Below are 57,671 nucleotides of genomic sequence, written 5' to 3'. Positions count from 1 at the left end.
TGGTATTGAATTCGATAACTTAAAAGGATTTTCGACAAGATTGAATGGAAGATATATTGGTCACAGATACGAGAATAACTACATGTACCTTGCGGATTATTCCAATTGGCCAAACATTACGAAGGAACCAATTGTATATAATGAAAAAGAGGTGCGACCAGATCTAGTTAATGATGAATTGTTGCGTCACCCGGTTTCTTATGTGTTTGATTATTCAGCCAGCTATTCTTTTAACGAGAACTATACTGTTGGATTTTCAATTTCAAATTTATTAGATGAAAACTATACCGAGAAAGATGGATATAATATGCCAGGAAGAGCATTTATGGCAAAATTCTCATATCAGTTTTAAGATATAACATTTACGACAAAACAAGGGGAATCTATCTTAATAGATTCCCTTTTTAGTATAAGTGAATGTTTTGTTAATGACTGATAGACAGTGTGTTTTAAAATAGTTTGTGAATAGTGGATTTATTGGTCTTTTTTCATACATTTGCAACGCATTTGGTTCTCGTACATTTGTTTCTTAACAAATTGAGATGAAAAGGGAATCCGGTTCAAGTCCGGAGCTGTTCCCGTAGCTGTAAGCTCAAATAAAAAGCTTTTATACTGCGATACCACTGTTCCTAATAGGGATGGGAAGGTTGATAAAAGTTGAGCAAGCCAGAAGACCTGCCAATCTGCATACAATTTTTCAAAACATTCGGAGAAGGTGTTTGGAAAACGATAGGTTTTAGTAGCTCAAACTGTTGTTATCCCAATGTTTTCTTCATTATATAGATGATAATGAGAAGAGTATTTGTATATATCCTGTTGTTTTTTGCTTTAAGTCCGGCTTATTCAAATTATACCGATGGTTATCTTAGTTCAAGTGATAGTACTTCTGTTTATACAAATAAAAAGAAAATTGTAACGGTATTTGATACCATTCTGTTGAATGAAGTTGTGAGCTATGGGAAGCTAAAGAAATACCAATCAGGGGCAAAAATCGAAACCATTCCCGTTTTGCAATTTGATGCTCACCGCGATGGAAGTTTAGAGCAGTTATTGTCAAGAACTTTGCCTATCACTTTAAAATCAACGGCTGGTACATTATCAACTATACGCTTACGAGGTACTTCTCCTGATCATACCAGTGTCAATTTTGGAGGAATTAACCTTAATTCTTTAACACTTGGACAGTCGAATATGAGTAATGTGCCGATGTACTTGTTCGATGAGGTAGGTGTTCAATTTGGTAGTGCCAGTACTGTTAATGGTTCAGGAAGTATTGGAGGAGCTATTCATCTGGGGCTAAAAAACAATTGGACAAAAGGGGTTAAAGCAGAGGCTAGAATATCTCATGGTTCTTTTGGTGAAGAGTTGTATGGTGCAAAAATATTTTTAGGAAATGGAAAGTTTGAATCGGTGACTCGTGCCTATTATTATAAAAAAGACAACGATTTTAAATTCACGAACACCGAGGTACGTGATTTTGAAAATGGCATTTTTCAGCAAAAGGATAAACAGCGAAATGCAAATGTTGAAAACAAAGGTTTAATTCAAGAATTCAATTATAAATTTTCCGATCAGGAAACACTCCTATTTAATCTTTGGTTAGAGAAAGATTGGCATTTGATTCAGCAAAACATGCAAACTAATCTTACGAAACCTGATTTTAAAGAACCATATGAAGACAAGCATATCAGATTGTGGACATCTTATAAAAACCATAAAAGAGCCATTAAGTATGAGATTAGTGGAGGCTATGTGTATGACAATGGTATTCATAATGATCATACAGATGATACTATTCAAACTCAACGAATAATTGGAGAGGCATCAATTGAACATGAGCTAAATAAAAAAATAAGTTATAAGATCGGAGCAAAAGCTAGTAGAATTTATCCTACAGTTTACACTTATTCCAGTGATCTTGATTATGAAGATAGAGTTGATTTTTATGCCTCTTATTATCACAAAATTAATCGTAAACTAACGGCAACAATTAATTTGCGTCAAGGTTTGGTAACTGATTACAGTGTTCCGTTTACACCAAGCCTGGGCTTTAAGTACCTTCTGTTTTCAAAAGAAATTCATGCACTAAGTATAAATGGAAATATCGCTAAAAGTTATCGTGTACCTACCTTTAATGATCGTTTTTGGGGTGATCAGGGGAATCCTGATCTGAATCCAGAGAAAGGAATGAATTATGAGTTGGGTTTTAAGTGGAATTATTCAAACAAAGAGATTTTTGGGCACTTTCAATTGAATGCTTTTTATTTAAATATTGATGATTGGATACTGTGGGTGAATGATAATGGTTGGTATCCTAAGAATGTTCAGGAAGTAGAAAGTAAAGGGTTGGAATTAATGACACACTTGAATTACTCACTTTGGGGATTAAAGGCAAGTTCAGGATTAAATTATACTTATACCTCGACAGAACGTAAAAAATCACAGACTAATTCAAGTGCAATCGGGCGCCAAATGGAATATGTTCCATTACATAGCGGTAATGTCTACTCAACAGTTCGTTATAAAAACACCAATTTTTCGATAGATTGTAAGTATACCGATAAACAATTTACCAACGAAGAGGATAAAAACATTCTGTCATCTTATTTCCTTCTAAATTTTTCGGTAGGTCACCAGTTTAAATTGAATGACAAAAATAGAATCAAAATAAAAGGTCTGGTTAATAATATCCTTGATGCTGATTATCAGTCTACATATGGATATGCGATGCCAGGTGTTAATTATAGACTAAGCTTAACTTATAATATCAACTAAAATAAACTAGAAATGAAAATCAAGTTCAAATTTTTAACAATGTTAGCTATTGCTGCTACTTTATTTGCTTCATGTAGCTCAAGTGATAGTGATAATGATCCTGGTGTAGGTACTTGTTATGTAGTTAATTATGGTGCTTTTAACGGAGCTAAATCGAGTATTTCGGTTTACGATAAAGAAAGTGATATTATAACCAACGATCATTACGAAACCGTAAATACTGTTTCAATGATTTCTAATGTGCAATATGCATACAATTACGATGGCAATGTATACATGATGGGGAACAATGCAGATCAGGTTTTTTGGATAGATAATAAATCATGGAAGCAAACAGCAAATGGACTGGAAGATGACATTATCAAACCACGTTATTGTGTAGCAGATGGAAATTACCTTTATGTATCATGTTGGGGAGGAGATATTTGGACTGACATTACACTTTCTTACATTGCAAAGGTAGATTTAGATACTAAAAAAGTTGTTAAGAAAATTGCTTTAGAAGGTGGACCTGAAGGTCTAGCTATAGTTGATGGTAAGTTATATGCTGCCTTAAATTATAAAAAGAACATTGCAGTTATTGATTTAGATACAGAAGATATCAGCTATATAGAAACTCAAGCTGTATCGAGTTATTTAATAAAAGACGATAATAATAACCTTTACGCTTCTCAAGTTAGCAGTTATTCATCTCCTTCAACTGAAACAGGCTTAGCTTATATTAATACAACTACAAATGAATATGAGTTATTGAAATTAGAAGGTATCAGTTCCAGCTATGTAAACATTATGTCCTTCAATAATGATTTTTCAAAGCTATATGTAATGACTTCAGCTTATGATGCTAGTTACAATATATCTGGTGCTATTGCAGTACTTAATACAGAGTCTAAAAGTTTTGCAGCTACAAATTTAGTTGAAGGCATTTCGGGAATAAATGGAGTAGGATTCTACGATAACAAAGTATGTGTATTTACTTCGTCAAGTACTACATCAAATGGTAAGTTTGTGACTTACGATACTGAAGGTACTTTGATTAAAGAATATGAAACTGGTATTGCTCCATTTATGCTTTTAGAGATTAAGTAATTGTAATGATTGCATTGAATAGAATATAGAGCAAACGTAAGTTTGCTCTTTTTTTTATATCTAATTTACTTGCAAATTCAATTGTTAAATTTGAACGAGAAGCATATTTGTGAGTAAATCCTGACACTGTCCCAGAAAGTGTGTAAAAGAAACTCCTCAAGCAATTGAGGAGTTTTCTGAATTAGTTTAAATTCTTTTTCATGATGGATTTGTTATCCTTTTTGTCAGCTTCAAATCCCATTTTTTCCATGTATTTCAGCATTTGTGTAGAATAACAGTATACCGATTTGATATTGTGATCGCTTAAGCTTTGTTTTAAGCTTTTGTACAAATAATCGCCAACTTTAAAATCTCTGTATTGAGGAAGAGCGTAATCCAAGTCTATTTTTAATTCGTTATCTTCTTGTGTACCGATAAAAATTCCTGCCACAGCCATATTTCTCAATACAAAAATTCCCAACTGCTTCTCTTTCTTTTCAAAATTTGGAAAGAAATTACTAATGTCTTTTTTGTAGTAGTCTAAAAGGTGTATTAGCAATTCATCGTTATCTTTTATCTCAATTACTTTAAAATCTTCTTTTTGTCCATACATCTTTTTCAGATTGTAAATATTGGCACACACAATTAAAAAGTTCATGATTCCTACAGGTAAGGAGCCGATTAAAAATCCATAAGTCGAGAAGAGAATAGCTCCTGCCAAATTGTACCATCGAAGTTTTATAATCGATGTCATGCTTAATGATACCAGTACAAGAACAGATGCAGCGTATCCAATCCATTCCAATACAGAAATACCTAAAATGTTAAATTCTAACATAAGAGTTAAGTTTAAATAAATAATAAATTAAAATGGGAATGGTTGTGAAAGTAGAAACCTTTCAACACAATGTTGAAAGGCTTCCCAAATTTACAAAATTATGTGGAATTACAAACCTGTCATTAAAAACAATGGCTGAAGTTCAAAACTATTATACTTTGGTCTTAATCTTTCTATATTGTAATATCGATCAACATCTACCAATTTTTTCGAGCTGGTGACGATGTCAATAGGTGCATTGTCGTATCTTCCGTTACGCAAAGTGATTAAACGTCCGTGAATTCCTTTAATAATTAAATCCAATGCCAAATTACCAAAGGCCATCGGAACAATTGAATCAATTGCATCCGGATCACCACATCGTACCATATAGCCTAGCTTTTGATTGATAACATTAATAGGTTTGGAATTATTGAACTTAGGAGATAGAATCTTCATTTGTTCGGATACTTGATCGCCAATACCACCGAGTTTTTTGTGACCATAGTCATCCATTACATGATCCTGGAAAATCATTTCTTCGCCAGTAAAAGCTGCTCCTTCCGAAATCAGCACAACCGAGTATCTGCTTGGGTTTGAAAATCGATCCTGAATCATTAACTCTGTTAGGCGTTCAATATCAAAATTGTGTTCAGGAATAACACAACGGTTGGCTGCACCGGCCAAAGTGGGCAGAATAGCTGTAAATCCGGCATAGCGACCAAATACTTCAAGTACCAATAAGCGTTCGTGCGAACCAGCCGATGTTCTTAAACTGTGAGTGAGTGATATTGTTCGGGTAATGCATGTACTAAATCCAATACAATAATCGGTTCCAGGAACATCATTATCCATGGTTTTAGGAATGGCAATTACTTTAAAACCTTCCTGGTATAGACGAACTCCGTAACTTAAGGTATCATCACCTCCAATCGGAATCAAATAATCTATATTTAAGAAATCAAGATTGGCAAGAACTTCTTCCGTCAAGTCATTTACATCCTGATCATATTTGTCTTTCAGGTGTGTAGGAACTCTTTCTCTGGATGTTTTAGATGGATTTACTCTTGAAGTATGCAGAAATGTACCTCCTGTACGACCTACTTTGTTTACCAACTCTTCGGTTAAAACTTCAAAGTTTTCACTATTGTCCGCCTTTTCATCTCTTACGATATCAATCAGACCTCTCCAGCCTTTTCTAATACCGATTACTTTATAACCTTCTCTTAATGCTCTAATGGTAACGGCACGAATTGCAGGATTCAATCCGGGAACATCACCGCCACCTGTTAAGATGCCTATTATCCCTCTACAAGAATTATTATTTTTCATAGCAATAAACTTTAGTGATTGATATCAAATTTAAAATCATTCAAATCAAGGAGAGAAAAATCCTTTTGGATATATTGTTTCCTTAAGCCTGAAAGCTCTTACTTTCTCCATTGCTGAGAACGTAAGCAATCCCAAAGCTTTCGGGATTTCTAAAAGTTTTCTGCATATAAATAGTTTGACCTCCCAATGCCCTTCGAACCCAATACATTTCGTTTATATCTTACTTTATGCAAGGTTCAAAAAACTTTTCAACTCTTGATTTGTATAAAATCACTATAAGTTATCATTTTGTTAATGAAAATTCAAAATGTGTATGAAGTATTAAGGTAGAAGTGATGGAGAATTAGGTAATTAAGAATAAATCTAATTACTGAAAGCAAAAGAGATGATGTTAGCACCCATTTTTAAGGCTTGTAAATGTTTTTCTTTGGTATCATTATGAACTGAAGTATCTTCCCATCCATCTCCTAAATCCGTTTCGTAGGTATAGAAGCAAACCAATCTTCCTTTGTAAAAAAGTCCAAAACCCTGTGGTGATTTTCCATCATGTTCGTGGATCTTAGGAAGTCCGGTTGGGAATTTATAGACCTGATGATATATAGGATGAGAAAATGGCAGTTCAACCAGATCTTCGTTTGGGAACACTTTTTTTATTTCTCTTCTGAAATAAGCATTCAATCCGTAATTGTCATCAACATGTAAGAATCCACCGGCCATTAAATATTTTCTAAGATTAATAACTTCCTGATTGCTTAGTACAATGTTACCATGTCCCGTTAAATGGATAAAAGGCAAAGAAAATATTTCCGGGCTACCCACTTCAACAGTTATAGGTTCTGCCTGAATGTTTGCAATTTGATTTTTGTTGCAAAACTGAATAAGGTTTGGCAATGAGCCCGGGTTTGCATACCAATCACCACCTCCATTATACTTTAGCAAACCAATACGTACCGTTGTATTTTGCGATCGACCGCTAAAGCTCAAAAGTATGAGGAATGTAAGGAGTATGTAGTGTTGAATTCTCATTTTAATAGTTTGCAAGACTTACGATATTGCAAGCAACAACTCCTGCTGTTTCGGTTCTCAAGCGACTTTCGCCAAGGGATATTTCCTGAAATCCATTTGCCTTGGCCAATTCAACTTCTTCGGGACTAAAATCGCCTTCAGGACCAATTAATACCAAACATTTTGCTTTGGGCTTGCATAATTGTTTAAGGTGAGTTTTTTCTCCAGGATTACAATGAGCTATGAATTTATCACCCTCGAAATCAGAAGTTACCAAATCAGCAAATTTGGTCAAGTTGTTTAGTTTTGGATGATATGCTTTTAAAGATTGTTTCACAGCAGAGGTAATTACTTTAAAAAGCCTATCGTGTTTTACCACCTTACGTTCCGAGTGAGAGCTCAAAAGTGGCGTAAACTCACTTGTACCAATTTCTGTACATTTTTCAAGAAACCATTCGGTTCTGTCGATATTTTTGGTTGGAGCCAAAGCCAAGTGTAGCTCATAATCCAACTTGCCAAACTCTTCTTTCTTTTCAATACATTCAACAGTACATCGTTTGGGATGTGCGTCGATTATTTTAGCCGTGAATAGTGTTCCTTTTCCATCAATCAAATGAATTTCATCTTCTTCTTTCAACCTTAAAACACGAACACAATGCTTCGACTCAACTTCATCAAGTTGATAATACTGATCTTTTATATCTGGAGTGTAAAATAAATTCATATTAAACTGCGCTTGTTAATTGGGCTGCAAATTTAGGCTTTGTTCAGTTATTTACCACATTAATGGCTGATATATTGCAGCCAAAATAAAGGCAGCCACAGATAATATTAACCCGTACATGAAAATGGTATAGGAAATTCTTAAAAAGCGATACTTTTTACCCAACACTTTCCCCAAGTAGTACTGATCTTTAATCAAACTGTCATACAATTCATCGTAATCAGTCATCATTCCTTTTAAGGCTTTTGAATAAATTCCCAAATCCATGTCGTGGAAATTTCCGAAGAAAAGAAGGTTTACTCTTTTCTTTTTTACATCTTCCTCCGAGAATTTACCATCGGTAACAATAGGACGTGTTGCCATAACCGAATAGGTGATGGTAACCAAACAAACAATCAGCAAAATAATACAAGGAATAATGAAATGAGGAACATCCATTATATTCTTAAAAATAAAGAAGATTGCCGATATGATGATGGAGTTAACGGAGATCATTAAGTTGGCCTTGCTGTCGGCAATCGAACTAAGGTTAATTTGGTTTCTGGCAGTCACCTTAAACATAGTTTCAATACCTCTTTGAGGCATTTTCAGTTTTATGTTCTGACTTTCTAATTTCTCAACTTTCTCATTTAGTTTTCTCAGTTCTTTCTCGTGATATCCCTTGATTTTAGCAACTACTTTTTGGTAGTTCAGTTCCTTCTTTTTGGCAAAAAGCTTTTTACCATACTTGGTTTTGTATTTGTGGTTTTGCAAGAATACCAAAGTACCTTCCCAATACTCTTTTGGAGGAATTTCACGTTTGTATAAGGCTTGTTTCTCTTCACGCAATTGCTCAGAGCTTTTCATGTAACTCTTCGAAGCCAAATGATACAAATCAGCATCACATAGTGCATTGCAAACCGGGTTGTCGCACGGAGGATGAGGTATTTTTGTGTGAAGAATGGCTTGAGTGACCTGATCAATTTTTTCTTCAGGGTAATTACGAGCTTCTAAAAAAACTCTCGCATTACGCGCACTTAGTTCCTCATGATTTGAATGATCTTCATAATATCCCGAATCATGAAACCATGCTGCTAAAATGAGAATTTCTTTTTGCTCCTCGCTAAATTCTAATCCTTCACTAATTTTAATAGAATGCTTAACTACATTCTGGGTATGCTCCAAATTGTGATAAGTGTATATGGGTTTAATTGCATCTTCAATTAGCTTAGTGATGTATTTTTCAGCCTCCTGGATCATATTCATAATTTGAATTTTTCAGTTCTTGAGATATGTTTTTTGACTGAATAAATATAATCATTAAACATGAAATCTTTTTGTTAGATGAATATAAATGCTTCAATTGCCCTTTTTTTATTGGTATTTGAGGCTTATTTGTTAATTTTATGATTCCAATTATTAAAAGTTAGATCTTTCGTATGACAAAAATATTTCACACAATAATTTGCTTGTTTGCCCTTGTGTTTTTTCTTGAGGCATGCGCCCAAAAGAAAGATCAGAAAATGATTTATTTATCGGAAAGTTATGAAAAGTTTCCTTATGACATTTATGAACCAGATAAGAAATATGAACTAAAAGATCATTTGAGGGAAATATCAGCCTTAAGTTATTTTACGGAACATTCTCTTTTGTGTGTGAACGATGAAAAAGGAATTATCTATAAATTCAATCACAAGAAGAAAGAGGTCACCAAAAAATATGAATTCGATAAACCCGGGGATTACGAAGGGCTTGAAATGGTAGATTCATTGGTATACGTCTTAAGATCGGATGGGAGAATTTTTAAGGTTGATCACTTAAAGGATAAAAACATTCATTCGGTAAAGCGAACTACTCATTTGAATGCTGGTAATGATGCCGAAGGTTTGGGTTATGATCCTTCAACAAATTCATTGTTGGTAGCCTGTAAAGGAAATCCTGCACATTCCAATAAATACAGAGGAAAGAGAGCGATCTATGAATTCTCGATAGATAAAAATGAATTGTCGAAAGAACCAAAGTATCTGATTGACCAAGATCAAATTCGAAAAATACTGGAATTTGATGCTTATTCGAGATTTTCGGTAAGATTAATGGAAAACATTAACCCTTCGCAGGGAGATATTACTTTTCAGCCATCAGCTGTAGCAGTTCATCCTATTACAAAGAATTTGTATGTTGTAGGTTCTGTGGGTAAGCTTTTGGTGGTGCTTAATCCTAAGGGAAATATTCAAGCAATCGTGAAGTTAAAGCGTAAAATATTCCGACAGCCTGAGGGGATTTGCTTTGCACCCGATGGAACCATGTTTATTTCAAACGAAGGGAAGGGAAGCAAAGCAAATATTTTAAAATATCGTTTCAAACAATAATTGAAATCCACTTTTCGTAATTGATTTTATAAAATCAAAAATTTATGAGAAAGATATATTCACTTTTAAGTCTGTTGGTTTTTGCTTTTGCGGTTTACGGGCAAAACAATGAAACTCCAAATGCAAATTTACTAAAGCACTCTATATTTTTTATTGGAGACCTTGGTGAGGCAAATATTGTAGATGCCAATCTAAATATGCTGAAGGAGCAACTGAATCAGGCAAATGATAAGGCTACTCTTGTTTTTCTAGGGAATAGCATATCAAAAGAATATGCCAAGCAGGAAGTTGAAGATATCAGTATTGGAGATCAAAACTTAATTAAGCTTTTGGATTTGGCCAAAACTTTTAAAGGAGAAAGCATATTTATTCCTGGTGAGAAAGAGTGGAACCTGGGTCACAAAGGAGGTTGGGAAGCCATTATGAATTTGGAAACCTATATTGAAGATTATATTGGCAAGGGAGATGTGTTTTTACCAACAGGAGGATGTCCTGGTCCGGTGGAAATTGAGATAGGTAATGATGTTGTTTTACTTGTAATTGATTCTCAGTGGTGGTTGCATGTGGCAGATAAGCCAGAGGCTGAATGTGGATTTGAAAGTTCATCAGATTTTTTAATTCAATTAAGTGATGCACTAAAAAGAAATAAAGACAAGAAAATTGTATTGGCAGCGCATCATCCAATCTATAGTGGAGGAAAACATGCCGGTAATTTTCCATTTGTAGGACCAGTGGAGTTGTATCGTAAAATATTTGGAACTCCTCAAGATTTTGCATACCCATTTTATAAAAAGATGAGATATATGGGGAGAAAGTTTTCCAGGGTATATGAGAATCTTATTACGGTGTCGGCGCATGATAATAGTTTGCAGTTTACCGAGAAGGACAACTCATTTTTTGTAGTTTCAGGATCGGGGAGTAAGGCGGCATATGTATCTGATAAAAAGATGGATGTTGCTTTAAGGGAAATAGGTTTTACTCGACTTAACTTTTATTCTAATGGTGAAGTTTGGTTTGAAATTTGGTCAGTAGGAAAGGATGGTACTGAAGATGCTCGTCTTGCCTTCCAGCGCAAATTGTTTACGAAAACTATGCCTACCAGGGAAGACTTGGTAATAAAATATAAGGATTTAAATTTTGCAGATAGTACAATTACGGTTGCAGCGAGTGATTTGTATTCTACTGATAGCAAGTCGAAAAGGAGTTTGTTGGGAAACAACTATCGTAAGGAATGGGAAACGCCAATTGAGGTTCCTGTTTTTGATATTGGAACTGAAAAAGGAGGATTAAAAATTCTGAAACGAGGAGGCGGTCAGCAAACTCGCTCCTTGAGATTGGAAGCAAAAGATGGTAAGCAATATGTGTTGAGATCGGTTGAGAAGTATACAGAAAAAGCAATACCGGCAGCTTTAAAAGGAACGTTTGCTGCTAAAATTGTTCAGGATGGTATTTCAGAATCCTATCCTTATGCAGCCATTGCAGTACCTAAACTGGCAGATGCAGCAGGTGTTTACCATACCAACCCAACAATTGTTTATGTGCCAGATGATCCAAGATTTGGGATCTACAAGGAAGATTTTAAGAATGAATTGTATCTTTTCGAAGAACGTCCGAATGATGACATGTCGGATGCTGATAGCTTTGGCAATACCAAGGATGTATTAGGAACAGATAAGTTAATCGGAAAAAGATTCAAGAATGCAGACTTGGTAATTGATGAAACCGCTGTTTTACGAGCAAGATTGTTTGATATTTTCCTAAATGACTGGGACAGGCATGACGATCAGTGGCGTTGGGCTACTTTCGAGAAGGATGGTAAAACCATTGCAAGACCCATTCCTCGTGATCGAGATCAGGTTTTCTTTTACAGCGATGGTAAAATTCCATGGTTGATTCGAAGAAAATGGGCAATGCCAAAATTTCAGGTTTTCGATTCGATTCCTGAAAATGTGGTTGGTCTTGGGTTTAATGCTCGTTATTTCGATCGCAATTTCCTTCAGTCGAAAAGCAAACAGGATTGGGTGGATATGGCCAATGAACTAAAGCTGAAATTGACCAATGAAATTATAGAAAGTGCAATAAAAGATCTGCCCAAAGAGGTTTATGCTATTTCTGCCGGTGATATTGTGGCAAAATTGAAATCGAGGAGAGACCTTTTGCCAGAATTGGCTGTTGAGTTTTACAATTATTTGGCACAGGAGGTTGATATAGTCGGTACAAACGGGACAGAGGATTTTGATGCAGAGTGGGATGAGGATGGAAACCTACATGTTAAAGTTCGTCGTTTGAGTAAAAAAGGAAATAAGAAAGAAAAACTTTATGACCGTAAATTCATGAAGGACGAAACCAAAGAGGTGCGCATTTATGGTTTAGGTGGTAAAGACGAATTTGATATCGATGGAAAATATTCGAAAGGTGTTAAGCTAAGAATTGTTGGAGGAACCGGAAAGGATAAATTCAAGATTGACAGCACACGAAAATCTAACGTGGCAGTTTACGATAAATCCAAAACCAAAGTAAAAGGGAATGGTGCTTTTAAAAATCGTCTGTCGAAAAATAAGAGTGTGAATGTTTATGATCGTAAATCTTTTAAATATGATATTGTTAGTCCTGCAGCTAATTTAAACTTCGTAAGTGATGATGGGCTTATACTTGGTGCCGGATTTAATATTAAAAAGCAAGGATTTAGAAAAGAGCCTTATGGTTCATTGCATAAAATTTTGGTGAATTATGCATTCATGTACCCATCGGCCCAAATTAAGTATTCGGGCGAAATGATTGGTGTATTTAAATCATTGGACTTATTGGCCAAAATAGATTACAATACTCCAAATTTTCAAGGATATTACTTTGGGCTTGGAAATGAAACAGAAGCCGCTAAAACAGGGGATAAAGATTATCACCGCATTCGAATGGGGAGAACGCAATTGGACTTGCAACTGCGAAAAAATCTAGGTGCAAATCAGAGTGTTTCTTTTGGCCCATTCTTCGAACAGTTGGAATTAAAGGCAACTCCTGATAGATTTGTAACCGATTTTAGCAATTCGGATAATGATTTGGATCTGCTAAGCGATTTTGATACCAGAAAATATTTGGGAATAAATATCAAACATGAGTGGGATACACGAGACAGTAAGGTGATACCTTCTCGAGGAATGTATTGGACCAATTCATGGAGTTTTTATCGTGGTTTAGAGAAAAACGACCATAATTTCCAGAAAATGGAAACCGATATGCGTTTCTATACAAGCTTAGGAAGACCACAACGTAGTATTTTTGCACTACGAGTAGGAGCAGCTCACAATACAAGTGGCTATTCATTTTATCAGGCCAATAAGCTGGGAATGAAATCAAACTTAAGAGGATATCGACAGGATCGATTTGCAGGTGATGACATGGTATATCAGAATACCGATTTTAGATTTCGCCTGGCAAGGTTTACATCTTATTTCCTTGGTGGAGAAATTGGGGTGTTAGCTTTTAACGATTTTGGTCGTGTATGGCTTGATGGTGAAAGCTCTAGCAAATGGCATCATGGATATGGTGGAGGTTTTTGGGTTTCGCCTTATAAATTAATGGTATTAACTGCTAATTTTGGCATGTCGGAAGAAGAAAATATTTTCTCTCTTGAGTTTAAATATATGTTTTAGAAATAGAAAGTACTTGGAGTACTTAAAGTGCCTAAAGTACTTGTAAGTTTGTCATTTGAAACTCTTAATTTTAAAGAAGTTTGAAGTACATTTTGAGTAAAACTATGGTGGCTGTTGATTTTATTCAACTTTAGGCTCTTGTAACTTTTAGTACTTTTAACTTAAAATTTAATCATTAACTACTTAATAAGAATATGAAAGTTTGTATTGCGGAGAAACCAAGTGTAGCGCGCGAAATCGCCTTAATTTTAGGGGCAAAATCGAAAAGAGATGGTTATTACGAAGGGAATGGATATCAAATATCCTGGACTTTTGGACATCTGTGCACATTGAAAGAACCGCATGAATACGACTTGAATTGGAAATACTGGCACATGAACGATTTGCCTTTAATTCCTCCGCGCTTTGGAATTAGGGTAATTCCCGATACTGGCGTTCAAAAACAGTTCGACATTCTGGAGAAATTAATTGCCAATGCCGAAGAGGTGATAAATTGTGGTGATGCCGGCCAGGAAGGAGAGGTGATTCAGCGTTGGGTTTTGCACAAAGCGAAATGCAATGTTCCCGTTAAACGTTTGTGGATTTCGTCGCTAACAGAGGAAGCTATTCGTGAGGGATTTGAGAATTTGAGAGAAGGAAGTGATTTCGATCGTTTGTATGCTGCTGGATCTTCGAGAGCCATTGGAGATTGGCTGCTTGGTATAAATGCTACACGATTGTATACTTTGAAGTATGCTGGAGGCAAGTCTGTCTTATCCATTGGGAGAGTACAAACGCCAACTTTGGCATTGATTGTAAATCGTCAGAAGGAAATTGAGAATTTTGTTCCGCAAACATATTGGGAATTAAAAACCGTTTATCGCGATGTTAGTTTTGCAGCAACCAGAGGCCGATTTGATAAAAAAGAGGAAGGTGTAGCATTTCTGGATAAAATTAAATCAGAGCCTTTCGAAATTGTATCAGTTGAAAAAAAGAGTGGTAAGGAACAGCCTCCCCGATTGTACGATTTGACCTCTTTGCAGGTTGACTGTAACCGAAAGTTTAACCTGTCGGCAGAAGATACATTAAGGATTATTCAAACCCTATATGAGAAGAAGTTGACAACCTACCCAAGGGTTGATACTACTTACCTTTCGGATGATATCTACAAAAAAATTCCTGGAATTTTAAAGAAGTTAACACCTTATAAAGAATTTATTGATCCGCTTTTGAAGGAGAAAATCAGAAAATCGAAAAAGGTATTCGATGATAAAAAAGTAACCGATCACCATGCAATTATTCCAACTGGGGTTATTCCTTCAGGTTTGCGCTACGAGGAAAAACAAGTGTATGATTTGGTTACCAAACGATTCATTTCTGTATTTTATCCGGATTGTAAGGTAAGTAATACCACAGTAATGGGTAAGGTTACCGATATTGATTTTAAGGCAACAGGAAAGCAGATTGTAGAGCCTGGATGGAGGGTTTTATATGCCAAGGATAGTAATGTGGGAGAGGGCGTAATTCTGCCAGCTTTTGTGAAAGGGGAAACAGGAGAACATCAGCCTGATTTGGCTGAGAAACAAACCCAGCCTCCCAAGTATTATTCTGAGGCAACCTTATTGCGTGCCATGGAAACGGCAGGAAAACAGGTGGATGACGATGAGTTGAGAGAATTGATGAAGGAGAATGGAATTGGTCGACCTTCAACTCGTGCAAATATTATCGAGACCCTTTTTAAACGCAGATACATTAAGAAAGAAAAGAAGCGATTGGTTGCTACCGTAACAGGGACACAACTGATTGATACCATTCAGAATGAATTGCTAAAATCAGCAGAGCTTACAGGACAGTGGGAGAAAAAGCTTCGTGAGATTGAATTGGGAAATTTTGAGGTAAATCAATTCATGGCAGAGCTAAAGAATATGGTTGTAGGTATTGTTTGGGATGTAAAATCCAGAAAGAATATCAATGCCATTGAGGTAATTGATGAGGAGAAAGAAAAAGAGAAAAAGAAAGCTGAGGCTAAAAAGAAAAAAGCTGCTCCTGCTGAATTAGCTTGTCCTAAATGTAAAGAAGGTAAGATTGTTAAAGGAAAATCGGTTTGGGGGTGTACCAACTGGAAGAATGGATGTGAAATTAGAATACCATTCGAATATTGCGGCAAGAAATTAACCGATAAACAAGTGGAAGCATTGGTATTAAAAGGCAAAACCCCAAAAATTAAGGGATTTGTTGTTGATGGTAGTAAGATCACGGGAAACCTGGTTCTGGACCCCGATTTTAGCTTGAGTATTCTTGAAGAGGAAAAAGAAGTACTGACTTGTCCTGTTTGTAAATCGGGTACTTTACTAAAAGGGAATGCTGCATTTGGATGTTCAAACTACAAGAATGGTTGCAAGTTTATCGTGCCATTTGTATTTATGGAGAAGACACTGAGCGAAGCACAAATCAAATCTTTGGTAAAACAGCAAAAAACTGGATTAATCAAAGGATTTATCGATCCTCAAACCCAAGAGAAGGTGAATGGGAAATTGATTCTGGATAATCAGGGGAAGATAATATTCGGAAAACAGTAATCAGTGAACAATTAGTAGTTGCCAAAGAACAATGAAAAGGAATCGATGAACAGGGAATTAATTGTTAGTTATGTTAATTCTACTTGTTTTAAGAATTGAAAATAGTATTCTGGCAATTTCATCAGTTGGTAAGTATAAATTATCGAAATCAGTTTTTCCAATTAATTTTACTTCTAGTAATAATTCTAACCAATATTTGGTTTCTAATGTTTCTTTATAGGCTATGCTCACTTTATTTGAGAAGTCAGCTTTAGAAATAGCTCCATTGGCTTCAGCAAGGTTTGCTCCAATTGAAGTTCCACACTTAAGAAGTTGATTTGCTAATTCAAACTCTTTCTGCTCTTTTTTTAGAGTTTGACAGAAAAGAACAACTTTCGAAGCTAATTGGAAAGCTTTTTTATATGCAATGCTCTTATTCACAGAAAACTCTTAATTTTGATTACTGATTACTGATTACTGATTACTGATTACTGATTACTGATTACTGATTACTGTTTGTATTTTTTCGGGAATTCGTAAAGGCAAACCTTACCCGATCGAGCTTCAACGTCCTTCCAGTCGTTAATATCGAATTCAATGCCTATAACGGTGCAAGTGGGTACATATTGGTAGAACTCAATACTTAAATTAAAGGCCAGGTATTCAATGCTTGGGTTGTGACCAAAAATCATTACTGATTCGTTCTCGTTGCCGTATTGATCAAGCATTCCTAAAAACTCGTGCGTGGTAAAACCATCGTATAGCTCATCCAATTGTACTATTGATTCTTGCTGATAATTTAAAATATCAGCAAACAAACGGGCGGTTTGAATTGCCCTGTTTGCCGTACTCGATATTATTAAATCAGGAATGGCATCTTTAAGCAGTAACTTATTTGCAATTAAGTTTGAATCGTTAATTCCACGTTCTTTCAAATTTCTTTGAAAATCAGTTATATCATATCTAATTACTTCTGTTTTGGCATGTCGTACCAGAAATAAACGTTTCATAGTTTTGGGCTTTAAGTTACTGTGTTTTTGTTCTATTCTTTTACCGATTCTTTTTCCTTCTGTGATTTTTCCTTTTCTTTTAGGAATTCAGCAATGGCAATTTGTGATCTCACTTCAGCTTCGCCATCCAATCTTTCTACCGGAACATTATCAAGCTTGCCATTAAGGTAACGAGCACTTACGTTATCAGATAGCTGTAGCTTTAAAATGTGAATGATTTCATTTTTAATATCTGCATCATGAATTGGAAATGCACACTCAATTCTACGTTGCAAATTACGGTTCATCCAATCTGCTGAAGAAAGGTATAGTAACTCCTTTCCATTATTGTGGAAATAGAATACCCTTGCATGTTCCAAAAACTGATCAACAATTCGAATAATTCTGATGTTTTTAGAATATGACTGTTCTGGCTTCAAGCAACAGATGCCGCGAAGTATCAGGTCGATTTTCACTCCTTTTTCACTGGCTTCGTAAAGTTTACGAATCATTTCACGTTCCTGCAGGCCATTCATTTTTAAAAGAATGTAGCCTTTTTTGCCATTTTTTACATTTTCAATTTCCTGATCGATTAGCCTGATTAACTCACTTTTTAGGTTGAACTGACCTACTAATAATTTGTTGAATGTGTAGCCAGGAGTTTTATTTTCAAGATAATCGAATAGCTGCTTCATCTCCTGAATCATGACTTTGTCTGAAGTTAAAAATCCATGGTCGGCATATATTTTAGCGGTTTTCTCGTTAAAATTACCTGTGCTTAGGAAGGCATAATCTCTCTTGTCATCTTTACGGATTACCAAGGCAATTTTTGCATGAACTTTAAGCCCTGGTATGCTGTAAATTATCTTGATCCCTGCTTTTCGCATTTCGCGGGCTGAACGCAGGTTGGCCTCTTCGTCGAAACGAGCTTTAACCTCAACAAAAACAGTTACTTTTTTACCATTGTGCGCCGCATTGATCAGCGCATTAACTACAGCCGAATTATCGGCAACACGATACTGTGTTGCCTTAATTTCTTCCACTTTAGGATCTAAGGCAGCCTCGTTCAAGAAACGGATAACGTACTTGTACGATTGATATGGAAAATGAAGAATTCGATCTTTCTTGCGAATGGTTCTAAAGATGGATTTGGTTTCCCCTTTTAACTCCTCAACACTCAGCGGATGATAGGGTTCCAATTCCAATTCAGGATACAGAGGATTAGGAAATCCAAAGAAATCCTGGAAGTTGTGATACCTTCCACCTTTTACCATATCATTTGGTTGCAGATCGAAAGAATCTTTTAGGAATCGAAGAAATCCGTTTGGTATCGATTCATCATAAAGGAATCGGGAAGGAGAACCTGTTTCTCTTTTTTTCAGACTTCTTTCAATCATATCAATCAAATCGCCTGAATATTCATCCTCAATTAATAAATCGGCATCGCGGCTGAGTTTAAAACTAAAGCTTGAATCAATTTTATATCCCGGGAACAGCATCTTCATTCTTAGCTTAACGATATCGTCGAGAAACATGATGTAATGTTTACCATCTACTTCTGGCAGTTCAATAAAGCGTGGGAAGTGGTGACATGGAACTTTAATGATTGCATAACGAGCTCTGCGTTTTTTACTAGTTCCATTTTCTTCTTCCTTTTTGTGTCCTCTCTTAAACAGTTTAACTGCCAGGTAAACGGAGTTGTTCTGAAGGAAAGGTTTAATCTGCTGTTTTAGCAATAGCATTGGTTGTGCATGTGGAAGAATATTCTCTAAAAAGAAATCTTTCACAAACTGGTGATGTTCGTCGCACAACATTTCGTCCTGTACCAGAATGATTTTATTCTCTCGAAGTTCAGGAATAATATTACCTCTAAATACCTTTCCAAATTCAATTTGCTGTCGATCTACCTCGGCATTAATTTTCTTGAGAATTGTATCTGGATTTTCTCTTAAGTTTTTTTTGTCTTCCGGTGGAAGTTCGGTAAACCTCTTGTAAGTTCCTACTCGTACACGATAAAACTCATCGAGATTTGAAGAATAAATAGCGAGGAATTTTATCCTCTCATACAAGGGTAAATCTGGATTTGTTGCCACTTCTAACACCCGATTGTTAAAAGATAACCAACTTAAATCCCGGTTAAGGAATTGATATTTTGACATGTATTGATGTTGCTAATTGTGAAAATCTATGTCATTAAAAATAGTCAATTTTTTGGTTCTTTGTGTTACGAATTTGCGATGGATGAGGGGAAATTTTGCACTGTTGGAATTTCTTCTAGATCACATTAATGCCGTCTGTACGATAATACATCAATTGAGATTTATATTATCATTCGAAATATTTAACGCCCTTCCAGTTCTTTAGATTGTATTTGATGTAATTGCGAATACGCTGCAATGCTTTCTGATCTTTTATGATGTGATCGTAAAAGCGGGAATGCCATTCAAAATTTGGATTGATTTTGTGGGCTTCTTTGCTTACGATTGATTTGTATGATCCAATAATCGATGAGATGGTGATATTTCCTTGGTTTTGAAATCTTTTTCGCCCTGGATTTTGATCGGATTGGTTAGGGACAAGGCAATGCCTTGTCTGTACATTTTGCCAATTATAAGGATTATCAATCACCAAAATGCAATGAATATGATTGGGTGTCACAATGAATTCATCCAGAGGGATATACGGAAAATGATTAAGGTTTTCGTGTCAATATCCATCAGCCAATTCTCCTATTTCATTCCGGAACATTTTTTAATTAGCAACTTTGCCAAAGAAGTGTTTCATTTCGCAGGTGCAAATCGTAATAAAATATTTGCCATTGCTACCATAATCCCAATTTTGCAATCGGGTAGAATCGATTCTGTATTTGTTTTGGAATTTGGCAGACATTCTTGCCTAAGCGTTGATTATCTCTACTTCTGATTCTTTCAAAAAGGAGATTAATTTATCACATTTAATATCGTTTTTAAATTTGAAGTATGACTCAAAATCATTATTCAAAACAAATCTGATTTTGGTATTGCGTTTTGTCTTGGCAATGTATACCGTTTTGATATCCTCAGGCTTGAATTCTTTGTCGTGCATCTTTTTTGCTTTGCCGTATTTGATTATCAAATAGAATATAGTGAACACGCATAAAGAAAAGTTGAATGGATAAATAATCTGATCGAATAGATCTGTGCTATGGTAATGAGAATATAGACCAAAGCCACTAGAAAAGGATAGAAAACCAAATCCCATTATAATCATACCAATTAAACCGGGATCATTTCTTAAGCTAATCTTGTAATCATCAAATAAAAGTTCACCATTAAGGTTTGGGCGGCCTTTTAGTGTTATAATCGTAGATTTCATGGGGCTGATTTTAGCTTTTATAAGTAGGTTAAATTTACATCAGCATCCTTTAAAGTCTGAACCAACTTGCCTGAATAACGATCTTTCGTACAACCAATTTTGTAGGTGGTATTGTCATTTAAGTGTATGCTGATTCGTAAAGAATCAGCCATTTCACTAATGGCAACTTCTTTAATGTCTTGTGGTGCAAACTCGATGAGGTTAATTTTTCGGGCTGCTACATATTTAATCATTGAAAATATTCCAAGAGTAATTGCTATAAGTCCAATTATAATTGAAGCGATACTTATGCTTGATTCAATAGTAGTATCATAAATGTTGAAAGCACTACTTATTGTTACCAAAGACATTGCAATCGTACTTAGTAAGGCTGCCTTTGGATTGGTATGAAAAATGATTTTTTCATGATCGAACAGCAAATCACCATCTAGGATTCGCTGTCCGTAGATTTTTGTCATTAGTGAGTTCATTTTCTACTCGGTTTTGTTTTCAAGAAACTCCTCAATAATGGGTTTTGCGGTTTCTAAATCGCCACTCGATATGCAAAGCTTTACTGCACCAGCAGTACCTCCAGAGTGATGAGGAGCTATTATTCCTGTATAACCATCTTTAATGAAACTATTGATTTTGTGATCTTCCAAAATTGTCTTTAGCATTTCAACTTCCCATGAAAGTCCTGTGTATACTTCTATCAATGTATTTTCTGTATTGCTCATATGTGTTTCGTTTTTTATGTAGTCATATAAAGATAGTTTTATTGGAGAAAAATACAAATGAATTGAACGTAAAATATAGACTGTTTTAGAGGGTGGAATTGAATTGTATTTAAAATAAAGGTTTGTGTATGTGTTTGTTGTAAAACTAATCGATATAATATCAACTGTTACTTGATGTTAAAAAATGCAAAATACATAATTTGAATTGAATTTTTAGATTTATGTTGTGTGTTTGCTTGTGTAAGCCCCCAATTGTAATGATTGTGAGCTTTTTTATGAAGGAGTTTCGAAATCAGAGAAAATAGCTTCGAAATCTAACTAATGAATTGAAGATGTTGTTTATTGCATTTTGGCAGATTCATGACATATCCGTTTGATTCGAATTATATGTTTAGCATTTTTAAGATAATTGACATGTTGCCTGGAATTGCTTTGGATTTGCGATTTGATAATAGAGGAGATTGGGTAGAGACCGCATTGATGCCTCATTGAATTATTACCAACATAATATGATAATCTCCCAAAATCGCATTACATTTGTATAAGGGACTATTAAAAGCCAAGATTATGAACGAAGGAGATAAAAGAGAAAATATTAAACCTGGTTTGAAGGTAAAGATTGTTTTAAAAGAAGATCAGCGTAGCGGAAAACTGACCGAAGGCATTGTGAAAGATTTGCTGACCAATTCGGCTATACATCCACATGGCATTAAGGTGCGATTGGAAAGTGGGCAAGTGGGACGTGTACAGGAAATTGTGAAATAATTTTACTGCAAAGTTTAACCGTAAAGTCTAACGACTTAGGCCACTAAGGTTTTTCACAAAGACCACGAAGAATAATTAGATTTATACATTAAATAATAACGCCACATTCTAATAGAGTGTGGCGTTATTTTTAATTATAAATCATAGGATTGCAAAAATCTAGCATAAATGCTGGTTCTGCGATCAATCATTATTAATCTAAACCTTTTTATCCTTTGCGAAACTTAGTGAATACCTTTGAGCATCCTTTGTGGTTAAGCTTTTGTTTTCACTTTGTGTTCCTTTGTGAAAGCCCTTCGTTTACCTTTGTGGTTTATCTTTTTAATCTTAACAGATCATGATCATCTGCGTTTAAATTTTATTTAAAATTCATGCGCTTCAAGAACTTCGTCTTTTTAGAGCGTTGTGTAATGATGTAGGAATAAGGATTCTTTTTCAACGGATCTTTAAACTCACGTTTGTCTTCTTTGGTCTCGGTAACAATGGTGTTGAACTCACCATTCGACGATCGCACAAACATTACCCCATGATGGTATTGGAAGAAATACCAGGTTGATTTATCGATTTCAAGATAAATGGTAAGTTTATTCCCACTTCGTTTTTTATCGAGCTCTACCTTGCCTTTAACGCTCTTGTTGATTTGCTTGCCGTTGATGTTTCCTATTCCGATATCACCAATCGAATGGTAGGCTTTTGTTTCCTTATCCCAAATAAAATCGAGGTTGTTAAAGTAAATGGTATGCTTCAATTCCTTCGGTAACTCTTTGTATATGCCATTCTCATTGCGTGCAAGCATTGCCTTTTCGGCTTTGGCTTTGCCCATGATTTCGGCAATCTTTTTGGTGTAATTCTTTTTGTTGAGCTTACTGATTGCCACAGTGGCATTGGCAAAGTCGTTTTCCATGATTTTCATGGCCTGATCGTTCATAAAGAAATCAACACCATAAATAAGGTCTAGTGTAACGATATTGCTGCTTAAATCGTGCTCAATATTACCCGAAGCTACCTGCTTGATTTGCCCCAATTCTGCACCTAAATCTACTTTACCTTCTCCTTTTATATTGCAGTTGTTTTGGTAGAAAGAAATCATGCTACCCTGTACATTCGGATCTCTTAGTTTGTCTTTTCCTGCAATTTGGTAGGCTTGTAGCTTTTCGTTGTAGGTAAGATATCCCTTGGCATCAAGCAAAACATTATCGGTATAGAAAATTCTTCGCGATAGGAATGACGAATAGATGTGAATGGAATCGTTGGTCAGGAAGAAGGAGTTATATAGTTTCAACCTGTCATCGTCTATGGCATGAAGATCTACAGGGATCAATATCTCATTTGGATCGATTTTCGATTTAAAATCCAACCAATTGTCTTTAATCTGTCCGCATTTGTTGTGTATGTGTGCCTGACCATCAAAAAACAGGGCAGAATCTCTGGCTTCCAACTTCACTTTTCCTTTGTAATCAAAATGAGGACTTAGGGTAAAAGCTTTTTCTTCCGTGATATTTCCCATGGCAATGGTTTGGCCTGTGGAATCAACATCAATTACATCGAAAGTGAGCAGCTGCTCTTTGTTATCCGCAGTTTTGTAGATATACGATCCCGATCCCGAATAGGAGTTTTTGCCATGCACATTAATGGTAGCATCGTAAATTCGGTGGAATTGGTTGATGGTATCGGCTATTACTTCTGTATTTCTAAAAGTCTCCATTCTACCACCTTTTGCAATGTTCACATTACCACTATCCGGATAAAGTTTAGCATCGGCCACGTTTATGCTCTTTACAAATTTGGCCGAAATGGTATTGTCCATGGCATCGTAACGGGCAAGTGGAGTTATAAAACTCAGCGAGTCTTGTTTTGGATCGATGGAAACAAATGTATTGAGTGATTTTTTATCCAAATCACCAATTTTTCTTGTTCGCCAAAGCGCTGCAAGTGTTGCTTCATCTTCTTTCCCAAAATCGATCATCTGCTCATCCATATACCATTTAAAATTGTTGATATAACTCATGTAGCGATTATCGGGAAAGATACTTTTCTTGTTGGTATTGGTATTTTCGAAAGCTCCTGTTCGGCTCACAAAATCGATGTTTGCATTAACTGATTCGGTTTCGAAAGAGTAGCCGGTTGAATCGGCATTTAAGATTTTAAAACTTGCCGAATCGGCTAAAATGTTTTTACGATTGTAGGTAAAATAATCCGATTTAATTTCGGCATTCACCAACTCCATATTTCCCATTCCGGTGATTCCGTTTGGTGTTATTTTAAGCGTTCCCGATAAGGTGGCCAGTTTTTGATACATGTCAAGTGGCAAGGCGCTACTCTTCACATACATTTCATCTTTGTATGGGAACCACTGAACGTAAATCTGCTTCCCGTTTATTTCAGGGTTGTTCATTTTGGTATCGTGTTCCTTCAATTCGAAACTTTCGGCATTGGTATGCATTTCTTCAGGTCGGAAGATGAAATCACTCGATTTGGTTTCGGATACCAAATAGTTCACCGTTCCACTACCTCTTAAACCTTGGTTCGAAAGGAAAACCGTATCGGTAAAAACACCTTTGTCGTAGGCAGAGAATCCATTTGCTGGTGTGATATGTTCGAATCCCAACGAGTTGTCTTCTCGAATGGTTAAAGGCTCTCTAAAGGTTGGGAAAATGCTGTCGGAGACAAAAGTTCCTGCCAGTTCAATATCAGAACGATCGAAATTATTAATGTTCGTGATGGTGTAAGGATCTACTTTAAAGTAGAATTCATCGCGTTTGTATACGCCATCCTGAATATGTGGTTTGTCGTAGAAAACATAACTGGAATCAACACTATTGAAAATAGGGTAGTCGGCAAATTTCTTGTTTCCTGATTTGTTGTTCGGGTCGTCAATCAGCAAGTCACCCGAAATGTTTTCGACCACACTACCCAGCAAATTGGTGTATCTCTTCCCAAATCTACTTAAGGAATCCACTACCACATTCATTTGCAAGGAATCGATAGATTTTAGATCTACCTTAAAGTTATCGTAAGAAAAATCGAAGCCTTTACCATGAAGATCGATTAGGCCGGCCATTAATCGACCATCAAACTCAAAGTCGCGGTTCTTTTTCAGTACAATTTTGCGATGCTTTGGGAAAATCACCACATTCTGTGAATCACTTACTGCAATTTGGCGAACTCCATTAATCTGAAGATTCGAACTACCTATAAAATAGATGGCATCCGCTTCTTTGTCTTTGGTCTGTGTGGTAAACTGGATTACATCGTAATCCTGGCGTCCCATTCCACTCTTGATGTAGTCGTCTAATCGCTTTTGTAGTGTTACTTCATCGGTGTTCATGTTGTAGCTCACAAAGCCTTGAAACGAAAGAGTAAATAGTTGCTGACGAACCTGATTTACCGGCTTTTTAATGTAATTGGCATATTCTTCGGCAGTGAAAGTTTCCACATAAATGTAGTCGGCAAATTTTCTAAGCAGCACCAGTGGATTTTGCTCATCCATTCCCTGGATTCGCATGAATCGGTTCATTCTAAAATAGTTTGATGATTCGAAGTGTGCCTGACGCTTGGTAGCACCTTTCATCTTGGTAAAGTGCATCATGTTTTCATCCAATCGCCAAACCAACATGCCAAAATCCATAATCAGATTGTGGTAGTTGTTAAAATAGGGACTTTTTGAAATGCCTTCGCCATCGCGAAACAGGTTCAATTCTTTCTTTTCAGGGAAATATTTAAACAATAAACCTGGATGATAGATTCTACATGTATCAATTAAAATTTCAATTTTAGTATCCTTACCGGCAATTTGATCGTTTTGAAATGCAAAGTGTTCCGACTGTGCTACCAGGAAGAGGGTGTCATTTCTGGATATCTGAATTTCGGAAGGATGTTCAGGACTTCCTTTCCCGATAAATTTTGCACCATGAATTGCAACTCCACCTTTGTAATTTACATGTTCGTATATCTCGTGGATTTTAATTTCATGTTCGAACGATTCAAATCGTGGATACAGTGCTCTTTTAGGATCTTTAGTTCTTATGGCTTTCTCAATCAGACTTCCGTTTAGTGTTTTATCTGATAACTCAGGATTGAAATACTGCACAGTATCGATGCTAAATGTTGATTTAGAGGCATCGATATAATAGGAATCGAATGTGGCATATTCCGTATCGATATCTTTACCAGCTCGTTCCCAGCTGATTTTTCCATTGTTTCCTTTCCAAGCCTTTTCAAATGGGAAATAGATCCCCCTGGTGTTGTAAATGCATGAAGTATCCCTCTGTGCGATGCAAAGCAAATCAGCTTTATCAAATTCAATACTTAGTTTTTCATCGAATGTATATTTGAATTGAGCATTTTCTGCTTTCCACTCCACTGCGTACGATTTGTTTATGATACTGTCGTTTAGCAGGTGCTGAGTCTGAATCAAAAAATCCTTGCTTTTGCTCAGTTTTACTTTTTTATTGCTTACATGCTGTAAAAAACCAGTATGCCAGTTTGTAAAGTCGCTTGCACTTCTATTTTGCTGCTGAAACAGCATTAAGGTCTGAAAGTAGTTGTAAAAATCTGGAAAAGATCTTGCTCTTTTTTGTAAGAGGATATCGCTAATTTGATATATTTTTTGTCTTTCTTCCGGCCTCAGATTTGGAGATAGCCAGAAGGTTGGGAATTGTTCAGCAAATGCTTTGCTTTCCTTCTTTTTACTTGGGTGATCCATAAATTTTAGGAATTCTTCCTGGAATTGAATGGAATCGTGAGGAAATGATTTTATAGACTGTCCAAATACGTTGAATGAACAGAAAAGGGGAATTATAAGTAGTAAAGAACGAAAATTTAGAGTCATAGGTTTTGTTTTTGCCCAATCAGGAATTGTGATAAGGCAATTTAACAAATTTCTGGGAACAAATGATCAAACTCCAAATCCCAAAACTCAAAGAGAATTTGAAGTTTGGATTTTGGAGCTTGGAATTTTTTTATGCTTGGGATTTGATATATTTTACTGCCACCCAATTTTTATCTACTTTGTGACTGATGTATTTTAATCCATTGTTTTCGGCTTCGGCTTGAATGTGTGGCAAATCTTCAGTGTAAAAACCACTCATAATCAACTCACCGTTTTCAGGTAAACAAGCTACGTAATGCTTCATGTCGTTTACCAAGATGTTTCGGTTGATGTTTGCCAATACCACATCGTAGGTTTTGCCTTCCAATAATGCTGCATCACCCAAGAATACAGAAATGTTCTTGGCTTTGTTGTTCTTGATGTTTTCCAATGAGTTTTTGTATGGCCACTCATCAATGTCAATGGCATCAACTCTAACTGCATTTCTTTTCGATGCTAAAATGGCCAATAAGCTGGTTCCACATCCCATATCCAATACTCTTTTTCCTTCAATTTCAGTTTCAAGGATGGTTTGTACCATTAATGAAGTAGTAGAGTGGTGACCCGTACCGAATGACATTTTAGGATCAATTACGATATCGTAAGGAACCTTAGGTGTATCGGTATGAAATGATGCACGAATAACTACTTGATCGGAGATGATTACTGGTTGAAAATTTGATTCCCAAACAGCATTCCAATCTTGTGATTCAATGGTTTGATGTGAATAAGAGATGCTATGATTTGGAAGAAGGTTTACCGTTAATTCTTCCACTTTTTGCATATCGAAAAGAGGAGCCTGAATAAAAGCTTCAACCGTATCGTCGGTTTGGGTAAAGCTCTCGAAATCGATCTCACCAAGTTCTGCAATTAGAATGTCTGCAATGTCTTCATCAAAAGGAGTTATCTGGCATTTTAGTTCTATGTAGTCCATCTGTTTTATTAGTTTGTTTTTATTGTTGCAAGGTATGCTATAAGTGCAGAAAAAACAAAAGCCGACACTGCTTGTATCGGCCTTTATTTTATACTATTCTGTTCTTAGAATGCAGTAATAATTCCCATGAAGTCTTCTGCTTTAAGAGAAGCACCACCAATTAAACCACCATCTACATCTGCGTTTTCGAATAATTCTTTTGCGTTAGAAGGCTTACAGCTACCACCGTAAAGAATTGAAGTGTTGTTTGCAACCTCTTCACCGTATTGCTCTACTAAAGTTTTGCGGATGAAAGCGTGCATTTCCTGAGCTTGATCAGAAGAAGCAGTTACACCTGTACCAATTGCCCAAACTGGTTCGTATGCCAATACAACTTTTCCAAATTCTTCAGCTGACAAATGGAACAAACCTTCTGCGATTTGGCTTTTTACAACCTCGAAGTGCTTTTCAGCTTGACGTTCTTCCAAAACCTCACCAATACAGAAAATTGGAGCAAGACCATTTTCAAGAGTTAGGTTTACTTTTTTAACCAAAATCTCGTTGGTCTCACCGTAATATGTTCTTCTTTCCGAGTGACCAAGGATTACATATTTACTACCTGTTGATTTGATCATAGAAGCTGAGATTTCGCCAGTGTAAGCACCGCTTTTTTCGTCAGCACAGTTTTGTGCAGCAACCCCAATTTTTTCACCTACAACTTTATTCACTTCAGTAAGATGAATAAAAGGAGTACCGATAACAACATCTACATCATTGATCTCAGTGTTTTCTACTAGATCGTTGATTTGTCCAGCCAACTCAATACCTTCTTCAAGAGTATTGTTCATTTTCCAGTTTCCTGCAACAATTTTTCTTCTCATAATTGTAATCATTTTCTTGCTCTTGAACTTCTGCTCACTATAAAGAATAAACAGATTAACAACAGCAAAGTTGAAGTAATACTAATAAATACTAGTTTGATATTTAATTTTTGATGTTTTGAAATTGAATATGCTGCCAAATCACCTTTTAGTTCTTCAACAGCTGGGAAATCATTATAATGCCATTTGTCCAGAATGGTTCCGTTTTTAATCAGAATTAATCCCGGATTTGATCTGACAATTGTTTTCAACTGAATTTCATCTGTATTGTAAAATTCAATTGGTAATTCATGATTTGCTTTAAAATCTTCACATTCCTGAGTTCCTGATGCTGTTAATGCAATAAAGGAGTAGCCTTTTTCCAGAGCATACATCCACAGGTCCTTAATTTTTGGAAGACTTTTCTCATTCAGTTTATCAATTTCTTTTGATACCAAAATGAAGGTGTAATTCTCATCATGTAATACCTTATCGGTAATATCTCCCTCTGTTTCATTTGATATCGAAAAATCGTGAATAGGTGGCGTATAGCCTTCTTTAATTTTGATCTGTTCCGAGTCAACAAATACCCAAGTGCTATCTTGCCATGGATAATTGGTTTCGTCGAACTCTTTTACCACACCATCTTTCTCATACTTTAGAATACTTTTGTATTCGTCAGCAGGAGCACCTTCTGGAATAATCATTCCATCATTGATATTTGCCCCAATGTGATAGGGCCTAAAATCAATAATTGGCAAATGTTTGTATGAGTATACCGAAATCCAAATTGAGAATACAATAGAGAAAACTACAAGTAAGTTTTGTTCCCATAAAGGATATGATTTTTCTTTTTGTTTTCTGCCAAAAAATAAAATCAGTGTAAGTAAAAGGATAATTACATTCTTGCCAAATGTTTCCCAGTTACTAAGAATTAAAGCATCACCAAAGCACCCGCAATCAGTAACTGGATTGGCGATTGCCAAAACCAAAGTTAATGGCGTAAAAATGCCCATGAATATCATAGCACCCCATGCAGAAAATTGTTTTCTTGCGTTGAATACAAGTGCCATACCAACCGCAAATTCCAATGTTGACAAAAGAATTGCTAAAGGGAATGCAAGCGAAGTAAGTGCATCTAATCCAAATGCGGTAAAATAATCGGTGAATTTATAGGTCGATCCCATTGGATCAACTGCTTTTACAAATCCGCTGAAAACGAAAATTAAACCAACAATCAGACGGCTGAAAAATCGAATTAAACTCATTTGATTTTGGATTTATTTAGGCGTTTTCGAATTCAATTTTAATCAGACCAAAAACAGAATAATTAATCATATCAAAGTAATTGGCATCAATTCCTTCTGAAATGATGGTCTTTCCCTGGTTATCCTCAATTTGTTTTGTGCGATTAATCTTCATTAGAATCAAATCGGTGAAAGAACTTACTCTCATACTTCTCCAGGCTTCATCGTAATCGTGGTTTTTTGCTTCCATCAACTCTTTGGCTTCTTTGAAGTATTTTTGATACAATTCCAAAGCTTTCTCATGGTCCATTTCTTCATCAGAAGTACCTAGTTCCAACTGAATGATTCCCATGATTGCATAATTCACAATACCAATAAATTCTGAACGGATATCATCTTCAATTTTGCTAGTTCCTTTGGTCTCAATGCTCCTGATACGTTGCGCTTTGATATAAATTTGGTCAGTCATGGAACTTGGGCGAAGAATTCTCCAGGCAGTTCCATAATCTTGCATTTTTTTAGTGAAGATATCTGTACAGATGTCAATAATATGATTGTACTGTTGGTCTGTGTTATTCATAGTTTATTTAGAAATTTTCCCGTAAAAGTACTAAATAAGGCAAAGCCATGGTATTTTATTTTACTTTTGCTTGGGTATTTGATCAGTCAAATTGCTTATGCAAAATTAAAAAACTAATTGTTTTAACAGCGATATTCCTATGATTAAGTGTGGTAATCATTCAATAAATTTCGAAACTCCTTTGGTAATGGGGATTTTGAATATCACTCCAGACTCATTTTATGATGGTGGAAGTTATACCGAGGAGAAAACCATTTTGAACCGAGCGGAGAAAATTCTATCAGGAGGTGCAGATATAATTGACATTGGAGCCTTTTCTACAAGGCCTGGTGCTGATGATGTTAGCGAAGCTGAAGAGCACAAAAGAATGGCTCCTGCTGTAAAGGCAATTAGAAATGAGTTTCCCCAGGCAATATTATCTATTGATACTTTTAGGGCAAACATTGCAAAGAGAATTGTAAATGAATTTGGAGCATGCCTTGTCAATGATATTTCCGGAGGTACTATGGATGATAAGATGTTTGAAACCATCGGTGAACTTAAGGTTCCATACATCATGATGCACATAAAAGGAACACCGCAAACCATGCAGAAGAATCCATATTACAATGATTTGATGGGTGATATTAAAACTTTTTTTAAGGATAGGATCTTGAAACTTAACAATTATGGGGTGAAGGATGTGATTCTTGATCCTGGTTTTGGTTTTGGAAAAACATTGGAACACAATTACGAAATTGTAGCTCGATTGAATGAGTTTTCGGATTTTAAACTTCCTGTTTTAGCTGGTTTGTCACGAAAATCAATGATTTATAAATACCTTGGTGGTACGCCTGATTCAAGTTTAAATGGGACTACTGCATTAAATATGATGTGTTTGGAGAATGGAGCAAATATTCTGCGTGTTCATGATGTAAATGAGGCTGTTGAATGCGTAAAACTCCATAATATGATCAAATCACAATTGAAATAATAAATATTGATATAAAATTGTAATTTTGTTAATAGACCGAATTTAAATATATAATGATCACTGCTTTTATCACTCTTGGGCTTTTCGATATTTTGGATATTCTTTTGGTAGCCTTTCTTTTGTATCAAGTTTACCTTCTGATTCGTGGAACTGTAGCTATTAATATTTTTGTGGGATTATTTCTCTTTTATCTAATGTGGCTGCTTGTACGCGCTCTTAATATGGAATTGTTGAGTAGTATTCTTGGACAATTTATTGGAGTTGGAGTGATTGCATTGATTATTGTTTTTCAGCAGGAAATCAGGAAATTTTTGCTGATATTAGGCTCACGATATAATGTAAATCAGAAATTTAGTTTAGAGAATTGGTTTACAAAGGATGAGGTTGGTTTTCAAGAACAGGAAATTGCCTCTATTGTTACAGCATGTGAACACATGTCTAAATCGAAAACCGGTGCTTTAATTGTAATTGCGAAAAATTCCGATTTACAGGCTTACGCCGATACAGGAAAGATTGTAAATTCAAGAGTTTCCGGAACATTGTTAGAGTCGATATTCTTTAAAAATTCTCCTCTGCATGATGGAGCAGTAATCATTGCCAATAATAAAATTCTTGCGGCTCGTTGTATTTTGCCAGTTACGGATAGTACTAATATTCCCGGAAGTTTGGGCTTACGACATCGTGCGGCCATTGGAATGAGCCAGGCAACAGATTCGCATGTGATAACAGTTTCTGAAGAAACGGGGAATATCTCTTACATCATGGGAGGAAATATTAAAGTACGAATTACAGGTGCCGATTTGAAGAAATTTTTAGCAGGAGATTATTCAGGATTTATCGTTTGAATCAATTCATCTAAATCCTGATTATAAACTGAATCTTTTGGTAACTGAAAGAAAAATTCAAAGCAGATGAAAATTGCAATATCAGGAAGTAATGGATTGGTAGGTTCACATTTGTGTAATTATTTACAAACTGAAATTGGAGCTGAAATTGTAAAGATTCCCAGAGAGAGATTGTATGGTGATACGAAAGCTTTGGCTAATCTTCTTGATGGTGCAAATGTAATTATTCATCTCTCGGGTGCCTCAATTCTTTCTAGGTGGACTAAAAATAGAAAAAAAGTACTTCGTGATAGTCGGGTGGAAACGACTAAAAATCTATGCAAAGCAGTGGCTATTATAGAAAATAAGCCAGACCAATTTATTTGTACATCGGCAGTGGGTATCTATTCTTGTCATAATGAGCATTCAGAGGAAAGTGAAGCATATTCTCATGATTTCTTAGGTAAAGTTTGTATGGAATGGGAACAGGCCGCGATGGAAATGCAAAAGCTGGATGTAGCAACCGTAATTTTTAGACTAGGAGTGGTTTTAAGTAAACATGGAGGAATCATTCAAAAATCATTGCCGTTTTTTAAACTAGGTATTGGTGGTCGTTTGGGATCTGGTAAGCAACAGTTTCCGTTTATTCATATTGATGATTTGATAAAGGTGTATGCTTTTGTGATTAATGAAAAAAACAAAGGAGTATACAACTTGGTTGCACCAGAAAGAGTTAACAATGCTTACTTCACAAAAATGATGGCAAAAACAATAAATCGTCCGGCGTTTTGTCATATTCCATCCTTCATTTTGAGATTATTACTTGGTGAAGCTTCTACTGTTCTGTTAAATGGACAAACTATTCTTCCGAATCGCCTGAAAAAAGAGGGGTTCGAGTATAAATACTTAACACTTGAGGGAGCTCTTTGTGCTCTTATTTAGGGATTTAGTTGAAAAACTTAATAGCCATTTTCGGATAGTTGACCAAGATTTTTGTACTTCTCAAGGAGTTTTAAGCATGGTTAATCACAATAGCATTGATTTTTAGGCGTATTCGTTTTAATTTTGATTAAACAAAGAATTATGGAATAACTAAAGAAATGCCCAGTTTAGGGTCTTTTTTTTCTATAAATGGTTTTAGTTAAGATTAATCAGTAGCGTATGGGATTTAATTTTACTCCGGAAGTATTGGTTGTGGATGATAGATTGGAGAATTTGGATCTAATAGGTGCGGTATTGGGAAAATTAGACGCAAAACTAGAGTTGATTCAATCCCCATTAGATGCCATCCGAAAAATAGAGGAGAAAGAATATGCCTTAATTCTTCTTGATATTCAAATGCCACAAATGGATGGTTTTGCTCTTGCTGAGAAAATCAGATCTGGAATAAAGAATGCAGAAACTCCGATTATTTATATAACCGCTTTTTATCTTGATAAAGAAAGTGAACAAAGAGGTTACGATTGTGGTTGTGTCGATTTTATCATGAAACCTTTTAACTCAACAATTTTAAAAAACAAGGTAAATATCTTTTTGGATCTGTATAATAATAGAAAACAGAAGGAGGATCAAAATGTAAAGTTGAATCTTGCATTAAGAGATAAAGAACTTTTTGAAAACAGGCTTAAAAACCTTGCAAGCAATTACAGAACCATTATTGAAGGACAGAGTGAGTTGATTCTTAAAATTAACGATTCATTTAAGATAGAGTTTGCGAACAAGGCATTTACAGATTTCTTTAACTACTCTTTAGATGGAGTTGCCGTTAATTCAGTTGCAGATATCAATAGTGAACTTTCAGATCAAATATCGGTAGCCATTAAACAAATGAATGGTAAAAGCCAGTCGATTATTCTGGAAAAACCAATAAAGAATCATTTGTTGGAACAAAAATGGATAGAATGGACCGTTTTTAAGCAAATGGAATTTAATGAAATGTTCTATCATATCGTAGGTCGGGATGTTTCAGATAAAAAACTCTTGAAGGATTCATTAATCAAGAAAGAATTAATGATCCGAAAAATACAGAAATTGGCACGGGTAGGAAGTTTTGAATGGGATTCTTATACAAATATACTTCGAGGATCGACAGAGTTTTATCGCATTTATGAAATTTCAGATAAGGAGATTGATAATGTCTTAGCCTGTATAAAAGAGAAGTTTCACCCTGAGGATTTATTGTCTTTTGATAAAGTCTTAAACATTAGAGCAAAAGAGAATCAAAAACTTGAACTTAAGCATAGAATAATTACAAAAGACCAGAAAGTAAGACACATTCATCTTGAAATAAATGCTGAGTATAATTCTAAAGTAGACTTACTTATTTATACAGGAGTTGCTTGGGATGTGACTGAAGATGTTGAAATAGAAACAACTCTGAAGAATTGTCTTGGTTTTGAAAGGGAGGAGTATCATGACAAAGCATTTGTTGAATTAAATGAAAACAATGAGATCGTTTATGTCAATAATTTTGGTTGCAAGATGTTGGAATGTAATGATCTGAATAAAACGACTAATGTAAGTTTCTTTAATTTTATTCCTGTTCCTTTTGCGGATAAAGTGGAGGAGTTGTTGAACTTTAGAGAAAAAAAGAGAGATTTTGTTTTTGATGTTATTAATCTTCAATCTAAAAATGGGAATTTTAAGAAAGTGGTTTTAATCGCTTTTTCATACAATGGCAAAGGAATACGTTTGTTGATGAATGAATTGCCTCAACCTAATGGTGAAGGGATTATCGAGAATAAATATCAATCTGTTATTTCAGATTTAAAAGTGCATGAAAAAGAACTTGAGCGGAATGCATCAGAAATGCAGAAAAAGATTAATCATGAACTATTGGTTAATGAGTATCAAAATCAACTGTTAACTCAAAAATCCGAACTCGAATCTTTAGGGAAAATGGCAAGTAGTGTGGTGAATGAAATCAATCAGCCGCTTTCCGGGATATCCATGATTGTTGACAATGTTTTATTGAGATTGTCGAAAGATATAATTGATAAAGAATACATAGAAGAGAAGTGTCAGCAAGTATTTAAGGATATTGATAGAATAAAAGCATACCTATCTCAAATTAGTATTTTTAATTCATCACAAAATGAAAGTTGCGATGCCTCGGTGAATGTAAATAATGTTGTTCAGGATGCTGTCAACTTAATGAAAAAGCAATACAAAAACTCTAATGTTGATATTCAATTAAAAGTTGATCCTGATTCGCTTTATATATGCGGAAATAAGTATAAACTGCAGAAAGTTATTGTCGATATTTTGAATAATTCATACGAATCAATAGGCGAAAAACTGAAAAGAAGCAATTCCAATGAAAGTATGGAAGATAAAATTCAAGTAAAGACAAAACTTGTAGAAAATGAGGTGGTTGTGTCGATTAAGGATTTTGGAGAAGGAATTGATCCAAGGAATTTGAATTCCATTTTTGAACCTTTTTATTCTACAAAACAAGAGAAAAAGAATTCAGGCCTGAGTTTGTATGTAAGTAAGAATATAGTGCAGAAAATGAATGGGGAAATTAAAGTTCGCAGTAAGAAAAATCAGTACACAGAAATGAAATTAATTTTCCCATTTGAACAAATGATAGAGAAAAAATAGGTATATTTTAAGGAAAGTTAACACTATACAACCACTATGATTTCAGTTAGTAATCTTAGAATTCTGATTTTAGATGATGAGCAATTGGTTCGCGATGAGCTGAGTGAGTTCCTTATTGATCCAAATTTTCAAATTTTTAAAGCCAGTACACCTTCTGAAGCTTTTGAGATTATGAACTGTAATGAGGTGCATATTGCGATTATTGATGTTAATTTGCCTGAAATGAGTGGTCTGGAGGTTCTTGAGAAGATAAAGAAAGAACATTCAGATATTGAAGTAATCATGATTAGTGGTTATAGTGAAATGGACTCGGTAATTCATTCTATGAGACTTGGGGCTTCCGATTTTTTCACGAAACCATTCCGCTTGAGAGATGTTGAACATTCCATAGAGCGAACCAAGAAATTTGTGAACCTGAATAAGAGTTTGCAGGAAGTAAAGCGAAACTATTCAATTATATCTAAAGAATTTTATGAGGCGATGGGCTATGAAATTGTAGGGGAAAGTCGCCACATGAAGAACCTTATAAATTTAATTGGTAAGGTTGCCAAAACAGAGAATACGTCAGTTTTAATAACTGGAGAAAGTGGTACTGGTAAGGAGTTGGTTGCCAGGGCAATACATTATTTGAGCAGTAGAAAAGAAAACTGTTTTTATGCGGTGAATTGTAGTGCGATTCCTGAAACCTTGTTCGAAAGTGAATTTTTTGGACACACCAAAGGTGCTTTTACGGGTGCTTCTGATACCAAAACAGGGTGGTTTGAGGCAGCAAATAAAGGAACACTTTTTTTGGATGAGATTGGAGATATGCAGTTAAATCTACAAACAAAGTTTTTGCGTGTTCTTGAAGACCGAAAGATTAGAAAAGTAGGTTCTAATATTGAAATTCCATTTGATACACGAATTATCGCTGCAACCAACCAAAATTTAGAAGAACTAGGTAATGAAAAGGGGTTTCGTTTAGATTTGTATCACAGGATAAGCTCTTTTGTGATTCATCTAGAGCCATTACGTAATAGAAAGGAAGATATTCCTTTGTTATTGGATTATTTTGTGAAGTATTTTAATAGGATAATGGCTAAAAATATTAATGAAGTAGATGAAGCAGTGGTTAGAAAGTTATTGGCCTATGAGTTTCCTGGAAATGTGAGAGAGTTGAAAAATATGGTTGAAAGAGCAGTTATTATTTGCGATACCAATAAACTTGGATTGTCCAATTTTCAGCTTAATGAGATTAAGGAAAATTATTCTAGTCATTACCATTATCCTTCTGAAGAAATTTTAGATTTGGAACTGGTAGAGAAGAACTGTATTCTAAAGGCTTTAGAGCGTTCGAATTATAATAAATCTAAGGCTGCAGATTTATTAAATATCACCTGGCAGTCATTGGATCGGCGAATCAAAAAATACAAAATAGAAAAGTGAAAATCTGGATTATTCCAGATTTTTTTTTACATCCATTTTCGGATATATCCACTTTTTGAAGACCGTCTTAAATTGTAAAATCAATAAAATCAAGCTATTCATAAAAGTACTGGTATTAACCAAAAAATGATGTCCGAAATTGGATAAAACTATGGAGAAAAATGTATGTACTAGAATAGCAGGCTTTTAGTATTCTGTTTTACTATTCTTAAACATTTATATCCGAATGTGGATATTTGGTAATACCTTAAAAATAACTCACGCAAGTGTTAAGGTTCGTATAATCAATATGATAGGCTTTTTGGTATTTTAATTGAAAGTAAAGATTCGTTCTAATATCTAATTGATATGGGTGTTTTAATATTGGAAGGTGATAGTTTTAAAATTCTTCCTTCATCAGGAATGACAATGAATATTTTATTTATAAAAGAGAACCGATCGCTAATAGGTGAATTGAAAGAGTATATTCACAGTTTGGATGCGCAGGCTTATTTTGCTGATGATCCATTGGAAACTGAAGTTATTCTTAGTCATACATCTATTGATTTGGTAATTATTCCACTTAAAGCACTATCTAATTTAGATATGCTAAAATTCATTAATGATAATTTTAAGAAAACAAAAGTTGTTATTACTGTTGATAGAGAAGAACAGAGTTCAAAAATTGGAAACCGTAAAACTTTATATACAAATTACGATCTGTTGCAAAAGCAATTAAGATTGTTTGACCTTAAAAAAGCTATTGGTTCCGGATTGGATTATAGTCCGAACTAATTACTCTATTCACTTTAAAACCTAACCATGATTTGGTTAAAATTTGCAGAAATTAGCTTGGTGTGGGAGTAGGCAGTTTGCTTACTTCCCATCCGGTTAAAAGAAAAGAAAGAAACAAACCTTATTACTCAATTCTATTCATTTTAAAACAACAGTTATGACACAAGAAGTTCAAGACGATTTGGTAAGAATTAAAGAGAGACTTAGAATTCTTGATGACAAGAAGAAAAAAGTAGCCAAAATTATTGGAATAACGGATGTTTACTTGTCATATATTCTTAACGGAAAGAGACCTCTAACTGCTAATGTTAAATCAAAACTATTTGATTACTTAGGACTAAGCTAATTTTTTTTAGTCGTAGTCGTTTAACTAATATTAAAAATCAGGAATAGCTTCGAAATATTGAAATTATTACCTGATTTTTTTAATTGGTTTTTGTTGTGTTATGATGACTATTATTTTGTAAATTGAGTGTAAGTAAAAGATAATCAAAGTTTAAGAAAAGGCAAACAAACTTTTAAATTTGTTTTATGAGGCTGAAGGCATACATAGTAATTGTAGTTTTAGTACTTTCTTCTTTCTCTGAAATATTTGCCCAAGGACGTGCCGGGGTATGGTATTTTGGCGAAAATGCAGGTTTGAATTTTAATGTTGACCCTGCGGCACCATTAACTGATGGTGCATTAAATACTGAAGAGGGATGTGCAACTGTTTGTAATGCTCAGGGCGATCTTTTATTTTATACTGATGGAATAACGGTGTATAATAAAAATCACGCTGTTATGGCAAATGGAGATGGATTGGATGGAAATGTTTCTGCAACTCAATCTTCAATTATTGTGCAGCAACCAGGTAGTAGTGTATTGTATTACATTTTTACTGTTGATGCTCATCAAAATGCTTTAAGAAATGGTTTGAGATATTCAATTGTGGATATGTCAATGAATGGTGGTTTGGGGCAAGTTACCACCAAAAACGTTATAGTGTTTAGGAATGAAGTTTGTGAAAAGGTTACAGCAGTAAAACATGCAAATGGTACTGATTTTTGGGTGCTTACTCATGAGTGGGGGAATAGACGGTTTTTAGCTTATCAATTAAGTGCAGCAGGTTTGTCAGCTGCCGTTACTAGTTCCGTAGGTATCGTTCATAATTCTGACAGAAGATCTTCTATTGGTTATATGAAAACTTCACCAAATGGGAACAAACTTGCAGTTGCAATATATACAGAAAATATGGTAGAATTATTTGATTTTAATTCTTCCACCGGACAAGTGTCAAATCCAATACAGATTAGTAGTTATACTTCACCTTATGGTGTGGAATTTTCTCCATCAGGCGAATTTTTGTATGTAAGTTTGTATACTCTTGGTGAACTGTATCAGTTTAGTATTTCATCTGGTAATCAGGCTACTATTAATGCTTCGGCACAGCTAATTGGAAGTGGTGCCTGGTATTATGGTGCATTGCAATTGGCACCGGATAATAGAATATATTTAGCCAAAACAAATAATTCAGCAACAAGTGGGAGTTTAAATTTGGATGTAATTAACAATCCAGATGTTGCTGGATCAGGAAGTAATTTTGTGGCAGACTCTAAAAATTTGTCAGGAAAAAGATGTTGGTTAGGCTTGCCCAATTTTGTCACAAGTATTTTTAGTCTTGAATTTGCATATCAATTCGACTGTGAAGGCGATAATACAGAGTTTACCATTACTTCAGATTTAACCAATATTGCAAGTGCAACCTGGGATTTTGGAGATGGAACTTCACAAACAAGTAATGTAAGTCCGTTTACCGTGACCCATGTTTTTCCTGTCTCAGGTACTTACGATGTTAATTTAGAGGTAAATTTAATTTCGGGAGGTACTGATAATGTAACCCAGTCCATTGTTATAAATGCATTGCCAACGGCTAATGATCAAACTATTTCGGTGTGGGAAGATGTGATTGGTGGTGGTGCAGCTTCAGGAATTGATCTTACCACACTTGAAACAGCAATAAACGGAGGTGCAGGTATTACTTATGCATGGTACTCTGATGTTGGTTTAACAACTGTAGTTCCTGATCCTACTAATGTAAGTGCCACAAATGGTCAGCAATTTTGGGTGCAAGTAGATGATGGAAATTGTACTAATGTAGCCGTAGTAACCGTAACAGTGAATGCTTTACCTCAAGCTGTAGATCAAAACCCTGTAGTTTGTGAGGATAATTATAATTCTGGAATTGCTTCGAATATTGATTTAACCCAACTCGATAATTCAATTACAAATGGAAATGCACTGCCTGTTAATTGGTTCCATGATGTTGGGTTGACCAAGCCAGTTACCAATCCAACTAATAGAACTGTTTCCAATGGAGAAGTGTTTTATGCTGAGGTGTCTACTTCAACAGGTTCAAGTGTTGCGACAGTAACGTATACAATTGAAAATTTGCCCGAAGGCAATGACATAACAATTCAGTTGTGGGAGGATACTTTTGGAAGTGGAACAGCATCAGGTGTTGATCTAACTTCTTATGATAATGCTGTTTCTAGTGGAGATCCAGTTGTTTGGTATGAAGATGCAGCATTTGCAAATTTGGTTTCGGGTCCTGGAAATATTACAGTAAGTGATGGAGATGTTTTTTATGCATTTATCGATAATGGTAACTGTACAAATCGTGGAAGTGTTGAGTTTGTTGTGCGTTCATCTCCTATAGCGAATGATCAGAATATTAGTATTTGTGAGGATGTAGTTGGCAGTGGACTTGCTTCAAATATCGATTTAACTGCATTGAACGGAGCCATTAATGGTGCAACAACAAGTGCCGTTACTTGGTATGATGATGCAGGGCTTACGATTTTGGTAGCAGATCCTACAAATGCTACTGTTAGTGATGGGCAACAGTTTCATGTTTTAGTTGAGAGTGGAGGTGAGTCTAACACTGCTATTGTTACCTACTCGGTATTGCCATTGCCTATTGCAAATGACCAAAACATTACTGAATTTGAAGATGTTCCGGGATCAATGACGGCGACAGCTGTTGATTTAACAGCGCATAATAATGCCATAACTGGAGGTCAGCCTGTAAATGTGGAATGGTACTTCGATTCTGGATTAAGCAATCTGGTTCCGAATCCTAGTTCGCAGGACGTGATGGATGGAGATATCTTTTACGTTCTGGTTTTCGATGCAAGTTGCTCAAATATTGCTACAGTTCAATTTTCAGTTTTAAACACTCCTGTTGCCAGAGATGTTTTTCCTGAAGTATGTGAAGATGTTGCTGCAAGTGGTAGTGCATCTGTAGATTTAAGTTTGCTTGAAAATCAAATTAATGAGGGGAATGGCGATACATTTACATGGTTTTTTGATTGGCCAACCGAGCCCAATGGGTTACCAACAAATTCTATTCCTGACCCAACAAGTGTGAATGCTACAAATGGTGTTAGATTTTTTGCCGCTGTTGATGATGGTTTAAATACAAATGTTGCAGTAGTAACCTATACGGTAAATGCTTTACCTACAGCATTAGATATTGTTGTTGATGTTTGGGAAGATAGATTCGGAACGGGCTTGACAACAGGAATAAATCTTTTGAACTACAATTCGAGTGTAAATGGAGGAAGTACCTCCTCCGTCACTTGGTTTACAGACATAGGTCTGACAAATGCAGTTTTGACACCTGATAATGTTAGTGCTGCTGATAATGATGTTCTTTATGCTTTAGTGCAAGATGCTAATTGTTCAAATAGCGGAAGTGTTACATTTAATGTAAGACAGTTACCGGAAGCTAATGACCTGCAAATTCAACTTTGTGAAGATGTTCAAGGTTCAGGAACAGTGGCAGGTTATGATTTGACTCGACTTGAACCTGCTGTGAATAATGACCCAGGAACTGTAAAAGAATGGTTTTTCGATTTTGGATTGACTCTTCCGGTATCAAATCCATCAAATATAAGTGTTAGTAATGGTGATGATTTCTTTGTGAGAGTGAGTTTTGGAGTGGAAAGCAATGTTGGGCAAATAGACTTTACGATTAACTCCCTTCCTCAGGCACAGAATCATTCTGTAGCTCTTTGTGAAGATAATTTTAATACAGGAGTTGTTAATGGTGAAGACCTAAGAATTTATGAGAGTAACATCAGTACAAGCCAAGGTATATCTTTAGTTTGGTATTCTGATGTATTACATACAAATGCGATATTGAATCCAAGCAATGTGCAGGTTTCCGATGGGGATATTTTCTATGCCCGTGTTTGGGATGGAACATGTGAAAGTTTTGGAGAACTTGATTTTACAATTACAGCTTTGCCTGAAACCACAACGGTAACAGAAAAATTATGTGAAGACACATTTGGCAGTTCTACTATTGGTAATATTAATCTTGCAGATTTTGAAAGCTCATTAAGTCAGGATCCTAATGCTGCAATTCAGTGGTATGAGGACGATCGTTTAACTATTCCCGTAAATGACCCAGCTAACCAAATTGTGAGTAATCAAAGTGCTTATTACGCACTGGTAACGAATAGCAATAGCTGTGAGAATACTGCAAGATTAAACTTTTTTGTAAATTCTTTGCCATTAGCGAATGATCTAAACATTGAATTGTGCGAAGATGAAGCAGGAGGAGGTGTGGTAATCAATTATAATTTGTCAGATTTAGATGTAAGGGTATCTAGTTCGGGTTCAATTATATCATGGTTTCAGGATGTAGGTATATCTGACCCTGTAAATAACCCTTTATCATATCGAATAAGCAATAATTTGACTTTGTATACTCAGGTTACTGATGGTATGTGTGAAAATACATCCACCGTTAATTTTACCGTTCATGATAGACCTACTTTTGATTTAGGTGCGGATACAACTATCTTTTATACAGAGAGCAAAGTTTTGACTCCAGCAATCGAGATAAGATTTTTACCAGGTACCTATTTGTGGCAAGATGGAGCCACATCTTCCACTTATACAGTAACAGAAGAAGGAAAATACTCATTAATATTTACTGACTTCAATGGGTGTGTGGGAGAAGACGATATTATGGTGTATGTTGATCGATATAGAATTTTTGTTCCCAATGCATTTACACCTAATGGCGATGGATTGAATGATACATTTGGCCCGGTAATTACAGGAGATATAGCAGGAGAAGAAATTGAAATGTATATCTATAACCGTTGGGGCGAAATGATTTATGAATTTACTGATTTAGGAGTAGGATGGGATGGAACCTATAAAGGGAAACCTGTAAATACTGGAGTTTATGTATGGACTCTTATTATTAATGGGAAGTCAAAGCAAGATGGCTCCGTTTCTTTAATAAAGTAAGATGTTAAAATGGAGAATTATTCATATTATCATTTTGATTGTGCTTTCGCAGAATGTCAAGGCACAGGATATTGAATTCTCTCAATTCTATGCCAATCGTTTGTACTTAAATCCGGCTTTAGCAGGATCAGAATTTGCTCCGGTTGCATCATTGTCCTATCGAAATCAATGGCCGCAAAACAATAAACCTTTTGTAAGCTATACGGTTTCTTACGATCAGTATGTTGATATAATGCATGGAGGATTAGGTCTTTTGCTGATTCAGGATAATCAGGGAGATGGAGCAATTAAAACTACAATGGCTTCGGGTATGTATTCATACTCCCTTAATATAAATAGAAATTTTTCAGTTAATACTGGTTTGAAAGCTACATATGTACAAAGAAAGTTGGATTGGGAATCTTTGGTTTTTTCAGATATGATTGACCCTTTATACGGTGTAATATATCCGGGAAGGGAAATACAGCCAGGGAGTTTATCACATTCTTATATTGATTTTTCACTTGGGATAGTGGCAAATTATAAAAACTTTTATTTAGGAGCAGTTGCTGATCATTTATCGGAACCTGATGAAGCATTCGATAGTGATAACAATTCAGCTGTTTTGCCAAGGAAGTATACTGTTCATGCGGGAGCAGCAATTCCCATTGGATACTCACGTGGCTTAATGAAAAGTGATTTCATTATTTCACCAAATATTTTGTATCAGAAGCAGCAAGATTTTGAGCAAATTAACTATGGATTGTATTTTTCCAGAACCAATTGGGTGGTAGGAACTTGGTTTAGACAAAATTTATCCTTTGATTTTGATGCGTTTATTGTGCTTTTAGGATATCAAACAGACAGATTAAGAATAGGATATTCATATGACTATGTAATATCAAAATTGGTTAAAACCAACTCAGGAGCTCATGAGATTTCTCTAACATATTTATTAGGAAAATCTCGCACATCTTGTTCAGGATCACACTATTTTAGAAAGAAGAGAAGGATTAGGGCAATTCGATGTCCGAAATTTTAATGGATGAAAAATGACCAATTGTCAAAGAATTATATTTATCTGTTTAAGTTTAATTAACTGGTTAACAAAAGTTAAGATTTCTTAAGAGTGGTGTAATGTGGTGTAAAACTTTATGAATTTAAAATTAGAAACTATATATTTATATATTGTGAAGAAGGCTGATTATATAGTGTTTAGAATGTTTGGTTCGTTACGAAGAATTACTTTTTTGATATTGGTTGCTTTGCTATTTTGTTGTTCGGTTTCAGTTCATGCTCAGCAAACTAATAAAGAGAGAGATTCTTTGCGAACTTTAAAAATATTAAAGGATGCTTTAAATAGTGCTGTACAAAATAATTCAAGTACAGAGTCAGCAGAACTTGATATGGAAATCGATGGGTTAATTATGGATGAGACCATATCAAAAGTAGGTCGGGATTTTTTTGATATGTTTTATGCAACCTGGAATGCACCCAAAAATGCGAAAAACTTTACAATTACCATAAAGGAAATGGTATTGCCTGGATTGGCAACTCAAATTACAATATTAGTTAATGATGAAGAGGTGTTTAAGCAGAGGGTGCAGCCGCGAAACGATATTATGGAACAAATGTCAAACTATGCAATATATAAAACCACTAGATATTTAAGCAATTACGAAAGAATGAAATCTCAACTTGATGGAGATGATCAATCAGGTTCGGGTATTTTTTAACCTTAAAATAAATACACCATGAAATATTTAAAAGCAATAATCATAGTCGCTGTATTTTCTCTGGCCCAACCTATTGGAGCAATGGCGCAGGATTTTGTTTATACTCCAATAAATTCAAATTTTGGTGGTAATCCATACAATTACAATTGGTTGATAAATTCGGCAAAGCAGCAAGATAGAATCGAGGACCCTACTGCACAGGATGGTTATCAGACTGATCCTCTTGATGATTTTGAAACCAATTTGAATAGACAGATATTAAATCAGTTATCGAGTAGACTGGTGAATCAAATTTTTGGTGAAGGAGGTGATTTGGAGACCGGCAGTTATAATTTGGGGAGCTATAAAGTAGATATTATGGAAGATGCGAGTGGAGTTACCGTTAATATTCAGGATATACGGAATGGAAACTACACCAATGTCGTTATACCAAGTTATTAAAATTACCACTAATCATTATACCTCTTTAAATCTCTCTATATGAAAAGATTTATACCATTTTATCTGCTGGCATCTTTTATTTTCAGTGGATGTGTACCATACTTTAATCAACCATTAACGGAACAGCGAGCAGAAATTGGAGCAGAAACTCCTGTTAGAAAAAATCTGGTCGGACTACCAGAGCCACGTGAGAAAATTGTGGCAGCAGTATATAAGTTCCGAGACCAAACAGGACAATACAAGCCTTCTGAGACAGGTGCAAATTGGTCTACAGCTGTAACTCAGGGTACTACCTCAATTTTATTAAAAGCAATTGAAGAATCTGGTTGGTTTATACCCCTTGAACGAGAAGGATTGAATAACTTGTTGAATGAGAGGAAGATTATTCGATCAAGCAGGGCAAATTATGCTGGTAAAGATGATAATACTCAATTGTTGCCACCATTATTGTTTGCAGGAATTGTTTTAGAAGGTGGAGTTATTAGTTATGATGCAAATGTAATTACCGGAGGTGCCGGTTTAATGTATTTTGCAGCTGGAGGTTCAGGCCAATATCGTCAGGATAGGGTTACTGTGTATCTGCGAGCAATTTCTACCAGTAATGGTAGAATACTGAAGACGGTTTATACTTCAAAAATGATATTGTCGCAAAAGGTTGATGCAAGTCTGTTTAGATATGTGAAGTTTAAAAGGCTTTTAGAAGCTGAAACAGGGTTTACCTATAATGAACCATCCGAAATGGCGGTGAAGGAAGCAATTGAAAAGGCTGTTGAATCTCTTATTATAGAAGGTGTTATTGAGGGATTGTGGGATCTTAAGAATCCGGAAGAGGTGAATTCTGATGTAATTACCAGTTATGTAGAAGAAAAGGAAGAAAATCAAGAGTCAGATTTCTTTGATCAATTGATAAGCAAAAGACGTCATAAATTCGGAATAGGTATTGAAGGAGGATCATGGCTGTATATGGGAGATTATAGTCATACAGAAATGGAAGCCTGTGGCGGAGTTTCCTTATTGTATGATACCCAATCATTTATGCAGTTTAAGGCAAGTATTACAAGAGGGGATTTGGCTACGACAAAACATTTTCAAAAAACCTTTAATTCTCTTGATGTAACAGCAAAATATCGACTCTTGCCTTATAAAGATTGGACACCATATGTTGAAGGTGGTGTTGGTCTGTTTTCAGAACATGACAAATCAGCATTTACATTTGATCTGTCAAATTCCATACATGCCCAAGCAATTTATGGAGCTGGGGTTGAATTTTTACTCAACGATAGATTTGGATTAAACTTTTCAATCTTGAACCATTATATCTTCAATGATGAAGTAGATGGATTAAAGCAAGGACATTACAATGATTATTTTTGGGAAGGTAAAATAGGACTTAATGTTTACTTTGATAAGCTTTGGAAGAAGAATAATAAAAAAAGAATAAGGAAAAAGAAAGTTAGGAAAAAACCTAAAAAAGATCAAAGTCCTACTGAATAAAATATTAACAAGTTATGAACAGGTTAGAAGAAATTCTAACCTGTTTTTTTATGTGCTGATTATTTGAAATAGGTGCTGATAATATATTGATTCTATCGTGTTTGTGGGGTTTTGTTTAATTTAAATTAACAAAACGTCCTGATTTTAAAAGCTTTGTAATGTTTGATCAATATCTTTTAATAATTCATCATATAAATTTAATGTTTGATGTAAACTAACATTTTATTTCCAATATTACTTTCTAATTTAGTTTTTGAATTAAAAACATAAATCATCAAATCGCACTTTAATGGTGCATTAAATTAATTAAAACAATTCACTCAGGGAAACCTGAATTTCACTTTAAACCAAAAATTTCAAACCATGAAAAAGTTTTTATTTGTCCTTGCGACAGTTTTATTAACAGGAGCTTATTCTTTTGCTCAGGTTAACGTTTCAAATGTTGAACAATACGGTTGGATTAATGGAGCAACTGTAACTCAAGTTGGAATCTTTAATATTAGTGATTTATATCAGGATGGTGTTTTCAACAATGCTATGGTAAATCAAAATGGATTCTTTAATATTTCTGATGGAACTCAGATAGGTGTTGGAAATGGTCTTTATGTTGATCAAGCGATGTCTAACTTTTCTTACACTTATCAACTAGGATGGTTTAACTATGCACAAGTTGAACAATTGGGTTATAATGCTTCGTATGTAAATCAACTTTTTGGAGATTACAACTGGGCATTCGTTAATCAAGTAGGAGTTTGGAACCTTTCTAGCATTAACCAGATGTTTAGTTTTGCAGAATATGCTGACGTGTATCAAAATGGATGGTTAAACAATGCTTCAATTACTCAATTTGGTGGTATGTACGATGATGCAATCATCAGCCAGTGGGGAACTTGGAACTATGCGAATATTTTGCAGGAAGCTACATATGCAAACTATGCATTAGTTGCTCAATATGGCTTTGGTAACTTTGCAAGTGTAGACCAATGGATGGGTGCTTTCAATTCAGTTGAAATTCTTCAACATGGTGCTTTCCATACTGCTTTTGCTGATCAGTGGGGTGGAGAATCAAATTCTACAATGATTCATCAAGGTGGTTTAGCTAACTTTGCTTATACCGGACAATATGGTGGTTATATGAATGGTATTGATGTTAATCAGCATGGAAAATATAATGAAGCTTATGCTGCTCAGGTTAATGGTATGTTCAATAACTCAATCATCATGCAAAGAGGTAAAGGTAATGTTGCTGTTACAACTCAAGAAGGTGGTTTAGCTAACTTAGCATACGTGAACCAAAGAGGAAAACGTAACTATGCAGAAGTTTACCAATTGGAAGGTGCTTTGAACTGGGCATTAATTAACCAAAGAGGTAAAGAAAATGAAGCATTAGTTGAGCAATATTTCGGTGTATTTAATACTGCTGATATTTACCAGCATGGTAAGGAAAATGAAGCTTACGTTGGACAATTAGGTGGATTCTTTAATACTGCTGAAATTGAGCAATATGGTAAAGAGAATTCTGCTGAAATAGTTCAGATTGAAGGAGCATTTAACGAAGCTTATATCGGACAAGATGGAAAATACAATGATGCTGAGATTTACCAAGAATTTGGTGTAGGTTCTTTCGCAGGTATCGCACAAATTGGAGAATCTAACGAAGCTTATATTGAACAATCGTATACTGACTATTCTTTTGCAGGAATCATTCAATTAGGAAATGATAACGCAGCTGCTATCGGACAGTTTGATTCTGATGATAGTTATGCTTTAATCAACCAGGAAGGTGATGATAACTTTGCTATGACAATTCAGGCATTTGGACAAGGTAATGTTGCAATTACTAATCAACTTGGTGATTATAATAGTGCAGTTACTCTTCAGGTAGGAAGTAACAACTATGCAGATGTTTACCAATATGGTTATGGACATTCGTCAACAGTAACTCAATTTGGTAATGGAAATACTGCTGTTGTATCTCAATATAATGCAGGTGTAACTCCATAATTTTTATGAATTGATTTGATTGATTTATAATAAAAGTAACCGCCAAATTGCTGAAATAATGCAGTTTGGCGGTCTTTTGTTATCGTTTATTTTAAGACATTTTAAACATTTGTTTAAGTTTTCTTATGCTTTTTTAGACTCTATAAAAATTAGCATGTGGAGAATACGGTTTAATCAATGGTAATAATTCATTCATGTAAAAATAAAGGTGTTTGGAAAGGCTTTTTTTTAATTTAGATAAAAGATCTACGAAGGCTATAAGTAGTCTTCACCAGGTCGAATCAGAGCTCTTTATACTATACTAGATTTTATTTTAATTCACTTTAAAACCTTTAAAAAAATCAACCATGAAAAAATTATTATTTCTGGTAGTTGCTGTGGTGTTTGCAGTTTCTTCTGCTTTTGCCCAGGTAAACTACTCTACAGTAGACCAATTTGGTTTTGGTAATACAGCTGGTGTTACCCAAGTTGGATGGTACAACATGAGTGATGTTGACCAATTAGGACTATGGAATGACGCAACAGTTGACCAAGAGGGTCTTGCAAACATTTCATACATTAATCAATGGCTTGTTGGAAATACAGCTATGGTTAGTCAGCTTGGCATTCTTAATGTGTCGTATGTTGATCAGGTAGGTTTCTTCAATATGGCTTATGTTGATCAGATGGGATTACACAACATTTCCAGAGTGTTACAGTTGGGTTTATTGAATATGGCAGGAGTTAACCAGGCAGGCTGGTTTAACATGTCTTATGTAACTCAATTTGATTTCTTAAATACTGCGATGGTAATGCAAATGGGATTGGCTAATTTATCAACTATTTTACAAGCTAATCACAATAACATTGCTATGGTAGATCAAATGGGGCGCTTCAATAGAAGTGATGTACTTCAATTAGGTGCATTGAGTAGTGCTAATGTATGGCAAATGGGAGTTCGCAACTCTTCTAACATTACTCAAATTTTACCAATTTTTACTGATGCAACTGTAATTCAGTATGGTAGAATGAATCGTTCTGATGTATACCAAAGAAGAGGTGCTTATAACAGTGCATTTGTAAACCAATGGGGATTGCGTAATAGTGCAAGAGTAACTCAGTTGTATGGTCAATATAATCATGCAAGCATTACTCAGTTATATGCATTCAACAGAGCGCATACTATGCAAATTGGAGGTTTCAGTAATGTTGCAAATATTCATCAAAATGGAATTTGGAATATGGCTTCAACCTACCAAAGAGGTGGTGTTGATAACGAAGCATTTATTATGCAGAACGGCCAGGCGAATCGTGCACGTACGGTTCAAATTGGTGGAGACCATAATGTATCAAGAACTAATCAAATTGGTACTCGTAATTATGCTTTTGTTGAGCAAATTCATGAATCGAAAGGTGATGTTGAGGTTTTCCAAAAAGGATACAGACATTTTGCTGATGTAAGTCAAAAGTTTGGTTCAGGTGATCAAGCAACAGTTAAGCAATTTGGAACTTATCAAACAGCTTATATTTCACAGCTTTATGGAACTAAGAATAAGGCTAAGATTACTCAGAAAGATCATGGAAACTTAGCAATTATCGATCAGATTGGTGGTAAGAAAAATAAAGCTAATATCTTCCAAAAAGGGGAATACAATTTCTCATTTGTAGGACAATTTGGAGGTAAAAAATCAGATGCTTTTGTTGAGCAAAGAGGTGATTTTAACAGAGGTTGGGTATTCCAGTTTGATCAAGAAGAAAGTTTAGCTGATATCTTGCAAGATGGAGATCGTAACGTTGCTGTAATTGCACAAATGGGCGGTATGTACAATAGTGCTACCATTCTTCAGACAGGTGATGATAATACTGGTTTAACATATCAGTGGGGTGATAATAATACTTCATTCCTTGAGCAAATTGGTAATGGTCACTTTGGTCAGGTTATCCAAAATGGTAGCGAAAACTTCGCTGTGACTCAGCAAGGAAATAATGGTGTTGTATTCTCGCCATGATCCAATAAAATTATCATGTGAAATTCCCACTTTAGTGGGAATTTCCTGATTAAAATCTTCACTAAATCGCTTATGCTTTATTTAAATAAATACATTTGGTGCGCTCTGTTCTTATGTTTTAATAGTTTTGTAATTGGGCAGAATTATAATCAGGAAGACCAACTTCTAAATCAATTGAATTATGGTCTTGCCAAAGCCATCGAAGGAGAAAATGTTATCTCTGCTATTCAATTTGGAAATGAGAATGATTTAATGATTTCTCAATTCAGTAAAGAACAGGTGGCAATCATCCAACAGGTTGGTGTTGAGAACATATTAGAGGCAGTTCAGAAGGGAAATCGCCAAATTATTGAGATTTTTCAGCGAGGAGATTTAAATTTTGTGGAATCTGCCTTAAATGGGAACAACATTTCCTCTAGCATTCACCAATATGGTGATAACAATTCATTGCAACAAGAAGTTATTGGGAATAATAAGAGCTTTGAAATTACACAAGTTGGAAATGACAATGAATTAATTCAAATAGATACCGGAAATACTACCCGTGGCTATAATGTAAGCCAGGTAGGAAATGGTATGACTGTTATAATACAAAGTGGTTTGTGAATACAGAGCAGGTTTAAATGGTTGGGGTATCCTTTGGGATACCCCTTCTTATTTTAAGATATTTTATGGAAATTAAATGTTTTTTTTATCAAATTATAGTATTTTAACGCTTTCCTTATTGATTTTATATTAACTATTAGATATTTTTAGTATTCGTAATCAACTACCATAAGATGATGCTAAGAACTGTTATGTTTGGAATTTTGTTGTTTTTGATCATTGGTACCTCTGCTGCCCAACCTGAAAAGGATAAAATGAAAGCTTGGATTGAAATAGAAGGTGAGATTAAGAATCTTACACTTAGTGCCAAATTCAAAAATGAAAGTAGTAAAACAATTGCCATTAACTACGTTTTAAAGACTAAAAAAGAAGGTCGATCAGGGAATTCAACTTCAACACAAAAGGGAAAATGCATCTCTTCAAAAAATAAGCAGCTCACATTATCTGAAGTAAGGTTAAATTTATCCAAGAAGGATGATTTGTTTGTGAGTTTGTTCGTTTATCACAATAAGCAGTTGGTTGCTCAAGATTCGGTTGTTTTACATGGAGATAATGAGTAAATTAAGAAAAATTAAAATAGCTACCAGAATATGAAAAAATTCTACACACTCTTTGGACTATTTATTGTCTTCGGATTGTCCATGTTTGTAATATCATGTAATGAAAGTACAGTGGAACCTGATCTGTATGGTTCGATTAGTGGTACAGTAAAGGCTTCGGCCAATAATTTACCGATGGAAGGCGTAACAATTACCACTAACCCAGGAACTACTTCGGTAACAACAAATGCTGAAGGTACATTTAGTATTGAGAAAGTGCTAGTTGGTGATTATTCTGTTACTGCAACTAAGGAAGATTACTCTTCGCAAAGCATAAATATTAAAGTAACAGAAAATCAAAATAATTCAATGAGCTTTTTACTTACAGTTGCTCCGCTTGACAGTAAAATTCCAGATGACATTACCTATGTTTCTCCTGCTGATATCGAGGATGATCAAAGTAAATTACCAACTGAAGTTGAATTGAAATGGAGAAATGGAGAAACGGAAAAGGGAGATACTTTGCGTTTTGATGTGATATTGTATGAAGGAGCAGATGATGTTGAAGGAACAAAAGTTGTGTCGAATATTTTAGATACCACTTACACTGTTAAGAATCTTAAATTTGAAACAACTTATTTATGGAAAGTTGTGGCCAGAAATAAGGAGTTGGATGAAGTAGAAGGCAAGAAGTGGAGGTTTTCAACAGAAGACTTTCCAGTAAATCCATACTTATTTGTGAAAGACACATTGGATTCGAGAGATATTTATTCCTGGGATTTGAAAGAAAATCACCTTGTGCAGTTAACTGATGGAGGAGGAGATGAATTGCATCCTAAAATTATGCCAGGACAGCATTCAAGAATTGCATATTCAGCTATGGATGATGGAGTTTTCCACATTTATACAATGGATTTAAAAGGGAAAGATGTTTTTAAAGTTACAGGTGATCGACCTGTTGTTGGCAATCACAATGATGGAGGAGGTTTTGTGTGGTCTCCAACTGGTGATCAGTTGATGTATGGGTATTATAATGAATTAATTGTTATAAACAGAGATGGTACAGGTTGGAAGAAAATTGCAAATTCTCCGGTGAATCGAGAGTTTACTCAAATGGATTGGACATATCAGTTTAACAACCACAGCGAGGAAAAAATTGTGGCTTTGGCGCAAGGTGATAAACCTTACGATAATGAAATCTATTTAATGGATCCTGATGGTAGTAATATGACTTTACTTGTGGATAATTTAGAAGGTACTCTATCTAATCCACAATTTTCATTTGGTGGAGATAAGGTTATATTTTCATTGGATACTCTTTATGAAGATGATCGTGGGTTTCTGAAAGATGCGAGAATATATAGTATAAATATTGATGGAACTGGTTGGACCGACCTATCGGGAGATGATAAAACCGGTAATGATTTACAAGCCAAATTTTCTGAGACAGGAGAGAAAATTATATTTATGAATGTATCGAATTCAGGAACTGAGAAAAAAACAATTTGGACAATGGATCCTGATGGCAGTAATAGGGAACAATTGATTTTTAATGGGGAGATGCCAGATTGGTATAATCCGTGATATTAGTCCTGTTTAAATAATTTAGCACCTGAGAAGTTCTTAGGTGCTTTTTTTGTAAACAAAAAAAGCCTTCCATTTGGAAGGCTTTTGTATTTTTTCGAAGTAAGATTAGAATCTTCTTTCTTTGATTCTTGCTTTCTTACCTGTAAGTTCGCGTAGATAGTAGATACGAGCTCTTCTAACACGACCTCTTTTGTTTACTTCAATTTTTTCAATGAATGGAGAAGTGAAAGGAATAATTCTTTCAACACCTACGTTACCAGACATTTTTCTGATGGTAAAAGTTTTAGTAGATCCTGATCCTTTAATTTGGATTACAACACCTCTAAATACCTGAGTTCTTTCTTTGTTTCCCTCTTTAATTTTGTAAGAAACGCTAATAGTATCACCTGCTTGGAATTCAGGAGTTTCAATACCACTTTTGAAAGCTTCTTCTGCAACTTTAATTAAATCCATTGTTTTAATTTATTAAGGTTTAACGAGCGCAATATTCACAATTTAACTATAGATCTGCCAGAGATTACGCACGATTTTGCCGCAAAATTAATAAAAATATCTAAGTTGAAAAGATTTACCTTTGTTTTTTTTCTGTTTTGGGAGTGTAATATTGCAAATTATATTGGTGACAATACGAAAAAAAAAGGAGCCGTGAAGCTCCTTTCAAAATTGAAATCGTATTTTTTAGTGTGAATCACCTGACATTTTAAGTTTGTCACCAGTTGTTTTCACAATTGTTTCGTAAAATTCTTTGCTATAACCTGGTTGCTTCATTTTAGGATTTTGATTGTTACCATCTTTTTCTTTGATGTTTCCATCCATGAATTTAGCAAATAAGTAGCCGTAGAATTCTCTCCACTCATCAGTAAGGTTATCACCTTGGTTGCATGAGAAATCAGTTAAGAATTCAACAGCAGCTGCTTCGTCTGTTTTGAACATGCCTTCTGCTGCAAGGTCAATGATTTTAGTAAATGAAAGATATTTCTTTTCTAAAGCTTTTTGCTTTTTAGCAATTTCAGGGTGAATTGCGTTATAACGAGTATAAGCAAAGTTGGTTACTTGGTTGAATACCCAGAATGCAGACTTGTTAGTGAATTCCATCATTTTACCATTGCCAACAGCGAATGACTTAGGTACTCTGGTGCTACCACAGTACATTGGGAAATATACTGATGAAGCAGCATCATCTACTCCAAACCAGTTAATTCCACCTACAGCATCAGGTAACCAATTTCTTGATTGAGCAACGAAAGAGAAACCTGTTTGCTGAGTTGCAGTTGCACGCTCGTTACAATATGTTACGCCATCAACTTTCCAGGTTAGAGGTCTCCAACGGTAAGGATTTCCGTAAGGACCAGCACCCATATCTTTAGCCATATCCAATTCAGTTCCTTCCAAGTGATTTCTCATGAAATCCATCACTTCAAGAACGTTGATTTTGTTGTCTGGCTTAATCCATAATGGCATACGATTGGTTGCATAACCTTTGTCATCATGTTCAACTTTACCTTTACAGTAATCGAAATATTTATCCATTCCTTCTTTTACATCGTTAAAGAAAGACCAAACACGAATTTCACAGAATCTTGCAGCACCAAAATCTACTGGAGCATAAGTATCCGAGAAACTAAACTCTTTGTTCTTACCATCTTTTGGATAGTAACCTTTTTCTTTTGCAAATGAGATAACGTCTTTTGCATAAACGTTGGTTACCTCTGGATTGAAGATTTTATCCATTTTATCCGAAGAGATAGAATTTTTTCCTTCCAGTGGGAAAGTAGTAATTCTAGCTTGGTTTGCATGACCACTAACATATCCGTCAGGAATCATTCTTGCCACCCAAACAGCACCTTTTTCTCCGTTACCTTTACCAATCATCTCTAAGATCCAGATTTCATTTTTATCAGAAATAGAGAAAGATTCACCTGAACTGTAATAACCGTGGTTTTCTACTAATTCAGTCATCACTTTGATAGCTTCACGAGCATTTTTTGCACGTTGAAGAGTAAGGTAAATCAAGCTACCATAGTCAATTAAAGCTCCTTCTTGTTTTCCAGTTCCTAGTTCTGATCTTCCACCATAAGTAGTTTCACCAATTGCCAACTGGAATTCATTCATGTTACCAACTACAGAATAAGTATGTGGAACTTGTGGGATTTTACCAAGGTATTTTCCTGTATCCCATTCGTAAACATCAATCATTGTTCCTTCAGCCCAATCAGCAGCAGGACGAAAATAAAGCTCTCCGTACAATACGTGCGAATCAGCAGCGTAAGTAATCATGTTAGAACCATCAGTACTTGCACCTCTTGTTACAAGATAATTGGTACAAGCTTGCGAAGTTGTTGTCGAAAAGACGATCATTGCCAATAGTAGAGAGGCAATTGCATAAATCTTCTTCATGTTTAAATATTTAAGTGAATTTAATTGCGATAAAATTTTCACGATTCCTACAAAAATAGGAAAAAAATGCAAAGTTAAAGCTGATAAAAGTCTTTATCCGTAAAGTCTATCTGTTGTGGTGTTTTAAGTGTTTTTTTCCAATTTGCTACCAAAAAAAATTAGTTTGAAACTTGGTTTTATTGCCAAGCTTATCAGTAACTTCCAAATTCAAATCATGCTTACGATTTGGTAATAATCTTTTCTTGTCGAACTTATAAAACAGATGATTGTTTTTTGCGTCAAACTCGAAAAGAACCCACTTGCCATCAATTGTTCCTTTGTAATTTTTAATACCAGATAACTCATCTTTAATGGTAAAGGAAATTTTATCTCTAACAGATAAGTTTTTTAATTTAAAGTTTGTTCTCGATTTAATGATAGGGGAAATTGTGTCCTGAACAATTGCAAAGTCTCCAAAAACCCTGGTTTTTGATTTTACCCATCCATTAATATATACACCTCCAACATTTGAAATTTTACCAGGTTTTTCTATTGTTGCAATAAATAACTTGTTTTCATTTTTGAATGTTCGGTTTGGTTTTATTGCAATGGTGTAATATTTGTGAACAGGAGTTGTCTTCTCATGTATTGAATGAATATCCGATAAGTAAGTAGAATCTGATTTTTTCGAGTATTTAAATTTTATATCTGAATAAAACGAATTGCTTGGGAATTTTAGCTCCAGTTCATCCTTTTTGAAAGTATTTTCATCAGTACTTGATAATAATTGGTTGAAATCAGATTGATTAAAAGCTTGAGATGGATTTTTAGCTTGTGCATACATTCTCAATTTAGCCAGGTTGTTTTTTGTATCATAAGCTAAAAAATCAATTTTATATTTTGTTCCTTCTTTAAAATTGTAAATTCCTCTATTACTAAAGTGGTTGTAGATAGAAAGTTTGTTGTTCGGTTCCTTAAAACATTTGTGAATTCTTCTCTTTTCTTTAATGTTTAAAGCGTAATCCATATGAGAATTAATGTAACGCGATTCATCGAATGAAAACTCCTTAAAAGTATAATTGCTTATTAAAGAATCATTCACTTTTACTTTCATATTGTAAATGCCACATTTTCCCCAAGTATTGTCCAAATAGTCGTTTACCTGAACTCCAAAACCAATATTTCCCGATAGAATCACTTTAGGGTCTCCTTTTAGGTGATAGGTGTTGTTGTAATAGGTAACCGGAAATTTTTGTCTGGTATTCTTTCCATTTACGCTACTTAATGAATCCATTGGATAAACATACAAGTTAAAAATTTTAGGAGGTGTGGTATCCTTAATTTTAAATCCGAAAAGAAGTGGGTTTAAAGGGTGTTCTGATTTTGTATCTCTAATTTCGAAATGCAAGTGAGGTCCGGCCGAAGAGCCCGTATTTCCTGAAATTGCAATTACCTCTCCTTTTTT

At 35.1% G+C, this 57,671-nt stretch carries 44 protein-coding genes and 1 riboswitch (2 of these 45 cut by a window edge); of the genes, 24 read left to right on the top strand and 20 right to left on the bottom strand.

All coding sequences use genetic code 11. From position 1 onward, the window contains the following. The 3 genes from NQ163_RS10425 to NQ163_RS10415 form a co-directional block, all read left to right on the top strand. Positions 1–352: the end of a TonB-dependent receptor plug domain-containing protein gene (locus NQ163_RS10425; protein WP_268190277.1), read on the top strand. 1,802 nt of this gene lie to the left of the window's left edge; the window shows 352 of its 2,154 coding nt (coding positions 1,803–2,154); its start codon lies beyond the left edge, outside the window; the stop codon is at positions 350–352. 139 nt (positions 353–491) lie between these two features. Then, positions 492–697, top strand: a riboswitch (cobalamin riboswitch). 92 nt (positions 698–789) lie between these two features. Beyond that, positions 790–2,775 carry a TonB-dependent receptor gene (locus tag NQ163_RS10420; RefSeq protein WP_268190276.1) on the top strand — a complete coding sequence of 662 codons (1,986 nt, stop codon included), beginning with the start codon at positions 790–792 and terminating at the stop codon, positions 2,773–2,775. A gap of 12 nt (positions 2,776–2,787) precedes the next feature. After that, a complete protein-coding gene (locus NQ163_RS10415; RefSeq protein WP_268190275.1) occupies positions 2,788–3,864 on the top strand; it encodes a hypothetical protein in 1,077 nt (358 codons plus the stop codon). A gap of 181 nt (positions 3,865–4,045) precedes the next feature. Here NQ163_RS10415 and NQ163_RS10410 read toward each other — a convergent pair whose 3' ends face one another. From NQ163_RS10410 to NQ163_RS10390, 5 genes are all read right to left on the bottom strand, one after another. Then, on the bottom strand, positions 4,046–4,681 hold the full coding sequence (locus tag NQ163_RS10410) for a hypothetical protein (RefSeq protein WP_268190274.1): 636 nt from the start codon (positions 4,679–4,681) through the stop codon (positions 4,046–4,048). Positions 4,682–4,789: 108 nt separating this feature from the next. Beyond that, positions 4,790–5,992: a 6-phosphofructokinase gene (locus NQ163_RS10405; protein WP_268190273.1), complete on the bottom strand. Its 1,203-nt coding sequence runs from the start codon at positions 5,990–5,992 to the stop codon at positions 4,790–4,792. A gap of 363 nt (positions 5,993–6,355) precedes the next feature. Next, positions 6,356–7,018, bottom strand: coding sequence for a DUF4159 domain-containing protein (locus NQ163_RS10400; protein WP_268190272.1), 663 nt, complete (start codon positions 7,016–7,018; stop codon positions 6,356–6,358). A gap of 1 nt (position 7,019) precedes the next feature. Continuing rightward, positions 7,020–7,721 carry a 16S rRNA (uracil(1498)-N(3))-methyltransferase gene (locus tag NQ163_RS10395; RefSeq protein ID WP_268190271.1) on the bottom strand — a complete coding sequence of 234 codons (702 nt, stop codon included), beginning with the start codon at positions 7,719–7,721 and terminating at the stop codon, positions 7,020–7,022. Positions 7,722–7,772: 51 nt separating this feature from the next. Next, a complete protein-coding gene (locus NQ163_RS10390; protein ID WP_268190270.1) occupies positions 7,773–8,966 on the bottom strand; it encodes a Pycsar system effector family protein in 1,194 nt (397 codons plus the stop codon). 173 nt (positions 8,967–9,139) lie between these two features. On the opposite strand from NQ163_RS10390, the gene NQ163_RS10385 reads away from it, so the two are divergent. The 3 genes from NQ163_RS10385 (at position 9,140) to NQ163_RS10375 (ending at position 16,277) form a co-directional block, all read left to right on the top strand. Then, positions 9,140–10,069 carry an SdiA-regulated domain-containing protein gene (locus NQ163_RS10385; protein ID WP_268190269.1) on the top strand — a complete coding sequence of 310 codons (930 nt, stop codon included), beginning with the start codon at positions 9,140–9,142 and terminating at the stop codon, positions 10,067–10,069. 44 nt (positions 10,070–10,113) lie between these two features. Next, positions 10,114–13,719, top strand: a complete 3,606-nt coding sequence (locus tag NQ163_RS10380) for a BamA/TamA family outer membrane protein (RefSeq protein ID WP_268190268.1) — start codon at positions 10,114–10,116, stop codon at positions 13,717–13,719. A 194-nt stretch (positions 13,720–13,913) separates the two neighbouring features. Then, positions 13,914–16,277, top strand: coding sequence for a type IA DNA topoisomerase (locus NQ163_RS10375; protein WP_268190267.1), 2,364 nt, complete (start codon positions 13,914–13,916; stop codon positions 16,275–16,277). A gap of 57 nt (positions 16,278–16,334) precedes the next feature. Here the strand turns inward: NQ163_RS10375 and NQ163_RS10370 are convergent, their stop codons facing one another. From NQ163_RS10370 to NQ163_RS10340, 7 genes are all read right to left on the bottom strand, one after another. Then, entirely contained in the window at positions 16,335–16,697 is a 363-nt protein-coding gene (locus NQ163_RS10370; RefSeq protein ID WP_268190266.1) for a four helix bundle protein, read from the bottom strand. A gap of 68 nt (positions 16,698–16,765) precedes the next feature. After that, entirely contained in the window at positions 16,766–17,266 is a 501-nt protein-coding gene (locus tag NQ163_RS10365; protein ID WP_268190265.1) for a SixA phosphatase family protein, read from the bottom strand. Positions 17,267–17,298: 32 nt separating this feature from the next. Next, entirely contained in the window at positions 17,299–19,404 is a 2,106-nt protein-coding gene (gene ppk1 / locus NQ163_RS10360) for a polyphosphate kinase 1 (RefSeq protein WP_268190264.1), read from the bottom strand. A gap of 169 nt (positions 19,405–19,573) precedes the next feature. After that, positions 19,574–19,903 (bottom strand): hypothetical protein, encoded by a 330-nt coding sequence (locus NQ163_RS10355; RefSeq protein WP_268190263.1) that lies wholly within the window; start codon positions 19,901–19,903, stop codon positions 19,574–19,576. A 237-nt stretch (positions 19,904–20,140) separates the two neighbouring features. Next, the gene (locus NQ163_RS10350; protein ID WP_268190262.1) at positions 20,141–20,599 is read right to left on the bottom strand and encodes a hypothetical protein; all 459 of its coding nucleotides are present in this window, start codon (positions 20,597–20,599) and stop codon (positions 20,141–20,143) included. Positions 20,600–20,616: 17 nt separating this feature from the next. Continuing rightward, positions 20,617–21,069: a hypothetical protein gene (locus NQ163_RS10345; protein WP_268190261.1), complete on the bottom strand. Its 453-nt coding sequence runs from the start codon at positions 21,067–21,069 to the stop codon at positions 20,617–20,619. A 3-nt stretch (positions 21,070–21,072) separates the two neighbouring features. Continuing rightward, positions 21,073–21,315: a putative signal transducing protein gene (locus NQ163_RS10340; protein WP_268190260.1), complete on the bottom strand. Its 243-nt coding sequence runs from the start codon at positions 21,313–21,315 to the stop codon at positions 21,073–21,075. Positions 21,316–21,882: 567 nt separating this feature from the next. Here NQ163_RS10340 and NQ163_RS10335 point away from each other — a divergent pair. Beyond that, positions 21,883–22,080: a YwbE family protein gene (locus NQ163_RS10335; protein WP_110361774.1), complete on the top strand. Its 198-nt coding sequence runs from the start codon at positions 21,883–21,885 to the stop codon at positions 22,078–22,080. A gap of 358 nt (positions 22,081–22,438) precedes the next feature. Here NQ163_RS10335 and NQ163_RS10330 read toward each other — a convergent pair whose 3' ends face one another. From NQ163_RS10330 to NQ163_RS10310, 5 genes are all read right to left on the bottom strand, one after another. Then, positions 22,439–26,911, bottom strand: coding sequence for a hypothetical protein (locus tag NQ163_RS10330; RefSeq protein WP_268190259.1), 4,473 nt, complete (start codon positions 26,909–26,911; stop codon positions 22,439–22,441). Positions 26,912–27,041: 130 nt separating this feature from the next. Next, positions 27,042–27,884: a 50S ribosomal protein L11 methyltransferase gene (prmA, locus tag NQ163_RS10325; RefSeq protein WP_268190258.1), complete on the bottom strand. Its 843-nt coding sequence runs from the start codon at positions 27,882–27,884 to the stop codon at positions 27,042–27,044. A gap of 104 nt (positions 27,885–27,988) precedes the next feature. Further along, positions 27,989–28,744 carry a triose-phosphate isomerase gene (tpiA, locus tag NQ163_RS10320; protein ID WP_268190257.1) on the bottom strand — a complete coding sequence of 252 codons (756 nt, stop codon included), beginning with the start codon at positions 28,742–28,744 and terminating at the stop codon, positions 27,989–27,991. 8 nt (positions 28,745–28,752) lie between these two features. Beyond that, the gene (locus NQ163_RS10315) at positions 28,753–29,991 is read right to left on the bottom strand and encodes a BT_3928 family protein (protein ID WP_268190256.1); all 1,239 of its coding nucleotides are present in this window, start codon (positions 29,989–29,991) and stop codon (positions 28,753–28,755) included. A gap of 16 nt (positions 29,992–30,007) precedes the next feature. Beyond that, positions 30,008–30,550 (bottom strand): DUF1599 domain-containing protein, encoded by a 543-nt coding sequence (locus NQ163_RS10310; protein WP_268190255.1) that lies wholly within the window; start codon positions 30,548–30,550, stop codon positions 30,008–30,010. Between the two features lie 139 nt (positions 30,551–30,689). On the opposite strand from NQ163_RS10310, the gene folP reads away from it, so the two are divergent. The 17 genes from folP (at position 30,690) to NQ163_RS10225 (ending at position 53,827) form a co-directional block, all read left to right on the top strand. After that, complete coding sequence (folP, locus tag NQ163_RS10305; protein WP_268190254.1) at positions 30,690–31,523, top strand: dihydropteroate synthase; 834 nt, start codon at positions 30,690–30,692, stop codon at positions 31,521–31,523. Between the two features lie 53 nt (positions 31,524–31,576). Then, entirely contained in the window at positions 31,577–32,368 is a 792-nt protein-coding gene (gene cdaA, locus NQ163_RS10300) for a diadenylate cyclase CdaA (protein ID WP_268190253.1), read from the top strand. Between the two features lie 66 nt (positions 32,369–32,434). Further along, positions 32,435–33,289, top strand: a complete 855-nt coding sequence (locus NQ163_RS10295; RefSeq protein WP_268190252.1) for a TIGR01777 family oxidoreductase — start codon at positions 32,435–32,437, stop codon at positions 33,287–33,289. Positions 33,290–33,508: 219 nt separating this feature from the next. After that, the gene (locus NQ163_RS10290; protein ID WP_268190251.1) at positions 33,509–35,950 is read left to right on the top strand and encodes a response regulator; all 2,442 of its coding nucleotides are present in this window, start codon (positions 33,509–33,511) and stop codon (positions 35,948–35,950) included. A gap of 36 nt (positions 35,951–35,986) precedes the next feature. Next, positions 35,987–37,375: a sigma-54-dependent transcriptional regulator gene (locus NQ163_RS10285; RefSeq protein WP_268190250.1), complete on the top strand. Its 1,389-nt coding sequence runs from the start codon at positions 35,987–35,989 to the stop codon at positions 37,373–37,375. 348 nt (positions 37,376–37,723) lie between these two features. Beyond that, complete coding sequence (locus tag NQ163_RS10280) at positions 37,724–38,149, top strand: hypothetical protein (RefSeq protein ID WP_268190249.1); 426 nt, start codon at positions 37,724–37,726, stop codon at positions 38,147–38,149. A 157-nt stretch (positions 38,150–38,306) separates the two neighbouring features. Beyond that, complete coding sequence (locus NQ163_RS10275) at positions 38,307–38,495, top strand: helix-turn-helix domain-containing protein (protein ID WP_054720643.1); 189 nt, start codon at positions 38,307–38,309, stop codon at positions 38,493–38,495. 185 nt (positions 38,496–38,680) lie between these two features. Continuing rightward, the gene (locus NQ163_RS10270; RefSeq protein WP_268190248.1) at positions 38,681–43,456 is read left to right on the top strand and encodes a gliding motility-associated C-terminal domain-containing protein; all 4,776 of its coding nucleotides are present in this window, start codon (positions 38,681–38,683) and stop codon (positions 43,454–43,456) included. A gap of 1 nt (position 43,457) precedes the next feature. Then, positions 43,458–44,477, top strand: a complete 1,020-nt coding sequence (locus tag NQ163_RS10265) for a PorP/SprF family type IX secretion system membrane protein (protein ID WP_268190247.1) — start codon at positions 43,458–43,460, stop codon at positions 44,475–44,477. Positions 44,478–44,589: 112 nt separating this feature from the next. Then, positions 44,590–45,171 carry a CsgE family curli-type amyloid fiber assembly protein gene (locus tag NQ163_RS10260; protein ID WP_268190246.1) on the top strand — a complete coding sequence of 194 codons (582 nt, stop codon included), beginning with the start codon at positions 44,590–44,592 and terminating at the stop codon, positions 45,169–45,171. Between the two features lie 18 nt (positions 45,172–45,189). Beyond that, positions 45,190–45,612 (top strand): curli production assembly/transport component CsgF, encoded by a 423-nt coding sequence (locus NQ163_RS10255; protein ID WP_268190245.1) that lies wholly within the window; start codon positions 45,190–45,192, stop codon positions 45,610–45,612. Positions 45,613–45,651: 39 nt separating this feature from the next. Continuing rightward, positions 45,652–47,106, top strand: coding sequence for a CsgG/HfaB family protein (locus NQ163_RS10250; protein WP_268190244.1), 1,455 nt, complete (start codon positions 45,652–45,654; stop codon positions 47,104–47,106). Between the two features lie 363 nt (positions 47,107–47,469). Next, complete coding sequence (locus NQ163_RS10245) at positions 47,470–49,110, top strand: hypothetical protein (protein ID WP_268190243.1); 1,641 nt, start codon at positions 47,470–47,472, stop codon at positions 49,108–49,110. A 347-nt stretch (positions 49,111–49,457) separates the two neighbouring features. Then, a complete protein-coding gene (locus NQ163_RS10240) occupies positions 49,458–51,098 on the top strand; it encodes a hypothetical protein (protein ID WP_268190242.1) in 1,641 nt (546 codons plus the stop codon). 72 nt (positions 51,099–51,170) lie between these two features. Continuing rightward, a complete protein-coding gene (locus tag NQ163_RS10235; protein ID WP_268190241.1) occupies positions 51,171–51,704 on the top strand; it encodes a hypothetical protein in 534 nt (177 codons plus the stop codon). A gap of 173 nt (positions 51,705–51,877) precedes the next feature. Further along, positions 51,878–52,264 carry a curli-like amyloid fiber formation chaperone CsgH gene (gene csgH / locus NQ163_RS10230; RefSeq protein ID WP_268190240.1) on the top strand — a complete coding sequence of 129 codons (387 nt, stop codon included), beginning with the start codon at positions 51,878–51,880 and terminating at the stop codon, positions 52,262–52,264. Between the two features lie 30 nt (positions 52,265–52,294). Beyond that, a complete protein-coding gene (locus NQ163_RS10225; RefSeq protein WP_268190239.1) occupies positions 52,295–53,827 on the top strand; it encodes a carboxypeptidase regulatory-like domain-containing protein in 1,533 nt (510 codons plus the stop codon). 108 nt (positions 53,828–53,935) lie between these two features. Here NQ163_RS10225 and rplS read toward each other — a convergent pair whose 3' ends face one another. The 3 genes from rplS to NQ163_RS10210 form a co-directional block, all read right to left on the bottom strand. Next, positions 53,936–54,283: a 50S ribosomal protein L19 gene (gene rplS / locus NQ163_RS10220; RefSeq protein WP_110361752.1), complete on the bottom strand. Its 348-nt coding sequence runs from the start codon at positions 54,281–54,283 to the stop codon at positions 53,936–53,938. Between the two features lie 225 nt (positions 54,284–54,508). Beyond that, entirely contained in the window at positions 54,509–56,227 is a 1,719-nt protein-coding gene (locus NQ163_RS10215) for a dipeptidase (RefSeq protein WP_268190238.1), read from the bottom strand. A 145-nt stretch (positions 56,228–56,372) separates the two neighbouring features. Further along, positions 56,373–57,671: the 3' portion of a M23 family metallopeptidase gene (locus NQ163_RS10210; protein ID WP_268190237.1), read on the bottom strand. It continues 429 nt past the right edge of the window; 1,299 of the gene's 1,728 nt are visible here — the last part of the coding sequence; its start codon lies beyond the right edge, outside the window — the gene reads right to left on this strand; the stop codon is at positions 56,373–56,375.

It is taken from the genome of Marinifilum sp. D737 (genome assembly GCF_026672275.1).
Taxonomy (GTDB): Bacteria; Bacteroidota; Bacteroidia; order Bacteroidales; family Marinifilaceae; genus Marinifilum.
Note: the sequence above shows the minus strand (reverse complement) of the source record. Positions and strands in the feature narration are given on the sequence as shown.

What these genes read in the sequence shown, in the direction of transcription:
- NQ163_RS10420 (WP_268190276.1), top strand. Translation starts at nt 790, where the DNA reads ATGAGAAGAGTATTTGTATATATCCTGTTGTTTTTTGCTTTAAGTCCG.
- NQ163_RS10415 (WP_268190275.1), top strand. Translation starts at nt 2,788, where the DNA reads ATGAAAATCAAGTTCAAATTTTTAACAATGTTAGCTATTGCTGCTACT.
- NQ163_RS10410 (WP_268190274.1), bottom strand. Translation starts at nt 4,681, where the DNA reads ATGTTAGAATTTAACATTTTAGGTATTTCTGTATTGGAATGGATTGGA.
- NQ163_RS10405 (WP_268190273.1), bottom strand. Translation starts at nt 5,992, where the DNA reads ATGAAAAATAATAATTCTTGTAGAGGGATAATAGGCATCTTAACAGGT.
- NQ163_RS10400 (WP_268190272.1), bottom strand. Translation starts at nt 7,018, where the DNA reads ATGAGAATTCAACACTACATACTCCTTACATTCCTCATACTTTTGAGC.
- NQ163_RS10395 (WP_268190271.1), bottom strand. Translation starts at nt 7,721, where the DNA reads ATGAATTTATTTTACACTCCAGATATAAAAGATCAGTATTATCAACTT.
- NQ163_RS10390 (WP_268190270.1), bottom strand. Translation starts at nt 8,966, where the DNA reads ATGAATATGATCCAGGAGGCTGAAAAATACATCACTAAGCTAATTGAA.
- NQ163_RS10385 (WP_268190269.1), top strand. Translation starts at nt 9,140, where the DNA reads ATGACAAAAATATTTCACACAATAATTTGCTTGTTTGCCCTTGTGTTT.
- NQ163_RS10380 (WP_268190268.1), top strand. Translation starts at nt 10,114, where the DNA reads ATGAGAAAGATATATTCACTTTTAAGTCTGTTGGTTTTTGCTTTTGCG.
- NQ163_RS10375 (WP_268190267.1), top strand. Translation starts at nt 13,914, where the DNA reads ATGAAAGTTTGTATTGCGGAGAAACCAAGTGTAGCGCGCGAAATCGCC.
- NQ163_RS10365 (WP_268190265.1), bottom strand. Translation starts at nt 17,266, where the DNA reads ATGAAACGTTTATTTCTGGTACGACATGCCAAAACAGAAGTAATTAGA.
- ppk1 (WP_268190264.1), bottom strand. Translation starts at nt 19,404, where the DNA reads ATGTCAAAATATCAATTCCTTAACCGGGATTTAAGTTGGTTATCTTTT.
- NQ163_RS10350 (WP_268190262.1), bottom strand. Translation starts at nt 20,599, where the DNA reads ATGAAATCTACGATTATAACACTAAAAGGCCGCCCAAACCTTAATGGT.
- NQ163_RS10345 (WP_268190261.1), bottom strand. Translation starts at nt 21,069, where the DNA reads ATGAACTCACTAATGACAAAAATCTACGGACAGCGAATCCTAGATGGT.
- NQ163_RS10340 (WP_268190260.1), bottom strand. Translation starts at nt 21,315, where the DNA reads ATGAGCAATACAGAAAATACATTGATAGAAGTATACACAGGACTTTCA.
- NQ163_RS10335 (WP_110361774.1), top strand. Translation starts at nt 21,883, where the DNA reads ATGAACGAAGGAGATAAAAGAGAAAATATTAAACCTGGTTTGAAGGTA.
- NQ163_RS10330 (WP_268190259.1), bottom strand. Translation starts at nt 26,911, where the DNA reads ATGACTCTAAATTTTCGTTCTTTACTACTTATAATTCCCCTTTTCTGT.
- prmA (WP_268190258.1), bottom strand. Translation starts at nt 27,884, where the DNA reads ATGGACTACATAGAACTAAAATGCCAGATAACTCCTTTTGATGAAGAC.
- tpiA (WP_268190257.1), bottom strand. Translation starts at nt 28,744, where the DNA reads ATGAGAAGAAAAATTGTTGCAGGAAACTGGAAAATGAACAATACTCTT.
- NQ163_RS10315 (WP_268190256.1), bottom strand. Translation starts at nt 29,991, where the DNA reads ATGAGTTTAATTCGATTTTTCAGCCGTCTGATTGTTGGTTTAATTTTC.
- NQ163_RS10310 (WP_268190255.1), bottom strand. Translation starts at nt 30,550, where the DNA reads ATGAATAACACAGACCAACAGTACAATCATATTATTGACATCTGTACA.
- folP (WP_268190254.1), top strand. Translation starts at nt 30,690, where the DNA reads ATGATTAAGTGTGGTAATCATTCAATAAATTTCGAAACTCCTTTGGTA.
- cdaA (WP_268190253.1), top strand. Translation starts at nt 31,577, where the DNA reads ATGATCACTGCTTTTATCACTCTTGGGCTTTTCGATATTTTGGATATT.
- NQ163_RS10295 (WP_268190252.1), top strand. Translation starts at nt 32,435, where the DNA reads ATGAAAATTGCAATATCAGGAAGTAATGGATTGGTAGGTTCACATTTG.
- NQ163_RS10290 (WP_268190251.1), top strand. Translation starts at nt 33,509, where the DNA reads ATGGGATTTAATTTTACTCCGGAAGTATTGGTTGTGGATGATAGATTG.
- NQ163_RS10285 (WP_268190250.1), top strand. Translation starts at nt 35,987, where the DNA reads ATGATTTCAGTTAGTAATCTTAGAATTCTGATTTTAGATGATGAGCAA.
- NQ163_RS10280 (WP_268190249.1), top strand. Translation starts at nt 37,724, where the DNA reads ATGGGTGTTTTAATATTGGAAGGTGATAGTTTTAAAATTCTTCCTTCA.
- NQ163_RS10275 (WP_054720643.1), top strand. Translation starts at nt 38,307, where the DNA reads ATGACACAAGAAGTTCAAGACGATTTGGTAAGAATTAAAGAGAGACTT.
- NQ163_RS10270 (WP_268190248.1), top strand. Translation starts at nt 38,681, where the DNA reads ATGAGGCTGAAGGCATACATAGTAATTGTAGTTTTAGTACTTTCTTCT.
- NQ163_RS10265 (WP_268190247.1), top strand. Translation starts at nt 43,458, where the DNA reads ATGTTAAAATGGAGAATTATTCATATTATCATTTTGATTGTGCTTTCG.
- NQ163_RS10260 (WP_268190246.1), top strand. Translation starts at nt 44,590, where the DNA reads ATGAATTTAAAATTAGAAACTATATATTTATATATTGTGAAGAAGGCT.
- NQ163_RS10255 (WP_268190245.1), top strand. Translation starts at nt 45,190, where the DNA reads ATGAAATATTTAAAAGCAATAATCATAGTCGCTGTATTTTCTCTGGCC.
- NQ163_RS10250 (WP_268190244.1), top strand. Translation starts at nt 45,652, where the DNA reads ATGAAAAGATTTATACCATTTTATCTGCTGGCATCTTTTATTTTCAGT.
- NQ163_RS10245 (WP_268190243.1), top strand. Translation starts at nt 47,470, where the DNA reads ATGAAAAAGTTTTTATTTGTCCTTGCGACAGTTTTATTAACAGGAGCT.
- NQ163_RS10240 (WP_268190242.1), top strand. Translation starts at nt 49,458, where the DNA reads ATGAAAAAATTATTATTTCTGGTAGTTGCTGTGGTGTTTGCAGTTTCT.
- NQ163_RS10235 (WP_268190241.1), top strand. Translation starts at nt 51,171, where the DNA reads ATGCTTTATTTAAATAAATACATTTGGTGCGCTCTGTTCTTATGTTTT.
- csgH (WP_268190240.1), top strand. Translation starts at nt 51,878, where the DNA reads ATGATGCTAAGAACTGTTATGTTTGGAATTTTGTTGTTTTTGATCATT.
- NQ163_RS10225 (WP_268190239.1), top strand. Translation starts at nt 52,295, where the DNA reads ATGAAAAAATTCTACACACTCTTTGGACTATTTATTGTCTTCGGATTG.
- rplS (WP_110361752.1), bottom strand. Translation starts at nt 54,283, where the DNA reads ATGGATTTAATTAAAGTTGCAGAAGAAGCTTTCAAAAGTGGTATTGAA.
- NQ163_RS10215 (WP_268190238.1), bottom strand. Translation starts at nt 56,227, where the DNA reads ATGAAGAAGATTTATGCAATTGCCTCTCTACTATTGGCAATGATCGTC.